The following is a 56,945-nucleotide window of genomic DNA, read 5'->3' as shown; positions in this document are numbered from 1 at the left end:
TAAGACGAATGTTTTCTTCCAGCTCATGTTTCGATGCATCGATCATGACGGAGGTGAAGCCGCTGCGAATGCATTTCATGATTTCATCAAAATCCGTACCGTGATCCAAATGCAAGGTCATGGGAACGTCGAGCTTTTCGGCTGTGGTTTTTACGAGCGAAGTAATGTAGTCTACGCCGGCGTATTTGATCGCCCCTTGAGACGCTTGCAAAATAACCGGCGCACGCAGCTCGTCTGCCGCTTGAGCAATGGCTTGAATGATTTCCATATTGTTCACGTTAAAGGCGCCCACTGCATAGCCGTGTTCGTCTGCATGTTGTAAAATTTGTTTTCCCGTAACTAACATTTTATTGTCCTTTCTTTTCTGCAGGTTCTAACAGCACAACCGCCATGGCTGTCATGCCTTCTCCTCTTCCTTCATACCCCATTTTCTCACTGGTTGTCGCTTTTATGGAAATTGCACCGAGATCTTTTTCGCAAACCGAAGCAATATTTTCCCGCATGGCGAGTATATGGGGCGCCAGCTTCGGCGCTTGAGCAATAACTGTCGCATCAATGTTGCCGATAGCATAACCCTTTTCCTTCACGATGGCCATGACTTTTTCAAACATTCCCATACTGGAGGCGTCTTTATAGGCGGGATCCGTGTCGGGAAAGAGCTTCCCGATATCACCCAGGGCCAAGGCGCCCAATATGGCATCTTCGATGGCGTGAATGAGTACGTCGGCATCGCTGTGGCCTAAAAGGCCGCGACCATAGGGTATTTCCACACCGCCGAGAATAAGTTTTCTTCCTTCGACTAATTGATGGACGTCGTATCCGATTCCGATTCTCATGGGCTCTTCCTATCTGAATAAATGGCATCGGCAAAGATTAAATCTTCCGGTGTCGTGATTTTAATGTTGTTGTAGGAACCGCGTATTAATTTTACTTTACGACCGGTCTTTTCCACAAGGGAGCAATCGTCGGTTCCGTAGTAGCCTTCGTCATATGCCTGCTTATAGGCGCGAACCAAAATCTCTTTTTGAAAGCCTTGTGGCGTTTGAATGGCGAAAAGCTTCGAGCGATCCGGTGTAACACCGCTCCACAGGCCATCTTCACTAATCTTCACCGTGTCCTTCATCGGCGTCATCAAACAACAGGCCCCGCTTTCACGGGCTCCTTCAATGACGGCACGCACTTCCTCTTTTGTGACAAAGGGCCTGGCCCCGTCATGGGTAAGGATAATGCCGTCCCAATTCTTTAGAAATTGAAGGCCTTTCCAAATGGTATCCTGGCGCTCGTCACCGCCGACCACCAGGTAAATACTGTGACTTAAATCCATAGACGCCAGAATTTCTCCCATCATCGATTCTTCCCCTTCTCGAATCAAAAGGACGATGAATGAAATTTCCTCCATGCCGTCGAAAATTTCAATGGTATGGCGAACCATGGGCTTGCCGTGAATGGGCAAATATTGCTTGTTTTGTTTTATATTCATGCGCTTTCCCATGCCGGCGGCAGCGATCATGACGCAGACCTCTCGATCAATCATCGTCGGACTCCGGCAGCTCACGGCCTTGATTAAAGTCGATGTTGTTTAATGCATAGACGATAATGTCCCGGGCAATGGGGGCGGCCACACTGCCCCCGGATTTGCCCGCTTGTTCCAAAATGACGGCCACGGCGATTTGCGGATCCTTGGCCGGTGCGAATCCGATAAACCACGCGTGGTTTTCGCCCGAAGCATTTTCGGCGGAACCGGTTTTGCCCGCAACTTGCGTTGACCGCAAAGAAGCGCGCCTGCCGGTACCGTCTTGAACGACGGAGACCATGTATTTGGTCAATGTCTTCGCAATATCCGACGAGGTGGATTCGGCAAGTACTTTCGGCTTATGCTCTTCAATGGCCGAGCCCTTCGCATCTTCCACTTCTTTCACTAAAATCGGCTGCATCATTTTGCCGTCGTTAGCCACGGCGGAGGCCACCAGGGCCATGTGCAGGGGTGTCGCCAATACATCCCCCTGGCCGATGGCTGAGGCGGCCAAGGTTGTTTTCGGCAAATTTTTCTTATAGTCGAAAACGGATACGGACACGGGAAGATCGAAGGGAATCTTCGAATTGAAATAGAACTTGTCCGCCGTGCCGCCGAGGGTTTCTTTACCGAGTTTAGAACCTTTTTCCACGAAATAGGTATTAATGGATTTCGCCAAAGCTTCCCTGAGATCGACACTGCCGTATTGTGCCCCTTCGGCATTTTTAAATTCCCGCCCGTCGACAACTTGGGACCCCGTGTCCTCGTAGTTTAAACCGATGCGATCTTGCCCCAAAAGAGAGGCCGCCGTAATAACTTTAAATGTGGAGCCCGGCGGGTAACGCCCGTTAATGGAGCGATTAAGCAATGCGCCGGATTCATTCTTCTGTAACGCATTCCAATCTTCGGCAATGGTCGAGGAATTAAAGTCAGGCAGAGACACCATGGCATAAACTTCCCCTGTCTTGGGATTCATGACCACGACGCTTCCCTTTTCGGTATTTTCCTCCAAAAGCTCGCGGGCTTTGGATTGCACTTGGGTATCGATGGTGAGCACCAAAGAATTGCCGTCTTGTTTTTTCGAGCGAATCATATCCGATATGGCCTTGAGGGTGCGATTGCCGTTGCGATTCAGAAGGTAATCATTATAAGACGATTCCAAACCGCTTTTTCCCAGCGAGGGATGGCAATAGCCGATAATATGGGAATACAACGTGGGATAGGTGTATTCTCTTCGGTAATTGCCGGGCGCGCCCTTCGAGGTGGCCAAGACTTCCCCGTTTCGATCGTAAATGTCGCCGCGCTTAATCTGCGCTTCTTCGATGTAGCCGCGGCGATTGGCAGGATTACGCTTCACTTCTTCGGCTTGGAAAATATAAAAGTAGCTTAAATAGACAATGCAACTTAAGAACAAAACGATCAGGCCGGCGAGCAAAATAATGATGCGTTTATTTTCCGATTGCTTCATCGCTCACCTCATCTTTCATAATTTCCCTCTCATACTTCCACGACAAATCCTCCGAGGCTACCTGCAAAATGCCCAGGGCTATGAAGCTGGATAAAATGGAGCTGCCGCCATAAGACATAAAGGGAAGGGTGATCCCGGTCATGGGAATCAACTTCGTCACGCCGCCGATATTCAAAAAGGCCTGAACAGAAATCAGTACCGTCGCTGAAATGGCCAGCATGCGATAAAATTTATACTCTTGTTCCAAAGCAATTTTAATGCCCCGATAAATTAAGAGGATGTACAGTAGAATGATGGCAAAGCCTGCAAACAAACCCATTTCCTCGCAAATAACCGGGAAAATAAAGTCGGATACGGCGACGGGAATCAGCTCCGGATGGCCGAAGCCGATGCCGGCACCGAAGAAGCCGCCTTCGGCAATAGCAAAAAGGGATTGCACGATCTGTATGCCCGTGCCGTAAGCGGAACTCCATGGGTCGAGCCATATGTCGATACGGGTACGCACGTGGCCGAAGAGAAAGTAGCCCAAGACGCTTCCCAGGGCCAAAAGACCGAGGTTGATGAAAAACGCCTTAATATCCGGATCGTAAACAAATTGAATGGCGATGTACATAGCCATAAACAGTACCGCTGTTCCCAAATCCCGTTGAATAAATAAGAGCAAGACGAAAAAGTAAATGATCGCCATAATAATATAGCTGGTGTAGGGATACTTTTTGTATTTTTCGTAATTATAGTAAAAGCTGCCTAGGATAAACATGAGCAGAATTTTAATAAATTCCGTAGGCTGAATAATAATAAAGCCGAGGTTGAGCCAGTTTCTCGCTCCGTGGGCGGTTTTACCAAACAGAATCGTCGATAAGAAGAGCAGGACGCTGATGATCAAGGCCAAAGAGCCGTAGCGTTCCACATGGGGCACGACGCGGACGATGAAATAGGTGGCATAAAAAAACAATACCCCTATAAATGCCCATTGAAGTTGCTTGATGCCCGTTTCCGGTTTTATGCGGAAAATCGTGATGACACCAATGGTCAGAAGAAGGGATACGATTAAAAATATATAATTATCGCCGGTAGTAATTTTGCCGAGGATAAAATTTGAAATGTAGATAACAAAAACAAGACCACCTGTCAGGAATAACAATTGGCGATCCAGATGCCCTTCGTAGGTATAAAAAACCAAAGCGATGGCCAAGATTTCAAAAACGAGCAGTATGTCTCGCGGTCGTCTGAACAGTTTATTATCCACAGAATCACCTACTTTGATCGACAAATAAAAATTGAATAAAACCAACGCCGATGCGGTCGCCGTTTTTCAATTCCGTTTTCTCGTAAAGGGTTTGACCATTTAAAAACGTGCCGTTGGCGCTGTTTAAGTCGCGAATATAGTAATGGCCGTTTTCTTTTTCAATCATCAAATGGTTTTTTGAAACAAAACTGTCTTTGATGACGATATCGTTTTTACTGCTTCGCCCTAATTTCGTCGCGCCTCTGAGCACGTAGTATTCTTGCATTTTAAAATTCAGTGAATCCAGTCGATTCACAACTTTTAAATACGCTTCATCTTTACCGACTTCCATGGATTGCATGGAGCGAATATCCAAATAAATCATACGAATAATCGTAAAAATAAACAGGTAAATGATTAGAATGAAAATGTATTTAAATATCTGTGAAAGTATTGCAATCATCCTGCACCTCATCTCAATTTTACATAAATACTATCACAGCAACGGTACATTTTCAACGTTTCCGCCCCTTCAATGATCCGCATCATCGAGAAGAAAATTCTAATATATGTTAAAATAAGTCAGTGATGCCTATGAAGATTTTAAAAATAAAAAAAGACGGTTCCCGCTATTTAATCTGCCTCTCCAATGACGAGACCCTTGCCCTTAAAGAGGCGGTATTCGTGCGCCACAATTTATATAAGGGCAAAGAGGTGGACGAGAAAGATGTCGCCGCCATTCGTTTCGACAGTGCCCGACAAGAGGGAATCGATTTGGCCCTGAAAAAGCTGAGAAACAGAAAAACGGAGCAGGAAATTCGCACACTTCTTCTTTCGGAGGAATTATGTGGCGAAGTCATCGACGAAGTGGTAAACTACTTAGTCGACTACGATTTTCTGGACGACGAGGCCTATGCCCTTTTGTATTGTCGGGACAAGCGAAACATTAACGGTTACGGGCCGATGAAAATTGCCTACGCCCTTCGCAGAAAAGGCATCGACGACGACACCATTGACCGCGTTCTGGAGGAATACACGACGGATTTGGAAAAGGACATGATTCAGTCTGTGGTGGAAAAGAAATACCTTCGTGGCGGTGAATTAAATAAGTCGTGGGAAAAGATTGTTCGCTTTCTTCTATCCCGTGGCTTTCATTACGACGCCATAAAAGAAGTGTTAAGCCAATGGAAAAATTAAAAAAACATTACGTCTATATCCTCTGCTGTGCAGACGACACCCTTTACACGGGCTACACCACGGATCCAGCCAGGCGCCTTGAGGAACACAATTTAGGTGTCGGTGCCAAATACACCCGCGCTCGCCTGCCCGTATCCCTCGTTTATGTCGAAGAAGGCGCAGACAAATCGTGGGGACTTAAGCGGGAGGCGGCCATAAAAAAACTGAGCCGCAAGGCTAAATTAGAATTAATAAAGAAAGCAGGTGATTGGCATGGAAAAACTTCACGTAAATGATTTAAATGAAGCCAAAAATGTCATTAATCTGGCCATGATTACCGGCCAAATGCTTATAAAAAACGGCGCGGAAATCTACCGTGCCGAGGATACCATCGAGCGTATGTGTGCCTGCGTGGAAGAAATTCACGAGGTGGAGGTCTTCGGTCTGAGTTCGGCGATTTTTGTCTCCGCACAATACGAAGGCGAAACCATAACCATGTTTAAAGATATCGAATCCCAGGGGATTCATCTGACGCGCATCGACGCCATAAATTCCTTTTCCAGAAAATTTGTCGCCGGACAAATTTCTCTGAAAGATGCAAAAAAAGAGCTCTATTCCATCTCAACCATGGAAAAATGTTCCTTGCCATTAGCTATCCTCTTTACCGGCTTGTGTAGTGCTTCTTTCGCCATTATGTTCGGCGGCGATTGGTTCGATTTTGCCTACACTTTTTTCGTCGGTTCCGTTTTGGGCTTGAGCATGCGCATCACTTCCCATTACGATATGTCTTTCTTCCCTGAAACTTTCATCGGCACCATGGTCATTTCAATTCTCGCTTTTATCGGCGCTTCCGCATCGTCGCGATTGCATATGGATATGATTATTATTGGCTCCATTATGCCGCTGGTACCCGGTTTGCAGGTTACAAACGCCCTTCGGGATATTATGAGCGGGGACTTTGTCTCCGGCATGATCGGCATTACAAAGGGCATTTTCGTCGCCCTCGCCATTGCTCTGGGCGTCGGATTTATTCTGAACATTCAAAAGATTATAGGAGGCTGATATGCCCGTTTCAAAACTTTTTATCATGTTTGTAGTCTCAACTGCAGCGACCATCGGTTACTCCATTCCCATTGAACTACCGAAAAGAGCGTTGATCCCCGCCGCATTGAGCAGCGGTTTCTCTTATTTGGTTTATTTAAAAATTTTGGAACTGGAAGGCAGCGCCTTTTTCGGCGCGTTTGTTGCCGCATTAATCATGGGTATTCTCAGCGAATTTTTATCTCGCCATTACAAAATGCCGGCGACGATTTTTGTTCTGCCTCAATTGATTACGCTGGTCCCCGGCGGCGGCATGTATTACACCATGAGCTATTTAATTCAGGACAATATGGAATTTTTCGTACGGGAAGGGGCAAACACCTTTTCCATTGCCGTGGCGCTTTCCATGGGCATTGTAGCGTCCAGTTTGTTTTCCCAATCCCTTCGTGCTTTCAGAAAACGCTCATTGAGAAATACCCATCCTATTTTCCACAAATTTAAAACCTTTTAACTCCATAGAAACACAAAAAATCCATGCCACGGGGCATGGATTTTCTATTTACAAAATACGGACCATTTTCAGTTTCGCCTGATCGGCGTGTTTCTTGTCTACCGAACGCAAAATAAAGTAGCTGATGACCAGAGACAAGGCGCCGAAAATAAAGATATACAAGTCTTTTCTCGCCATGGCATCCGGCAGAATTAACTGCCCCAGACCGACGGCCAGTAAAAAAGCGATCAAGGGAATGCCGTAGACTTTGTAAATGGAGTGGAGCACGAAATGATCGTTAACAAACAATTCCACGCGATCCCCTTCTTCGGCATTCAGTTCGTTTGGAACGGTAATAAATTCCGATTTCGACTCACAGGCCGTGCTCTCGCAGACGGCACAGGCGGAGCCGCAAGCGCCTTTTCTGCTGACTTCCATATAGGCTAATCCGTTTTTAACAGATAAAATGTGTCCAATTTGGATCATAAGATCACTCCTCAATAACGCGAATGTGAACTTCCTCTAATTGCTTTTCCGAGAGAGATACCGGCGCGCCGGTAAGCAAATCGCTGGCCGATTGGGTTTTCGGGAAGGCGATGACATGGCGCATATTCTTTTCGCCGGTTAAAAGCATAATCAGGCGATCCAGCCCGTAGGCCAAGCCACCATGCGGCGGTGCCCCATAGCGGAAGGCCTCGATGAGGAAGCCGAATTTTTCTTCTGTTTCTTCCTTGGTGAATCCCAAGGCTTTAAACATGCGGGACTGAATCTCGCTGTCGTGGATACGAATGGATCCGCCGCCCATTTCGTCGCCGTTAATGACGATGTCATAGGCTTTTGCGCGGCAGGCGCCGGGATCGGATTCCAGTTTATCCAAGTCTTCATCCATGGGCGATGTGAAGGGGTGGTGTTTGGCCACATAGCGTCCTTCTTCCTCGTCGTATTCGAACAAGGGGAATTCCACGATCCACAAAGGCGCGATGACATCTTCAGGGATCATGCCCATTTCATCGGCAATGTGGTTTCTCAAATTACCCAGCGCCGCATAGACCGTGTCGTTTTTATCGGCTACAAAGAGCACCAAATCACCGGATTTGGCTTCGAGTTTTGCCAGGATTTTGCCCATGGTGTCGTCGCCGATGAATTTTAAAATAGGCGATTGAATTTCGTCATCCTTCACCTTGGCCCATGCAAGACCCTTGGCCTTAAAGTCTTTGACGAAGGCTTCCAGCTTGTCGATTTTCTTCCGCGAAAAGAAATCGGCGCCGTCTTCGACGACGATGGCCCGTACGCTGCCGCCGCTTTCCACGGCGGAGGTGAATACTTTAAAGTCGCAGTCTTTCACTAAATCGGAAACGTCTTTTAATTCCATGCCGAAGCGCACGTCGGGCTTGTCGACGCCGTAGCGATCCATGGCTTCTTGATAGGTCATGCGATGGAAGGGAATGGCTAAATCTTTGTTCAGAACTTCCTTAAAAAGCATTTTTAAGTAACGTTCGTTCACTTCGATAACATCTTCCGCTTCTACAAAGCTCAACTCCATGTCGATTTGCGTAAATTCCGGTTGACGGTTGAAGCGCAAATCTTCGTCTCTGAAGCAGCGGGCGATTTGAATGTAGCGATCAAACCCAGCCACCATGAGCATTTGCTTCATCAGCTGCGGCGATTGGGGCAGGGCGTAAAATTCCCCTTCGTGAATACGACTGGGCACCAAGTAATCCCGCGCGCCTTCCGGCGTCGGCTTGTTCAGCATCGGCGTTTCCACTTCCACGAAACCTTCGCTGTCGAAGAAATCCCGTGTTAATTTATATACCCGAGAACGGGTGCGTAAAATCGCCTGACTGCGGGGCTTTCTCAAGTCCAGCGTCCGATATTTTAAACGCAAGTCGTCGGACACATCGTCGTCGTCTTTGACATAAATGGGCGGCACGTCGGATTCAGATAAAATCTTCAATTCCGTGGCCAACACTTCGATTTTGCCCGTGGGAATGTTTTCGTTTACAGCGCTTCGCATGCGGACCGTGCCCACGACGGCGACGCAGAATTCCGAGCGGAGTCGCGTCGCTTTTTCAAAAATAGCTTCATCCGTATCCCCGTCAAATACCACTTGCACAATCCCCGTGTAATCGCGAAGATCGGCAAAAACAATGGCCCCGAGGTTTCTGGATTTTTGTACCCAGCCCATGACGGTGACGGATTCACCGATCTGTTCTTCTCTTAATGTTCCACAAAAATGACTGCGTTTTAAAGCGCCTAATGCTTCTCCCATGATGCCTCCTAGCAAATTCTGTTTTCTATTTTCTTCATCCAATCAGATCTCTCATCGCCTGTTGCTTTTTCCGCCAAGCTTTCCCACACGTATTTGGCGCCGTGGTCCATGCCTTGGCAACCGGCCAGTAAAAAGACATCCCCTTCGCCGACCTCGCCCCATACCTTGTCGATGGCGCTTTTTAAATCGTCTACCACGGGCACATCGTAGCCTGCATCGGCCATGACTTCTTTAAACGCGGCCAATTCGCTTTCCGATACCACGTCCTTTTTCGTGACCACTTCTTCACTCCTGGTGGCCACAAATGTCTTTAAGGGCAGTTTGTGCATCCACTTCACCATTTCAAGGGCGTTGTCGCGATTTAACTCGGCGCCTCTTCCGCCGCGAATGGCATAAAGCAGGTGAAGGTTCTTGTATTCCATGTGGCACAGGGTTTCCAAGGTAACGGCGATGTTTTTTTCGTTGGCAAAGTGATCGTCCAGGATCATATATTCTTTATTATAGATCAATTCGAAGCGTCTTTCGACCCCAGAAAAATTTTCCATGGCCTTTTGAATGACTTCTCCCTCTATTCCTTCCAGCAAGCCGTAAGTTATGGCGATCATGGCGTTTAACACGGAATGATAGCCGGCCACTTTCAGTTGAATGGGAAAAACCGTGGGCTCCAGGGACCAATAATCCGTATGATGCCCCTGCCGCACCACGTAATTAAATTTCGCAAAACCTGAGGACAGGTCGATGGCATCGATTCCGATGGATGCATCTTTTTCGATACCCGCCGTAAACACATCGCCCTTGGTCTTATCGACCAGGCCTTCGATTAAGGGCGCATCGATGTTTAAAATCACCGCCGTCTTTTTCTCGGCGTGGCGAATCAAGCGGCTCTTGTAGTGAAAGTAGTTTTCGAAGGTACCGTGTTGCTCTAAATGCTCCACGGAAATATTGTTAAAGCTTACGATGTCATAATCGATGCCTCTGCTTCTGTATAATTCCTGAGCTGAGGAGGACACTTCCATAACCACCACGTCCACGCCGGCATCCGCCATGTCCCGCAAATGCTTTTGCAGATGGATGCTCTCCGGCGTCGTTAAAATCGACGGAATGGACACATCTTTGTACTGCACTTCCACTGTGCCCACGACGCCGACCTCATAGCCCGCTTCTTTAAATAGATCGCGAATCATATAGGCCGTGGATGTCTTGCCGTTGGTGGCCGTCACGCCGAACACTTTCATCTCTTTCGACGGATGATTGTAGAACGTGCAGGCCAAGTCGGCCAGGGCCATTCGAGGATTATCGACCAAGATTTGTGGAATGTCGTCCTCCGTAAAATGATCCACCACAGCCAGGGCGGCACCCTTTTCTTTGGCTTTTTGAATGTAATCGTGACCGTCGGCCAAGACGCCTTTCATGGCGACAAAGATATCTCCTTCGCCGATCTCCCTGGAGTCATTGGAGATGCCGTCGACACTGTGATCCGCATCGATGGCGCCTTTTCGATCTTTTATTTCTATGGCATCTAAGAGTTTTTTTAAAATCATAGTACGTCTCCCAAATACGTCGCCTTCTTCTTAAGCACTTCGCTGAAACGGTCCGTGTAGTCCCGCAAATTTCTGAAATTTGAAAACTTTCGAATGGTGTTTCCCTCGCTATCCACTAATTTCGTCGTAGCGGACATGCCTACGCCGATAACCGTGTGAATTTCTTCCATCATAATCATATTGTAGATGGATTCTTTCCCTTCCTTCGCATAGCCGATATTGGCGCCATTGCCTAAAATACGCTTCTGCCGATAGAGGTAGTAAGGATGGTAGCCCCTGTCCTTTAAGAAATTCATGGCGAAGTTCTCCATGGCACGGGTATTTTTTACAAAAACGCTTTTGTTTTCAAAAAGCTTTGAGCCGTTTTTTAAAGACAGCATATGGACCGTGATGTTTTCAGGTTCCAGTTCGCAAAGTTGATTCAGCGTATAATTCACATCGTCCACGGTCTCATCGCCGAGACCTAAGATCATGTCCATATTCACTGCAAGATTCGTTTTTTCACGGACCAGGCGGTAGGCCTTTAATATATCCTCGGCGCTATGTGGCCGCTTCACCGCTTTCAAGGTGCGGTCCACCATGGTTTGCGGATTAATGCTGATTCTGCTCACAGGGTAGTTGCGAATCATCTCCACCAATTCCGGCGTAATGGTCTTGGGCCTGCCGGCTTCAAGGGTAAATTCCTTGGGCTTTAAATCGCGGAGCAGCTCAAAGATTTTCTTCAATTCCTCCACGGGAATGGAGGTTGGCGTACCGCCGCCGATGTAGATGGTCTCCGGGGCGCTGTCCATTTTTTGAAGCACAAATGAAAGTTCCCTTACGAGGTAATCCATATACAATCTGACGGCTTCTTTGTTGTCGCTTCCGATGGTGGGATAGCTGCAGTATTCGCACCGCGTGGGACAAAAAGGAATGTGGATGTACAAGGAATACCCGCGGCCCCAATTGTCTCCGATCACGGCACTTTCCCGTTTCGCAATATCCATCAAAAGGCCCGCTACTTCCGGATCCAGTAAATAGTCCTTTTTTAAGAGCTCCATAACCCCGGCATCCCCTAATTCTCGGCGATGCTTTTGTAAAAATTTAATGGGGCGAGTCCCCGTTAAACTTCCCCACAAGGAGGGCTCTTTGCGCGGATGCTCCACTTCGGCGGCAATCCACGCACTTATTTTTCGCTTCAATTCAAATTCGTCCTCACCCAAAAAGGTTTTGTCGTAGCGATCATCGTCGATGAGTAAGGTTACGTGTTTGCTGTTCGGTTTCGTGTCAACAATTAAAAACAATTCGCCGGATGTCTCGTAAGCAGGAAAATAGATCCGAAGCAGCTCATAAAAGGTGTGCCACTCCGAATCTGTGCCATTAACTATTCGAATCATAATATTTGCCGCATAAAGGGATTCATGCGCTTTTCTGCGCCGATGGTCGTGGGGAATCCGTGACCGGACAGCACCTTTAGATCTTCATCTAATTTAGAGAGTCTTATAAGGGAAGACATAATGGCCGCCACGTCGCCGCCGGGAAAATCCGTCCGGCCGATGGAGCCTTGGAATAAGGTGTCTCCGGTGAAAAGTGTATCCCCGTACAGATAACAAACGCCTCCCGGGGTGTGTCCCGGCGTAAAGATTACCTTTACATCCCCCGCTTTAAAGTGGATAACGTCGCCGTCTTTTACAAAGACGTCCGGATTTTTGTCGGGCAGTTCGCCGCCGAGCATGGCCACGAATTCAGGCGATTGACTTAGAAAGTTTTCCAATTCGCTTTTATGCATATAGACTTTCACGCCCAGGCCGTCACGGACTTTATTTAATGCGGAAATATGATCCCCGTGGCCGTGGGTGAGTAAAATCCCTTCGATGGTTAAGCCCTGATCTTTCACGTAGGCAAGGATCTTTTCCGCTTCCGCACCGGGATCGATGATAAAGCCGTTTTTATCGTCGTCATAAACAATATAACAATTCGTCGTACCGCCGACTAAAAGTGTATCTACTGCCATTAAAAGCTCCTTTCACTGTCGATTAAAATCGTAACCGGCCCGTCTGCCACCATGTCGATGGCCATGTCCGCGCCAAAAACGCCGCGAGCCACGTCGTGTCCCTTAGATTCGATGTAGGCTATCAGATCTTCATACATGGGTTCCGATACTTCGCCTTTGGCTGCGCGAATGTAGCTGGGTCGATTGCCCTTTCTCGCGTCGCCGTAAAGGGTAAATTGGCTGACTACCATGATTTCCTTTTGGCTGTCGCCGACATTCACATTCATCACGCCGTTTTCGTCGTTGAAGACGCGCAGGCCCATGATTTTGTTTCCGATGTATTCCATGTCTTTTTTCGTGTCGGTATCCGTGACGCCGACCAACACCATCAGGCCCCCGCCGATGGAGGAGACTTCCTTTCCGTCTACAGACAGCGCGGCCCGTTTTACTCGTTGAACAACTGCTCGCATATTTCCTCCTTAACCGCTGACTCGATAGGCTTCATAAACATTTTCTACGCGTTCCAATTTCTTCAACAATCGCGCCAATTCGTCGATGTGGTGAATCCGCACCACGGTACGGATAATCAAATTGTGATCCTTGTCCTCTCTGGCAGAGAGATTTTGAATATCCAATCGGGCGTCGTGGATTCGATTGGCAATGTCGGCCAAGACATTGTTCTTGTTTGAGGCGCGCACTTCGATTTCCGCGCTGTACATTTCCTTTTCGTCGATTTCCCAACGCACGGGAATGAGCCGATCCTCGTTCATATTATTTTTTAAATTAATGCAATCCGATCGGTGAATGCTCACACCACGGCCCATGGTAATGAATCCCACGATTTCATCGCCGGGGACCGGCGTACAGCACTTGGCGATGCGCACCTTCACATTGTCGATGCCTTTGACCACGATGCCGCCGGCATTTCGATGGCTCTTCGACCCATCCAGTTCAATGTCTTCCACGGTCATATTTTCCGCCGTGGTCTTGCGCTTTTCTTCCTTAACGTATTCTTCAAGCTTCGCCGTTACTTGGCGAACGCTCATGCTTCCGTAGCCGACTTGGGAATACAGGTCGTTTAAATTGTCAAACTTCAACCGTTGGCGCACCTCTTCCATCCATTCGTCGCGAATGAATTCCGAGGGCCTGTAACCAAGGCGCTTCGCCTCTTGTTCGATCATGGTCTGACCTTTTTCGATGTTTTTATCCCGGTCTTTGACTTTAAAGTACTGCTTTATTTTTGTTCGAGCCTGGGGACTGGCGACGATAGAAAGCCAATCCAAGGAAGGCTCGGAGTTTTTATTGGTAATGACCTCGACGATTTCGCCGTTTTTCAATTTGTGACTTAAGGAAACGATGCGACCGTTGATTTTCGCGCCGACACAGGTGTTTCCCACTGCCGTGTGCACCCGATAAGCAAAGTCGATGGGCGTGGAGTTGTCGGGCAGGTTAATGACGTCGCCATTAGGCGTAAAGACGAAGACTTCGTCGGCAAAAAAGTCGACCTTCAGCGTTTCCATAAACTCGTTCGGATCTTTTAAATCCTTTTGCCATTCCAGAAGCTGTCTCAGCCAGGTTAAATTTTCGTCGAAGGAGGTAGATTTCTTCGCCCCTTCTTTATACTTCCAGTGGGCGGCGATCCCGTATTCCGCCGTCTTGTGCATTTCCCAGGTACGAATTTGCACCTCGAAGGTTTCGCCGTTGTCGTCGATAACCGTCGTGTGCAGGGATTGATACTTGTTCTGCTTCGGCATGGAGATATAGTCTTTGAAGCGACCGGGAATGGGCTTGTACATGGTGTGAACTACACCTAGGGCCCCGTAGCAATCCTTGACATCGTCGACGAGAATACGAATCGCCTGCAGGTCGTAGATTTCTTCGAAGGTTTTGCCTTTTTTCATCATCTTTTTGTAGATGCTGTAAAAGTTTTTCGGTCGCCCGTTAATATCCGCGGCGATGCCCATGCGCTTCAACTGCTTGGAAATATCGTCGATTAAGGATTGAATCAAAGCTTCTCGCTCGCTCCTGCGGCGGCTTACCATGTCCACTAAATTGTAGTAGTTTTCCGGATCCAAGTAGCGAAGAGACAAATCTTCCAATTCGCTTTTCACTCGACTCATCCCCAGGCGATCGGCGAGGGGCGCATAGATTTCGATGGTTTCAAGGGCCTTGTCGTGCTTCTTTTCCGGGGTCATATACTCCAGAGTACGCATGTTGTGCAGGCGGTCGGCAAATTTTACGATGACTACGCGAATGTCTTTTGCCATGGCCAGAACCATTTTGCGAATATTTTCCGCCTGTTTCTCTTGTTTGGTCTGGTAGGTAAGCATTTTTAACTTCGTGACGCCTTCGACCAAAATGGCGGCTTCTTCTCCGAAACGCTCTTTCACATCATCGTAGGTAACGTCCGTATCTTCAATGGTGTCGTGTAAAAGACCGGCGATAATTGTCGATACATCCATATTCATTTCAGCCAAAATAAGCGCAACATTGAAGGGATGGACAATATAATCCTCCCCTGAATTGCGCTTTTGGCCTTCGTGATGGGCTTCGGCATAGTCGTAGGCTTCGCGGACCTTTTCCACATCTGCGTCCGGGTTGTAGGACAAGATTTTTTCAATCAATTGTTCAATCATATAATCACCGTTTTGATCGTCTTAAGTCTTCGATTCGAAATTGAAGCGTATTTCTATTGTTAAAGGTATCGATGGCGGGCATATAGGCCATATCGACGCACAAACTGCCGCCCGGGCCCTTTGCCTCGTTGGCAAAGGCCAGAAACTCGTCTGCCGGCATGAAAAGAATGCCGTCGTAGCGCATCTGATTGTAGAATAGCTCCAGTTTAATTACATTTCTATTCTTACCTAAAATTCGGTACTGTGAAACATAGATGCCCGTGGCGCCGAAAAGGGGTTTGGGATTTCCGTTTCCGAAAGGTTTCAGGCGATTGATGCGCTCCACTGTCTCAAAGCTTACCTTGTCCGGCTGCATAATCACGTCGAGTCGCACGCGAGGAATCAGATCGCGGGGATCCAACTCGCTTTTTTCAATGGCATCCAGCTTAAAGGCGATAAATTGATCTTTTCTCAAACTTAAACCGCAGGCCATGGCATGGCCGCCGAAAGATGAGAGGTATTTTTCGCTTTTTCGAATTTGCTCCACCATATTATAGGCTTCGATGCTTCTGCCCGATCCCTTTAGCCCGTCTTTGCCCGAGGTGAGCACAATACAGGGGCGATTGTACTTGCCCTTAATGCGCCCTGCGATAATGCCGGCGATGGACTCGTCAATGGTTTCATCTTTTAAGATGTAAATGGGCTGCACATTTTCTTTTGGGCTGGCCAGTTGTTTTTCCAAACGGGCGAGCCCTTCGGTGGTTAAGTCTTGACGCTTTTTGTTTAATTCCCGCAAGTAAGCGGCAGTCTTTTTGGCCGCATCTTCGTCTTCCGTTAAAAACAACTCCACCCCGCCTGATGCTGTATCCAATCGCCCCGCCGCATTAATGGTAGGACCTAAGATAAAGCCTAAGTGGTAGGCGTCGATGTCGCCTTTTATCCCGGCTGCGTCTCTCAGGGCGTTTAAGCCGATGTTTTGGGTGCGGTTCAATTGCTCCAGGCCGGAGGTTACGAGATCTCTGTTTTCGCCCATAAGCTCCATGACATCGCAAACCGTGGCCAAGGCCGCAAAACCGATTAAATCCTCGTCCATGGTCTCGATTTTCCCTGCAATGGTGTAAAGATAATTGATGAAATAAAAAGACAAGGCGCCGCCGCACAAGCCTTTAAAGGGATAATTGCAAGCCTCTTGATGGGGGTTAATAATGGCGTCCGCTTCGGGCAGTACTTCCTCGCCTTCCCGACGCACCACTTGGTGATGGTCGATGACGATGACCTTTAATCCCAGGGCTTTTGCTTGTTTAATGGCGTCGAATTGGGCGATGCCGTTGTCGCAGGTGATGATCGCCTCTACGCCGTCATGGGCGGCTTCATCGGCCATATAGGGCTTCATGCCGTAGCCGTCTTCCCGGCGATGGGGCAGGCGGTAATCTACATCGTAGCCGAGGCCACGCAGCCCTTTTATAAGAATGGTCGTACTCATGACGCCGTCACAGTCGTAATCGCCGATAATGCGGACTTTCCCCTTGACGTTTTGAATGAGATTGCCCGCTTTGACCATGTCCTTCATCGCAATTGGCGAATGAATGTGTTCCATGGAAGGATGGAGGTAGCGCTGTATTTTCTCCTTCGTGTCCAAGCCCCGATTTAGAAGAATGCGATACTCCCATTCCTGCAGTCCGAAGGCGCGGAAATCGATGGATTCCTTCGGTTGTTCGTTTTTAATAGACCAATATTTCATTCTTCACTCTGCTCGTTGGCGTAGACACTCAATGCGCATTCCAAGCGCTTTTTCTCCATTTCACAGCCGATGTCGAAGGGCTCGTAAATATCGCCGTTGTTGTGGTAGGCATTGGCGTGGCAACCGCCGCTGCAAAAATACTTGGCCCAACACTCGGTGCAGGCATCCTTGTGGAAGACGTCGGCCATTTGGAAATGATCCTGCAGATCTTTGTTCACAACGCCTTCATCCACATTGCCCAGAAGGAAATCTTCTTCGCCGACAAATTGATGGCAGGGATAAATGTCCCCCGTCGGCGTCACAGCCACGTATTCGCTGCCGGCGCCGCAACCGATGCTTTTTTTATAGGCGCAGGGGCCGCCGGAGAGATCGATCATGTAGTGGAAAAAGAGAAAGTCGGGGTCCTCTTTGCGAATCTTCAAATAGTCCTCACTGAGTTTTTCGTATTCGTTTAAAATTTGATCCAAATGCTCTTCACGAATGGCGTATTCCTCATTGGGATCGGTGACCACCGGTTCCATGGAGGTCTTTTCAAAGCCCAGCTCATGGAACAACATGACGTCTTTTGAAAAATCTAAATTGTGATTGGTAAAGGTGCCGCGAATGTAATAGTCCTTGTCCCCTCGAGAAGCGATGAGTTTCTGAAACTTCGGCACGATGGTATCAAAGCTGCCTTTTTTATTGACCGTGGGGCGCATGGTGTCGTTGATTTCTTTGCGGCCGTCAATAGACAGAACCACATTGGCCATTTCCCGGTTCAAATAGGCGATGTTTTCATCATTTAACAAGAGGCCGTTGGTAGTCATGGTAAAGCGGAAGTGTTTCCCGTAGGCCTTCTCCCTCTCTCTGCCGTAGCTGACCAGCTCTTTTACCACCTCAAAATTCATCATGGGCTCGCCGCCGAAAAAGTCTACTTCTAAATTGCGGCGGTTTCCGCTGTTTTCTAAAAGAAAATCCAGTGCCTTTTTACCGGTTTCGAGATCCATGACCATGCGCTCGCCGTGAAAATCCCCTTGCGAAGCGAAGCAATAGGCGCAGCGAAGATTGCAGTCGTGGGAGACGTGCAGACACATGGCTTTAATATGGCAATGGGGATTAAAACCGCTTAAATCCACAGGTGTGTCCTCGGAATAGAGAAGACCTTCCTCCATGAGATAATCCAGCTCGTCGTAGCCCTGTGCCACGTCGTCGGGATCGTAGCGACCTGTGTATTTTTCTACCATGGCTTCCTTCGACAGATCCAACATATCCCCTGCCATATCGAAAATCATAGGATCTACGACGTGCACCGAGCCGGAGGCCACATCCAGTAAAATATGCTTGCCATTTCCTTGAAAACGATGAATTTTACGCACAAATTTCCCCTTCTAAAAGAAAAAGGTGTGGGAAGCCCACAACCTTATCTATCCTTATTTTCGCACTTTTGATTGCCGACGGTGCAAGAAGTCTTGCAGGCCGATTGGCAAGAGGTTTGGCATTCGCCGCAACCGGCTTTTTCTAAACCTTTACGCAGTGAACGTTTCGTCAATGTTTTTATGTATTTCATAAAATACTCCTATTCTTCATCCTCAGCTTTATCTTCTTTTTCAGCTTTACGTCCGGACGGCTTCATTACACTCTTTACCGCCCACTTCATGATTTCCAAACGCGTCTTCATTCCCGAAGATTCGATGATGATGACGTCGGCTTTGACCTGAACGATTTTTCCGACGATGCCGCCATAGGTATTGATGACATCACCGACGGTCAGGTTTTTCATCATTTCCGCCGCTTCTCTTTCCTTCTTTTTATTCGGACGCATAATGCCGAAGTAAAAGATGGCGATCATTAAAACGACAGAGATGATGGTAGGGATCATTGAGTTCTCTCCACCGAGCGCTCCCAGCGGGAAAAGACCATCTCCAAATTCCATGCAAACCTCCTAACTATTTCTTATTATTATAACCATATTTCCCGTAAAAGTCATCTTTATATTGAAGGAAGTTGTCCTCTTCTATGGACTTTCTTATGTTGTCCATGAGATTTAACAGAAAATATAAATTGTGGTAACTGGCCAGGTGCATCCCCAGGATTTCATTGGCTTTAAACAAATGGCGAATGTAGGCTCTGGAGTAGTTTCGGCACACGTAGCAGTCGCATTCCTCGTCCAAGGGTCTGAAATCGCGGGCGTATTGGGCGTTTTTGATGACGAGCTTGCCGTGACTTGTCAAGCAGCTGCCTTTTCGCGCGTTTCTCGTCGGAAGGACACAGTCTGCCATGTCGATGCCTCTTTCAACGGCCTCAAAGAGGAAATCCGGCGTTCCGACGCCCATTAGGTAGCGGGGCTGTTCTTTCGGCATAAAGTCCGTTGTATGGTCCAGGACGTCGCACATAACCTCGATGGGCTCGCCGACGGATAAGCCGCCTACGGCATAGCCGGGAAAGTCCATGGCCACCAGTTGCTCGGCGCTTCTTCTGCGAAGGTCCTTATACATACCGCCTTGAATGATGCCGAAGAGGTTTTGCCCCGGCTTGTCGTTGTGATAAATCTTACAGCGTTCAGCCCAGCGACTGGTTCGCTCGGCGGAGTGCATGATGTATTCTCTCGAAGCGGGATAGGGCGCGCACTCGTCAAAGGCCATGATAATGTCTGAGCCAAGGATATGCTGGATTTCGATGGATTTTTCCGGCGAAAGAAACTGTTTCGAGCCGTCGATATGGCTACGGAAAGTGACGCCCTCTTCGGTGATTTTTCTTCGGTGAGACAAACTAAATACCTGAAAGCCGCCGCTATCCGTTAAAATCGGCCCGTCCCAATGCATAAATCGGTGTAAGCCCCCTGCCGCTTCGATGATTTCCGTGCCCGGACGTAGGAATAAGTGGTAGGTGTTCGACAAAATGATTTGCGCCTGAATGGCCCGCAAATCCTCCGGCGTCATGGTCTTTACCGTGGCCTGGGTGCCGACGGGCATGAAAATCGGCGTTTGGATGGTGCCGTGATCCGTTTCGATGACGCCCCGCCGCGCTTTCGTGTTCGAAGATTCATGGGTTAGTGTAAATTTCACGATTCCCTCTTTTCTATAAACATGGCATCGCCGAAGCTGAAAAACCGATAGCGTTCCTTCACGGCATGGCGATAGGCTTTCAGTATGGCGTCTTTTCCGTAAAAAGCAGAGACCAACATAATCAAGGTGGATTCCGGCAAATGGAAATTCGTCACGATGGCATCCACGATTTTAAATTCGTAGCCCGGATAAATGAAAATCGACGTGTTGTCGGAATCGGCACAGATTTTGCCGTTTTTTACCATGCAACTTTCCAAGGTGCGGATGGAGGTGGTGCCTACGGCGATGACCCTGCCGCCGTTTTTCTTGGCGCGATTGATGGCCTCCGCCGCCTTCTCGTCGATTTTATAATACTCGCTGTGCATTTCGTGGGCTTCCACCTCGTCGGTCTTTACGGGACGAAAGGTTCCGAGGCCAACGTGAAGGGTGATTTCTGCAATTTCCGTGCCCTGTGCGCGAATGGCGTCTAAAAGCTCCTCTGTAAAATGCAGACCTGCCGTCGGCGCCGCAGCGGAGCCTTCGTACTTGGCGTAGACCGTTTGGTAGCGGTCCTTGTCCTTTAGTTTTTCGTGAATGTAGGGCGGCAGGGGCATCTCACCGAGGCGCTCTAAAATTTCGATAAACACGCCTTCATAGGCGAATCGAATGTGCCGCAGGCCGTCTTCGGTGACCGCTTCCACTTTTCCCGTGAGGCCCTCGCCGAATTCAATGGTGCCGCCGACTTTCATCTTTTTTCCCGGACGAACCATGCACTGCCAAAGGTTCTTTTCGATTTCTTTGACGAGAAGCACTTCGATGTGCTCCTCTTTTTCCGGACGATGGCCGTAGATTCGCGCCGGCAGAACTTTCGTATTGTTAATGACCAATACATCTTCGGGACGAATAAATCGAATAATGTCTTTAAAGGTTAAATCCTCCACCTCGCCATTTGCCATGGCGTGTAAAAGCCTGGATTCATCCCGCTTGTCCGCCGGATGTTGTGCGATTAATTCCTCAGGAAGATCGTAGTAAAACTCGCTTGTTTTCATGCTGTCCTTTCTAGCGCAATTCCGTGCCTGGATAGTAGAAGCTCAGAATTGCTTTGTAATCCTTGCCTGCCTTGGCCATTTCAATGGCGCCGTATTGGCTCAGGCCCACGCCGTGGCCATAGCCCGTGCCCTTTAAGGTAATGGCTTCTCCGATGGGCATGGTGTCGTTGTACGTCGCCTTTTGAGCATTTGCCTTTTCAATACCCTGCGCCCGAATCACCGCATCGACGCTTCCCGTGCGGATGCCACCTGCGGAAATAATTCGGTCATTGACATAGGGCCGTATGCACGTGGCAGTCATGACCGCCATAGTTGCTTGAACCGGGCGGACGCCTGCTTCGGTGCCGAAGTTTGTGCTCTTTACCTTAATGGAGCCCATTTTCATTCGGAATTGATTGCCCGTCATCACTTCTCTTCCCGACGTGCCTACAACGGCCATGGATTTAATCCGCCCCGTGGAAGAGCGCTCGAGCACTTCCAAGGCCGTGGGTTGTCCTACGGAGGGGAAGGCCTTGCGAATGTCGGCGGAGGCGAGTGTGGCTTGCCAGGTGGCGTGACGGGTATTCAATGAATAGGGGTCTTTTAAAGCGATTAAGTAAGGTGAGGGGTTGCCGCCCCATACCTCTTCGATGGCTTCCGTTTCGCCGCCGCTGGTGGCGTTAAAAATCGTATTGGCCACTTCGCCCTTGTAGTAAAGAATTTGGCCTCTCGTCTCCGCTACGGCCCGGTCGGTCATCGGTGACTCGACGCTCATGCCGGCGTAGGCTTGCGAGGCGCTGGAGTCGTCTAAATTATAGCCGTACTTCGCAAATTTGTTCCAATTGGCATAGGCGAAGCTTCTGGAGACCACGGCTTGCACCTTCAGCGCTTCCATGGGCGTGGTCGTGCCGATTTCCTTCGGGAGTACGCCGCGAATGTAATCGTCCACATCCACAATATTAACCGATTTCAGTTGATTGCCGGAAATAATAAAGCGCACACTTCCCCTGTATGGCTTCCCGCCGATAGCAATGTAGCCGGCGGAGGAAGAAAATACATCCGATTCCGATACATTGGACGCTGTGGCATTAAAGCTGCTTCCGACGGGGCTGCCGTTTTTCATCAAACTGCCCTCTGTCGACAAGGTAATCGAGGAGGAAGTGGGGCCGACTTTAACGTGAATCGGCTCCGACTGCGCAAATACCGGTGCACCCAATACGAGTATGGCGACAAAAGCCAGCAAACTTACTATTTTTTTCATGACTCGTCCTTTCTGTAGGGAATGCCTAAGTGATCGTACGCCCGTTTCGTGGCTACGCGGCCCCGAGGCGTTCGTTGAATAAAATTAATCTGCAGCAAATAAGGCTCGTAGACGTCTTCGATGGTAATGCGCTCCTCGCCGATGGTGGCGGCGATGGTGTCGATTCCCACGGGCCGACCCTCGTAGTCTAAAATCATGGTCCTGAGTATTCTACGGTCCAAATCATCGAGGCCATAATCGTCTACATCTAAAAGGCGCAAGCCTTCTTTGGCTACCTCTTCGTCAATCAATCCGTTTCGCTTCACTTCGGCAAAGTCGCGAATCCGTTTTAAAAGGCGATTGGCGATACGCGGCGTACCCCGGCTCCTCTTTGCGATTTCCAAGGCGCCGGAGGTGCTTAGGGGAATGTTTAAAATTTCTGAAGACCGAAGCAAAATGGTCTTTAAACTTTCCGCATCGTAGAGCTCCAGATTTAAAAGCACGCCGAAGCGATCCCTAAGAGGCGATGCCAATTGACCGGAGCGGGTGGTGGCGCCGATTAAGGTGAAGTGGTTTAGGTCCAAACGAAGAGACCTTGCCGACGGGCCTTTGCCCACGATAATATCCAACGCAAAATCTTCCATGGCCGGGTAAAGAATTTCTTCCACCGTGCGGGGAATCCGGTGGATCTCGTCGATGAAGAGCACGTCGTTTTCATCTAAATTGGTCAAAATGCTGGCCAGATCTCCGGGGCGCTCGATGGCAGGCCCTGAGGTGACCCGCATATTCACGTGCATTTCGTTGGCGATAATATTGGCGAGGGTGGTTTTTCCCAAGCCCGGCGGGCCGCTAAGTAAGGCGTGATCCAAAGATTCGTCGCGTCGTCTGGCTGCTTCGATGAAAATTTCCAGCTTTTCTTTCGCCTTGTCCTGGCCGATGTATTCCGACAAAAACTTCGGGCGAAGGGCCAATTCCATGCGCTCTTCCTGAGGCAGCACGGTTTTCGATACCAGTCGTTGATCTTCCATAGGCCCTCCTTACCCTTTCATGGCGAGACGCTTCAGCGCCGCCTTTAAAATAACTTCCACATCGTCGCTGTCGATTCCTTTTACCGCCGCCTTCGCCTCGTTGGTGCCGTAGCCCAGCCCTTCCAGGGCATCGACGGCTTCTTGCTTCGGTCCCTGAGGTGCAGGCGAAAGGGCCGCTCCCTGAGGCGACGTCACGCCCAGCCCCTTCACTTTATCTTTTAATTCCAGAATCAACCGCTCGGCGGTCTTTTTTCCGATGCCCGGCGCTTCCGTCAAGGATTTCGAATCACCGTTTTGAATAAAATAAATCACATCGTCGGCAGCAAATCGACCGAAAATGCCCATGGCCACTTTCGGGCCTACGCCGGTAACGCCAATTAGCAGGAGAAATAATTCCCGATCCTTCTCGTCTAAAAAGCCGAAGAGAGAAAAACCGTCGTCCTTTACCTGTAAATAAGTGTAAATGGTCGTAAGGTCCCCTTCTTCGATTCCGCCAAGATTGGATCCGGGAAGATAGACCATAAGCCCGAAACCGCCGGTCTCCACGACGACGCCGTCTAATTTTTTTTCTAAAACTGTGCCGCGCAAGCGATCAATCATAGTTCACCTACTTCAATTCAAAATGTGCTTTGCTTTTCGCCGAATGGATATGGGTTATGGCGATGGCCAACCCGTCGGCGGCATCGTCTGGTTTGGGAATCTCCTTTAAATGCAAAAACATCTTCACCATTTCCTGTACCTGATGCTTCTCCGCCCGGCCATAACCCACCACGGCCTGTTTGATCTGAAGGGGCGTGTATTCATAAATGGGCAGGCCCATTTCCATGCAGGTCAAGATCTCCACGCCGCGGGCTTGGGCCACGGATATGGCCGTGGTAATGTTTTTGTTGAAAAACAGCTCTTCCATGGCCACCTCGTCGGGCTTTGAGGATTCGATAATTTTTTTCAGCTCCACATGAAGTTGAAACAAGCGTTTCGGATAATCCGTCTTACTTGTCGTTTCGATGACGCCGTATTCCACGGGTCGCAGGCGATTGCCCTCCACGTCGATAATCCCATAGCCCATAATGGCAAGGCCCGGGTCGATTCCCAAAACTCTCATAAAACTCCTTAAAAAAAGGGCTCCTTCGAGCCCTTCGGTTACGGACGGTATCTTTTTAAGACCGAATCGTTGATGCCGCACCAATAGGCAGACAAATAGATTCGTAATCCGTCTCTATATAGAAAATTCTTTAATTTACGATTTAAACCGACCAGCTCTTCCCGCGTCAGAACATAGTCCGACTCGCGATATAACTTTTTCGGGCTTTGAAAATCGACTTGCAATTGCCGGTCCACATAATGATTTAAGGTTAATACTTTGCGCTTCAACACCGATTTTGAAAAACGACGTGCCTCTTCGCCAATGGCTTCTCCGCCGCCGATTGCGCGAATGTGCCGCTCCAAGGCTTCTTTACGAAAACGCCGCACATCGTCGTATTCCGCATCGTAGTGAAACAGCACCTTGCGTTCGAAAAGATGACACAGATCGATGTGGCGCAGGGCGATGATCTCCAGATCGTTGGCTTCCGATGCCGCGCTGTAACCGCATTTATAGCCGGCCAAGTACATCACCAGCTCAAAACGATTGATGTCGTCATAAATGGCATCGGTCAAGCTGTTTGCAAAGACGGCGCGATTATCTTTTCGCCGAAGAAAAGACAGAATGTCCTTCTTCAGATTTTTCATCGATACGTAGGAGGGGAAAATATTGTGAATTTTCTCTTCCAGATCGTAGAGATTTAAAAGGAGTTGCATGGCCGAGCTATCCGCTCCATACAAAAACTTCTGCGTCAGTTTCGCTTTCATGTCGACGAAATTCAACGTCTTGTCATTTAGTTGCGCATTTTGTACGGACATGCTTTTCCTCCTTATTGTGCTTTATTTTACCATAAAGCACGAAAGAATTCACGGTTTTTACAACACGTCTTCCCCGCGAAGTTTCGATTCCAAGAGAAAATCATCGGGCCAAACGGAGGCTTGCACCTCGGCAATGGATTTCTTTTCTAAAAAGAACATGCAAATTCGGGATTGGCCGATGCCGCCGCCGACGGTGTAGGGCAGATTGCCTTCTAAAAGATCCTTGTGATACTTCATCTCTAGGCGATCCGTCGCACCGGCTATTTCTAATTGACGCATTAAGCTATCTTCATCCACCCGTATCCCCATGGAGGAAAGCTCGATCACCGAATCCGTAGTCGGGTTGTAGAAGAGAATGTCTCCGTTTAAATCCCAATCGTCATAGTCAGGGCTTCGGCCGTCGTGAGGCGCGCCGCCTGCAAGTTCTTTTCCGATGCCTTGTAAAAATACGGCTTTTTTCTCGCGGCAGATAGCGTACTCTCTGTCTTTCGGGCTCAAGTCCGGATACTTATCCTCCAGTTCCTGCGAGGTCATAAAATAAATGGAGGAGGGCAATTTTCTCGAAAGAATATGGGGGTACACGCTGTTAATATAGGTTTCCGTGCGAAGGAAAACCGAATAAATTTCCGAAACAATAAAATGCAAGTAGGCATCGGTGCGGTCTTCTTTTCGAATCACTTTTTCCCAATCCCACTGATCCACGTAAATGGAGTGGATGCTGTCTAATTCTTCGTCGGGACGAATGGCGTTCATGTCCGTGTAAAGACCTTCGTAATAATCAAAACCGTAGACCTTTAAGGCGTTACGCTTCCACTTCGCCAAAGATTGCACGATTTCTACATTGATATCGTATTTACGCATTTTAAACGACACGGCTTTTTCCACGCCGCTTAAATTGTCGTTTAAGCCCGTCTCCGGACGCACGAATAAGGGCGCCGAGACGCGGGTTAAGTTTAATGTATTGGCCAAATCCCTTTCAAAGTAATCCTTTAAACTTTTAATGGCGATTTGCGTTTCTTTAATTGTAAATTTTGTTGCTTCAGAATTGTTTCTCATGTTATCTCCTTCATTAAAAAAGCGAATTCTTCATCAAACGGACGAAAAATTCGCTATGCCACCTTTTCGAGTACTTCATACTCTATTACAAAATAACGGGTAAAACCGTCTGCCCTTTTGAGAGCAGATCCTCCGAGATGTTTTCCATAGGGGCCCATAAGCATCTTTCACCGACATGCCTCGCTAAATATAAGCTGTCCTACTTCCCTTCTCTTCAAAGGTTATGCCATTTGAACTTGTCCGGCCTTTTGATAGCTGAAGGCCGCTTCACAAACAACGTTCGATATAAACACATTAATCAAAAATGCGAAATTCGCATCGTTTCTGAATGTGATGGGTTCTTTTTTATAAAGCTCGATTAAATTCGTGATTTGCTCTTTTACATAGACGCGCAGATCCTCTTTTTCGCCATGAAAGCTCCCCATTTCCATATTGGAAATAAAATCCTTATCGACGCCTTGTTTTTTAACAAAGCGATTCAAATCCTTTTCGTAAAGCAAATGGGATTTTAAGTCTTTCATAGACGTGCAGCGAATGCGCCGAGCGTGGGGATGGGTCATGTAGTCGCATAAATAGTGACTGATGACGCCGATCATATAGCTGACGGGAAGATTTAACAAACCTTTCCACGCCGTATCGTTGGCCAGCTCCGACATATAGGGAACCAAGGCGACGATTTTCTCGACGATATAATCGATGCTTTCGTCATAGTAATGGGGAATAAATTTATACTTCGGATAGACGTCCGGCGCAATGGATCCACGCAACATTTTGGATTCGTCTAAAACAATGCCGTAATCCTTTATGATGCGATTTCGCACTTCACCGGCGATTATACGATGTGTTTCAGGTACCATGAACGCTCCTTTTTCTTTGTTCCGTCTACCTATGACATTATATCAAAATTTCCGAAATATGCAATTTCTATTGGTAGGGATAGCGGTATTTGCTGAATTGATCCGCCATGGCCGTCCATACGTCCGGCGTCTCAAATCCCAGTCGCCAGGACGAAATGCCTGCCAAATTGTATTTGCGCATCAGCGAAACTTTCCACGCCACAGACTCCGCGTTTTCGATCCAGATCTTTTCGCTCTTTCCGTTCACGCTTTGTTCAATGGTATACTGTTTCGCCTCGTCGTCCCAGACAGGATTTAATCCGCGAGCCTTCACATAATCGGCTGTGGTCTTCATGCCCACGGCACTGGATGTCAGTCCCTTGTCGCCTTCTTTCCACAAGCGGGCATAGAAGGGCACGGAAAGAATGAATTTTTCCGGCGGAATGTCCTTGAGACTGACGTTCACATTGCCTTCCACCCATTTGTATTCGGCGACGGAGCCTGCTTTTTCGGAGCTGCCCCAGTGTTGGTCATAGGCCATTAAAACCACATAGTCACAGATCTCGGCCAAGGCCTTTCTGTCGTAAAGTTCGTTCTTCACGTTCTTGGAAATTTGCGGCGTCACGCAAACAGAAACCAACAGATCCGCCGCTCTTGCCTCCTCTGCCACTTCCCTTACGAAGGCGGTTAAGGCGTCGCGATCTTCCACTTTGATGTTTTCAAAGTCGATGTTTACGCCCTTCATGCCGTAGGCTTTGGCAAAGTTTACAAAGGTGGACACGGCTTTTTTGCGTGCCTCTTCGTTTTGCAGGAATTGATGGGTTAAATCGGGATCGAAACTGTTGTCCAAATAGGCCCATGTAGCTACGCCTAATTTGGCATAATTTTCGACGTAGCGAATGTCGCCGCGGTCGCGAATATCCCCTTGAGCATTTTCCATGGAAAACCACGTGGGGATCACCACGTCCAAACCGTCGATTTTCTTGATGCCGGCAATGACTTCGTCCTTGACCTGCGCGTAGGTGTAGTCGTAGGTGATGTTTAAAGGCTTCTTGACGGCCGATTGCTGCACAAGGCCGCTGTCTGCCGTATACTCGCCACCTTCCAAGGTCTCGACGTTTAGATTGTCCTCACGAATCCAACCCAGAAAGCCGTTTTGTTCCCTGACGTGATACCAATTGCCTTTTTTGCCATACACCCAAAGCTTTGTGTCCGCTTTTAAGGTGGCGACAATGGGTGAATCTGTGGTGTCGGATTCGCGTAAGTTGACGCCGTCGCCGGCCAATGTGCCGACGGCGTGTTTCTTCATGCGATTATCCATAATCAGGACATTTTTGTCCTTTTCGTAATTCATGGCAATGGGGTAATCGTGGATGAATGCTTCCACCGGAATAAAGATTTGATCGCCTTTTTTAACGAGGGGATCTCTTAAACCGATCTTTCCGCCGTTGACCGTGGCTTCATTGCTGTCTAAGGGCAACACTTTTTCGCCGCAACGATTGTTAAAGACGACGGCACCTTTCGAATCGTCGAAGCGAGCCGTTTTGTCGATGTATTTTTGCACGCCTTCCAAGGACATAAAGTACTGGCCGTCTTCGCGCATGGCGTATTTTTTCGGCACGAGCTGGTCTTCGTAGATGACGTGAAAGGATTTATAAACTTCGGAATATTGATTGTTGCCGCCCACTTTATTTAATACGGTGTAACCGCCAAATAACACGCCGGCGAGAACCAAGAGCAAAATAAGTAGTTTTTTCATGGCACCTGCTACTTTCTTTGATTTAAAAGGAATTTAAAAGAATAGGCACTGCAAAAGCAATGCCTAAACAATTAAAACTTCTTTTCTTTAACTTTGGCCGCTTTACCTTGACGATCGCGTAAGTAGTAAAGTTTTGCACGACGAACTTTACCGCGCTTTAATACCTTGATTTCAGCAATTCTCGGAGAGTGAACCGGGAAGGTTCTTTCGACGCCGACACCATAGGAAAGACGTCTGACGGTAAAGGTTTCGTTGATGCTGCCGCCTTGACGTTTGATGACGGTACCTTCGAATGCTTGGATTCTTTCTCTGGAACCTTCGATGATACGGTAGTTTACTTGTACGGTGTCGCCTACTTTAAATTCAGGCACATTGTCTTTTAATTGCGCTTGTTCAATGGATTTAATGATGTCCATGCTTTTCCCCCTCTTGTTTTTCTTTGAGAGTCTTTAAATAACTCTTATCCGACTCCGAAAGTGGTGCTGTCTCTAAGAGATCGGGCCTACGTTCGTAGGTTACTTTCAGAGCTTCTCTTCTTCTATATTCTTCGATCTTTCGGTGATTGCCGCTTAACAGCACATCGGGTACACAATAGCCTCGGAAATTATAGGGCCTGGTGTAGTGGCTATGCTCTAGAAGGCCTTGACTATGGGATTCTTCCACAGCCGAATCCTCGTTGCTCAGGACGCCGTCAATCAAGCGACTCACGCCGTCGATTAAGATCATAGAGCCCAGCTCCCCGCCGGAAAGTACGTAATCACCGACTGAAATTTCTTCGTCGATATAGTGGTCCAACACACGCTGATCGATGCCTTCGTAGTGACCGTTGACCAGGACGATGTGTTCTTTCTTTGCCAATGCTTCCAACTTCGACTGGGTTAATACCTTGCCACGCGGCGATAAATGAATGACGTAACCGTCCCATCCGCGATTTTTTAATATGGCATCGGTAACCGGCTGTGCCTGCAAAACCATGCCCGGACCGCCGCCGTAGCTGTAGTCGTCTACATTGTTGTGTTTGTCTGTGGTGTAATCCCGAATGTTGACGCTGTCTAATCGGATGATGCCTTTATCCACGGCCCGTCCGATGACGGAATAGCTCTTCATCGAGTCGACAAATTCAGGAAATAAAGTCAGTACGGTAAACCTCATGAAAGCATCCCCTCGATGGGTTCGATGACGATGCCTTCATCGTCCACGGAGCGAACAAAGGCTTTTACAAACGGAATAAGCACTTGGCCTGTTTCCGTGGATATGACCAATATGTCGTTGCCGTGCTGCGTCAGAACATCGGTCAGCTCGCCGATCACATCCCCTGCCACAGTAGATACACGAAGACCGATCAGGTCGTCGATAAAGTACTGATCTTTTTCAAGGGGCTTGCGATCTTCGAAGGGAATATACAGTTTCTTCTTGACGATTCCCTCCGAGGCATTTCGCGTGTCCACGCCCTGAATTTTTATAAGCGCCATGTTTTTTTGAACCGACGCCGATTCAATCTCGCGCAGGGTATCTTCACCTTCGATGAAGACGCGCTGAATGGTTTTGAATCGCTCCGGCGAATCCGTGTAGGGATAAACCTTGATCATGCCGCGAATGCCGTGGGCCGATGTAATTTCTCCGACGAGTACTTTATCCTTCTTTGGCATCGAAATCCACCGAGACCATCACTTGTTCCTTCGTCCCCACCGCTTTTGCGATGCTTCGAATGGAGCGGGCAATTTTTCCCTGACGTCCGATGACGCGCCCCATATCGTCGGGATTCAGATACACTTGGATGTGGACCTCGTCGCCGTCGACGGTTTTAATAACTTCAACGGACTCGGGATCCTTAACGAGCTTCGAGACGATGTAGTGAATTAACGCTTCCATGTCTCACCTCCTGGTTTGAAACTTATGCTTCTTCAGCTACTTCTTCCGCTTCCGGGGCTTCTTCAGCTACTTCTTCCCCTTCAGCTTCTTCAGTTTCTTCAGCTGCGGCGGCTTCTTCAGCAGCTTTGGCTGCGGCTGCTTTTGCTTCTTCCGCTTCTTTTGCCTTGCGTTCTTTTGCTTCTTCGTCTAAGCGATCTAATTCGGCTTCTCTTTCAGCCAAGGCTTTGCGTTCAGCGGCCTTTTTTTCTTCCCGTTTAGCTTTTTGAACGTCGGAGTTGTCGTAGCTGCCCGTTGCGTCGTAAACGGCATTTTCTTTAAAGAGGCGGTCTACCGTGTCCGTGGGTTTTGCACCGTTTTTGATCCAGGTGTTCGCCTTGTCGGCATCGACGCGCAGGATCTTCGGTTCCGTCAGGGGATTGTAGTAGCCGATTTCTTCAATGAAGCGACCGTCTCTCGGTTTTCTGGAGTCTGCTACAACAATTCTGTAAAAAGGATTCTTCTTGGAACCCATTCTCTTTAATCTAATTTTTACTGCCATTATTTCCTCCCATATTTCTCATTTAAAATGGAAAAGGCATTTTCATTTTGCGTTTACCTTTTCCGCCACTCATTGCGCCGAGCTTCTTCATCATTTTTCGCAATTCTTTAAATTGCTTTAAAAGCCCGTTCACCTGTCTTACATCGGTACCCGATCCTTGGGCAATGCGCTTTTTCCTCGAACTGTCGATGATCTCCGGATGGGTGCGCTCTTTTTTCGTCATGGAGCGGATAATCGCCTCCACGCGAGCAAACTCTTTCTCGTCGATCTTTAAATTTTTCATGGCCTTGTTGTTCATGCCCGGAAGCATGCCCAGCAAATCTTCCAAGGGACCGAGATTTCGCATTTGCTCCATTTGATCCAGAAAGTCGTCGAAGGTGAAGGTTTGTGAACGAATTTTTTCTTCCAATTCCTTGGCTTTTTTCTCGTCCACAAAGGCTTCCGCCTTTTCGATGAGGCCTACCACATCGCCCATGCCTAAAATACGCTTCGCCATGCGATCCGGGTGGAATACTTCCAGTGCGTCCAATTTTTCGCCTAGGGCGATATATTTAATGGGCACCTCGGTCACCGAGCGAATCGAAAGGGCCGCACCGCCTCGGGCGTCGCCGTCCAGCTTCGTGAGTACGACGCCGGTAATGGACAGGGCGTCGTTGAAGGCTTGGGCTACTTTTACCGCATCTTGACCGGTCATTGCATCCAATACCAATAGGATTTCCGTCGGCGACGTGGCCTCTTTAATCCCTTTGATTTCGTCCATGAGGGCTTCATCGACGTGAAGACGGCCTGCCGTATCGATGATGACGACGTCGTTGCCGTTGGCCTTGGCGTGTTCCACACCCCGTTTGGCGATGACCACAGGATCTTCATCGGTTCCCTGAGCAAATACAGGAACCTGCACTTGCGATGCCAATACTTCCAACTGCTTGATGGCAGCCGGCCGATAAACGTCGCAGGCCACGAGCAGGGGCCGCTTGTTTTGCTTCTTAAGCAAGCGCGCAAGCTTTGCCGTGGTGGTGGTCTTACCGGCCCCTTGCAGACCGGTCATTAAGATCACCGTCGGACTTTTAGAAAAATCGATTTTTTCAGCACTGTCGCCCATTAAAGCCGACAGCTCTTCCATGACGATTTTGATGACCTGTTGGCCCGGCGTCAAACTTTCCATGACGTCGCTGCCCAAGGAGCGTTCCTTCACTTTTTTTACAAAGGATTTGACGACTTTAAAATTGACATCGGCCTCCAGCAGTGCCAATTTGACTTCGCGCATCGCCTCATCGACATCTTGCTCGGTAACTTTGCCTTTGCCGCGCAATTTGCCGATGGTGTCTTGCAATTTATCGGCCAGGGATTCAAATATCATAGTATCCCTCCTTATCTATACGAGTTTCAATCGAATCGATGATTTCATGAAAACGGGTATCCGTCGAGAAAGGCCTAAGGGCTTCCAAGGAGGCTACAATCGCCTCGCCGTCTTCTTTCCATCGCTTCGTTTTTTCGGCGAGTTTCAGGTTCGACTCGTAATTTTTCAGCGCCGATTCCGCGCGCTTTATGTGCTCGGAAATGGCCTGCTTCGAAATACTTAACAGATCGGAAATCTCGTTTAAGGAATAATCTTCCTTGTAATAGAGATCCATTACTTGCCTTTGCCTGTCGCTTAGTAATTCATCGTATAAGTCTAACAAAACATTGACGTGTACTGTCTTATCCATGATCACTCCCATAAAAAAACAGGGTCAGGTAAATTCCTTGACCCTGTGGATTATACTATCCCTTGCGGCGATTGTCAATATTCAATGTCTAAAATTTCATCGACTGTCTTGTAGCGAACGCCGCCTTTCATATATACCTTCGGCAACCGTTGTTTAAAGTGGGTGACGAAGGAGGTGGGGATTTCGTTGTTGGCCTTGGCGATTTCTTCGATGGTGATTTCTTCATTGCCTTGTCTGCCGATAATAACGACTTCATCGCCTACTTTGCAATCGACGCCTGTTGCATCGATCATCATTTGGTCCATACAAATGCGGCCGATTTGCGGGCAGCGCTTGCCACCAACAAGAACATCGAATTTTTCAGACATACTGCGTTCCATGCCGTCGGCATAGCCGATGGGAATCGTGGCAATTTTGGTTTCCCCTTCGGTGACGTATATTTGACCGTAGCTGACGCCTTCGCCGGCTCCGACGGTTTTGACGTGACCGATTTCGGCTTTTAATTGTGCAACAAAGCGAACGTCAAAATCTCTTCCGCCGGGATCGCCTTCTCTCGTACCGTATTGAATGATACCGGGACGAACATATTCTAAGTCGAATTCCCTAAAATTCATTAACGCGTGGGAATTGGCGACGTGGCGATTTAGCGTGATGCCACGTTTTTTCAATTGTTGGTAAACCCAGTCGTAGCGTTCGTATTGTTTTAAGGTAAAGTCGCGGTCTTCATCGGCGAGGGCAAAGTGTGTAAACATGCCTTTCACTTCGATATTGTCCATACGAACAATCTTTTCGATGATATCGACGCTTTCTTCTGTCGGTTTAAAGCCGATACGGTTCATCCCCGAGTCGATGGCAATGTGTACGCCGGCTTTTTTGCCCATGCGGCCGGCCAAGGCGTTCAGCTTTTCGGCGACATCCAGGCGATACAGGGCCATGTCGATGGAATTTTCGATCATCATATCGGAAACTTCTTCCGGCGTATAACCTAAAACTAAAATTTCTACTTTAGGCAAAGCACGGCGCAGGGCGATCCCTTCGTTTCCGGAGGCGACGGCAAAATGTGTTACGCCGCATTCTTTCATGGTCTTTGCCACTTCTATGGCGCCGAAGGAATAGGCATCTGCTTTAACAATGGATATTACTTCGGTCCCTTCCTTCAAATGCCGCTGAATTTCCTGCATGTTTTTCTTTACTTGATCGAGATCAATTTCCAGCCAAGCGGGACGTGTAATTTTCATAAATACCTCCTCCTATCGCGCGTTGGTATAATTTCTTTTCTCTATTATCCAACTTTCATTAAGAAATTGCAATAGTTAGTTGAAAAGATACATATTATTCCGCATTTATCAACGCATTCGCAAAATCTTTTCCGGAGAAGTCCTGCAGATCCAGCATGCCTTCGCCGACGCCGATGAGTTTAATGGGAATTTCCAGTTCCTTCACCAAAGGCAGGACCACGCCGCCTTTCGCCGTGCCGTCAAGTTTTGTGAGAATCAGGCCGCTGAGATCGGTGACTTCGTTAAAGGTCTTGGCCTGGAGAATGGCATTTTGTCCGGTGGTAGCGTCGAGAACCAAGAGGGATTCTTTTTGCGCATCCGGCGCTTCTTTTTCGATGATGCGATGAATTTTCTCCAGCTCGTTCATTAAATTCTTTTTATTGTGAAGACGTCCCGCCGTGTCGCAAATTAATACATCGATGTTTCGGGATTTTTGCGCCTGAATGGCATCGTAAACCACCGCCGCAGGGTCGGCACCCTCTTTATGGCTGATGACCGGCGTGCCTGAGCGTTCGCCCCAGGTTTCAATTTGTTCGATGGCGGCCGCACGGAATGTATCGGCCGCTGCAATTAAAACGGATTTTCCCTCGCTCTTAAAGCGGTAGGCGAGTTTGCCGATGGTCGTGGTTTTGCCGACGCCATTGACACCGACGATTAAGATGATGGCAGGTGAGGGATCCACTTTTAAGCGATTTTTTTCCGGATCGCCTTCTAAAATGGCGCGGATTTCTTCCGCCAGCAGGCCTTTTACTTCTTTCGGGTCTTGGATTTGTTTTTCTCGAATGCTGTCTTTTAAGCGGTCGATTAAGGTCATGGTGGTTTCCATGCCCATGTCCGAAGAGATTAAAAGATCTTCCAAGTCTTCCATCATGTCGTCGTCAATTTTGACATAATTGCCCAGTATGTCATTGATTTTATAGTTCATGTCGTCGCGGGTTTTTTCAAGGCCTTGTTTTAGCCGCGCAAACCAGCCGACTTTTTCCTCAGGCGCTTCAGATGCCTCTTCCGCGGGTTCCGCATCCTCAGGTTCTGAAACTTCCTCCGAGGAGGCTTCAGATTCTGCGGCAACGACATCTTCTGCTTTATCCTCATCCACACCGTTTTCGGGGGACGCTTCCGATGCTTCCATGCGATCTTCTTCAGCGTCTGTTTCAGGTTCTGCCGTCGAATCCGTTTCGGCTGCTACGACGTCATATTCTTCTTCAGGAAGGATCGTTTCTTCTATCGGCTCTTCCTCTTCAGGCTCTTCCTCAGGCATACCTTCTGTCGGCGCCTCATCCGATTCTTCGGCAGGCTCTACATTACCAGCTTCCTCATCCGCCGCATTGGAAAAATCGTAGGCCTTGTGCTTTATAAGATCCGCCGCTTCGTTGTCCGCAGCCTCTTCGACACTGTCTGCCGCCTCTTGAACATTTTCAGCCGCCTCATCCTGAGCCTCTTCGGCCTCTTCAGCTACGGCGGTATCTATGTCTTGTTTTTCTTCCGTTTCTTCATTGGTTTCCTGTATACCGATCTTTCGTTTGATCCACTCCAACATGGGACTCGACCTCCTCTAATTCTAAAAATAACAAGCGGGAAATTCCCTTCTCTTCCATGGTCACACCGTAAATCTCGTTGGCCATTTCCATGGTCTGCTTCCGGTGGGTAATCATGATAAATTGCATATCTTCGATTTGTTTCACGTAATTGGAATAACGACGGATATTGGCGTCGTCTAAGGCTGCGTCGATCTCATCGACAATGCAAAACGGTGACTGGCGCATACGCAGAAGCGCAAATAAAAGGGCCACCGCCGTCATGGATCGCTCGCCGCCGGATAATAATGAAAGGGATTGAAGCTTTTTGCCCGGCGGTTGGGCGGAAATTAAAATTCCCGCCTCTAAAATGTCCCCCTCGTCCCAGGCAAGGGAGGCTTTTCCGCCTTGGAAAAGTTCGCGGAAAATATCGTTAAAGTAGCCATTAATTAAAATAAGGGCTTCTTCCAATTGCTTGCGCATATCTTTGTCCAGGCGCTTGATCATTTTTTCCAGTTTTTCTTTGGAAAGCACCAGGTCTTCCCGCTGCTCGGATAAAAAGTCTACGCGCTCTTTCCAAAGACCGTATTGCTCCAAAGCGTCTCCGTCAACCGGTCCGATTTGAAGCATTTCTCGTTCAATGGCGCTTTCTTTATTCCTGAGGGCGCTGATGGATAAACTCAAAAGGTCATCGATGTCACCGGGATTTTCGCTTTGCTCCAAGGCGTCGGTGAAAATAACGGCGGCGCGATCCGCTTCTTCCAATTGATTTTGTAGGCGAACCAAATCCTTCTCCAAGGAAAAGGCGCGCTCTTTCTTTTCTTCCAGAGCCGATTTTTCTTCCCGAAGCTTTTGTCGCTCGGCGGATACCTGTTCTTTCAGCGCAGACAGGGCTTCCTGAAGCACCACCACCCGCTCTTCCATGGCGGCTTGTTTCGGTTGCGCTTCGTCTACATGGGCCTTCAACTTTTCCATTTCATCGGCCATGGCCTGTGCCTCGTCTTCCGTGGCTTGAAGGCGTTCTTTCGCCCCTTCTATGTCCCTCAGAAGCTGTTCGTAACGCAGGTTTTGCTCTCTGTAGGCGGAAATGATTTTTTGATTTTCGATTTTCTCTCTATTTAATTCTTCCCGCTTTTCATCGAGGCTTCGGTGCCAGTGGCCGCTATCGTCGTCGTCATTTAATGCCAACTGCTTTTGCGATTCGTCGATCTCATCCAACGCCTTTTCCTGCGCCCCTCGTTCGTCTTCGTCGCGGCCCATGGCGTCCGATTCTTTTTGAATCTCTCCATCTAAAGAAGCGAGCTGCGCCTCACTTTGCTCCAGGGTGGAGCGAAGGCGGTAAAGTTGTTCTTCCGCCTTGCGGCAGCTTTCTTTTTTCTTCTCCCACGCCTCCGCCAGGGCCTTTCCTTCCGCTTCGCCGTCGCTGTAATCGCGAAGCAGGGCCTCTAATTCTATTTTCGCATCCTTCAGCTGTTTCGAAACTGAAGCGAGCTCCGCCGCTTTCTTGGCTATTTCGCTGTCTCTCGTATAGAGCTCCGTGGACCCGCTTTTCGCCTGGCCGCCGGTAATGGCACCGCCGACCTGAAAGACATCGCCGCCTTTGGTGACGATGCGATAGCGGTGTTTCAAATCCTTCGCCAGTTCCTTTGCCTCAGCCACCGTTTCGACTAAGAGGATGCGCCCCAAAAGAAAGTCGGCAACAGGGCGCAAATCCCCTGAGCAGCTGACGCAGCTCGATGCGACGCGAAAAGATACCCTCGTTTGTCGTTCTAAATCATCGGGCAAGGGCCGCGGGGTTAGGCTGTTCAGGGGAAGGAAGGTTAAGCGACCCATTTTCCTGCTCTTTAAGTACGACAAAACGGCGCTGATTTTGCGGTCGTCTTTTAAAATAATGTTTTGACCGCCGTAGCCTAAGGCGGTGGAGATGGCCAGGGCGTCGGCCTCCTCTACATGAAGATGCTCCGCCACAGGGCCGATGACATCTGCATAAAAAGATTCTGTGTGGGCGGCTTTTAAAAACTGCTTCACGCCATGTTGAAAGCCTTCGTGATTGTCGCGAAGACGCTCTAAGTACCGTTTTTCACGCTCAATGCCTTCGGCACTCATGCTCAGGCTCTTGATTTTACTATCCCATCCGTCGATTTGTATTTTTATTTCGGCCTGGCGTTTCTGTTTATCTTTAAGGCCAACTTCTAAATCCTCCGATGCCTTCGTTAAACCTTCCGTTTTTTCTTTGTATTCCTCGACGCTTTCCAGGAGGGTGTCTCTTTCCCCTTGCCATTCCTCTCGTCGCTTTTTTAACTGAGACAAACGCTCGGTACGTTCCTTTAAAAGGTAATCCAAAGCCTGCAGACGCGATTCCAGAGAGTGACGTTGATCGGCCAATTGTTCCAGCGCTTCGCGGCGGGATTTTTCTCCTGAATCCACCACGGCCACCTTTTCCCGAAGACGCTCGTACGCTTCATTCATCGATTCAAGGGCGGCGGCTTTTTTATCAACGCCCTCTTTCAGGCCGAGGACATCTTTTTCTTGCTTTTCGGCGACGCGGGCCATTTCTTCCAGTTCTTCCCGCAGTTTTTCGGCGACAGCTTCTTTTTGTGCTTTCTCTTTATTTAAGTAATCGCTGCGTTCCGTTTTCGAGCGCAGATCCCCCAACGCCTGTTCCTTGTCACGAATGAGGGCCAGGATTTCGTCGTTTAAGGCGCCTTCGCTGTCGCCGTCGGATTCAATTTTCAATTCTTTTTCTTGAATCGCCGCCTCGAGCAAGCGGTTCGCTTCTTTTTCTTCCTGCCACGCAGCTTCCGATTCCTTGTAGCGCGCCCGAATCTTTTCTTGCTTTTCCTTTGCCGAGGCCACTTCCCGACTCAGCAGGGCAAAGCTGTATTTTTTCTTTTCCCCGTCCAATTCATTGAGGCGCAGGGCCTTTTCCCGCTTCTCCTCCATTTCGCCGGTGCGACTCTTCAGTTCGGAAAAAATATCGTCGATACGCTCAATGTGATCCGTGGTTTTATTTAGATTTCGCAGGGTTTCTTCTTTGCGTAATTTGAATTTGCTGATGCCGGCCGCTTCTTCGAAGGCATTCCTGCGGTCTTGAGGCCGCGTACTTAAAATCTCTTCGATCTGGCCTTGGCCGATAAAGGAATAGCCGTTCTTTCCGATACCCGTGTCGAGAAAAATTTCCCGTATGTCTTTTTGCCGCACCCGCTTTTTATTAATGGTGTATTGGCTTTCGCCGGAGCGGAAATATTTTCTGGAGACGGAAAGCTCTTCGTAGGGCAAATCAAAAAAGCCGTCCTTGTTATCGAATGTGAGAACGACTTCCGCAAAATTCACGCCTTGATGGCGATCGGTGCCGCTGAAAATAACATCTTCCATTTTATTTCCGCGAAGTTGTTTTACACTGGATTCGCCCAAAGCCCACATAATGCCGTCGACGATATTGCTCTTGCCGCTGCCGTTTGGGCCGACAATGGCCGTAATGTCTTCGGAAAAGCGAATTCGCGTTCGCTTGGCAAAAGATTTAAAGCCGTAAAGCTCCATTTCAATTAAATGCATGGGTATATTCCTCTCCCTTGATCTGAAGTTCTTCCGCCTGCCCTTTTATACTTCGAAAAGTGACTGGCCCGTACACGGCCTCCAGTTGTTTTCTTCCGTAGCCGAAGGGGCCCACCAAATAATTAATGGCCTTTGGGCTTCCTTCTACAGACGCCACGGTCTTATACGTCCTGAAAATCTTCGCCAACCGTCGATGGGATTCGGCAAATTCCCTGAAATTATCGTGATACGGCCCCGCTACATAGCTACTGCGCGCCATTTGCGGCAGGCCGGCACGTATCACCGTTATTTTCGCGGCGTCGTATAGATCCAAAAGCTGCGCCACGGTGTCGATGGCCTCTTTTAAAGATAGAGGCTTGTATTTGCCTTCTTTGTACAGGGCATAAAGGACCGTGTTTTGAAAGACCACGGTGGGATAGATCCGCGTGAAATCGCCTCGCGATGCGATCCAGCGGGCCGTCATTATGTCTTTTTCCAAAGAATCTTCCGGAAGACCGATCATTTGTTGCAGGCCCACCTTCAATCCCGCCCCTTTTGCCAGGGTGACGGTGCGGTCCATCTCCGCCAACGCGACGCCTCGATTGGACGCACTTAATACCTCGTCGTCCACCGACTGTATGCCGAATTCCACGGTGTTGACGCCGGCAGATTTCAGGCGCGAAAAGTCCTCCGCGAATAATTTCTCCGGCCGCGTAGACAGACGTATGCCGGAAACTTCCCCTGATTGTAAAAAGGGTCGCACGCCACGCAGAAGGGACGTTTGTTTTTCCACACTTAGCATGGTGAAGGTGCCGCCGTAAAAAGCCACCTCCATCGGCGTAGAACTGTTTTTCTCCAGCCCCTCGGCGACTTCACGGCGCACGTCATCTTCCGTGATCGCACCCGCCGCCCCGGTGATTTGATTTTGATCGCAGTAGATGCACTTCACCGGGCATCCGGCAAAGGGAATGAATATCGGAATTATCTTACACTTCGCCATGATTCATCTTTCTCAGTGCCTCTTTCGCCGCATGGCTCTCCGCCGTCTTTTTATTACGGCCACGTCCGGTGGCAAGGGCCCTGTCTAAAACAAATACCGTAGCTTCAAAGCGATCTTCATCGCCCAGTGCCGATGGATCGATTTCTTTTAACTCATAAGTCACGCCGTTTTTTCGATACTTCTTTTGAACCGCTTCCTGCAGACGGGATTTGTAATCGACTTTCGGGCCTATGTGGCGGTTTAATAGGGTGTCTTCCACAAAAGCGCGGGCCGCATCCAAGCCGTCGTCGAGGTAAATAGCACCGACGAGGGCTTCATATAAGTCGTCGCTGTGGACGTTAAACTTTTCGTCCTTTTTCAGCTCCTCACCCATGAGCAGAAATTCCCCTAAGCCCAGCGCTTCTGCCGCCGCTTTTAATGATCCTTCGCAAACCAAGTCTGCCCGCATTTTTGTCAGCGCGCCCTCTTCTTGATCTGATTGCGCAAAAAGATAATCGCCGACGATAAAATTCAGCAGACTGTCGCCTAAAAATTCCAAACGCTCGTAGGATGGTGTGTTTCTCTCTTTGCTATAGGTCTTATGAGAAAAAGCCTCGATCAACAGACGCGGATGCTTAAATCGAATGCCGATTCGCGCCTCCAATTCGTGAAAGGACGTCAATCCAGATCAAACTCCTCCAACAAATCCAAGACATCGCCGATGGTGCGGACTTTTTCCAGGCGATCTTCGTCAATTTCAATATCGAATTCATCTTCAACGGTCATAATCGTCTCCACCAACTCGATGGAGTCCATATTTAAGTCGTCGATAAAATCCAAGGAAGGATCCAAATCCTCCACGGGACGATTCACTTGCTCGGCAATAATTTCTAAAATTCTTTCTCTCATCGTACGTCTCCTTCACTATTTTCTTCTCCGCCTACCATGCGTACCAATGCCTCCGTCGCCGATAAAATGGCCTCGGCATTGGATGCACCGTGTGCTTTAAACACAGGTTTTTCCAAGCCCAATAGGGGCACGCCGCCGTAGCGGCTGTAGTCCAGATCACTTAAAATTTTCTTTGCAAGCATCTTGAGCTCGCCGCCCTTTTCACTTCCCTTCGCCAAAGAAACCATGGTCCGTTGAATGTAGCCTACCGTGCCCTCGATGGTCTTCAGCAAAATATTTCCGGCAAATCCGTCGGCTACAATGACATTGACATTATTAAACAAAACGTCACGGGCCTCCATGTTCCCGGCGAAGTGCTCCAGCTCTTGGGCCATTAATTCATAGGCCGCCTTCACCTGTTGATTGCCCTTGCCTTCTTCCGTACCCACGTTTAATAAAGCCACCGTCGGCGCTTCCACGCCTTCCGCATCCTGCAAATAGCTTTGGCCCATTTTTGCAAAGCTCAAAAGCATCTCCGGTGTGGCATCCATATTGGCACCTACGTCTAAAATCAATTTCTTTTGGCCGCTGATCTCCAAGTAAACAGGAAGGGCCGCCCGTTCCACGCCTTCTTTGCGCTTCACGATAAACATACCGCCAGCCAATAAAGCGCCAGTGCTGCCTGCGCTGATCATGCCGTCAACCAGTCCTTCTTTTAATGCAGCCAGCCCCTGAACGACGGCGCTGTCTTTCTTTTTGCGAATGGCCAAGGCCGGACTGTCTTCCTGCTCAATGGCCGAGGCGCAATGGACAATATGGTCTTCGTCCACGCCTTCGAAGGACGCTAAAAGCGTTTTGTCGCCGAAAAATACCGGTTCAATACCTAAGACGTCCTTCGCCTTCAGTGCACCTTCTACAATCGCCTGAGGCGCGTGATCGCCGCCCTGACAATCAAATGCTATTTTCATAGAATTCCCCTTTATATCAATCTAAATAATTGCTCTGTTCGATCCAACCTATTGTAATATAAACCCTTCCCGTCATTCAACTATTTGGACGAATATGTATTTTTCGCAAAAAAATAACCCTACAACTGAAAGCTGTAAGGTTAATCTCGTCAATAGGACATCCCGCCATCGAGTCCCGATGAACTCGATATGGGAAGTCTAAATGGTGCGGGAAAGAGGACTTGAACCCCCACGTCGTTGACACTAGATCCTAAGTCTAGCGCGTCTGCCAATTCCGCCATTCCCGCATACTCGCAATGCGAGTTGAAATCCCGAAGGATTATGGGGTGGATAGTGGGAATCGAACCCACGATCTCCAGGACCACAATCTGGCGCCTTAACCGACTAGGCCATACCCACCACAAAATTTGACGATGGATATATATTAACATCATTTTATATCCATGTCAAATATTTTTTAGCTTTTTAAGGATTCGACAAATGCCCGCAAAGCCCGACCGCGGTGACTGACGGCATTCTTCTCGTCGTCGGTCATTTCGGCGAAGGTTTTGTCGTAACCTTCGGGAATAAAGAGGGGATCGTAGCCGAATCCGCCCTCGCCTCGAGGCGACTCGGTAATATGTCCCGGACAGATTCCTTCCACCGTATAGATTTCATCGCCTCTTTTTACGGCGATAACGGTTTTAAAATAAGCGCTGCGATCGATTTTTCCTTCCATTTCCCGCAAGAGTTTCTCGCGATTTTTTTCGTCATTTCCCTCTTCACCGGCGTAGCGGGCGGAATAGACGCCGGGGCGCCCTTGAAGAGCGCTCACGAATAGGCCCGTGTCGTCGCCAATGACGATTTCACCTTCCAAGGGCTCAATTTTTTTCATGGCATTGACTTCCAGGGTATCGCCGTCTTCCACGGGATGAATGTCGCCGTACCCGGCCTCGGTCTTTGTTAAAACGCGAAACTTCCCGTCGACCAATTCGCGGATTTCTTTTAGCTTGTGTGCGTTGTCTGTGGATAGGATGATGTTCATGCGTTCTCCTTTAAAAAAGGAAGGCTCCCGCCTTCCTTACATGTATTTGCGATTGTAGTTTTCGATTCCCTTGACGATGCCATTGGCCAATTTGTCCAAATAGCTGTCGCTTTTTATTTGTTCGAGCTCGTCGGGATTGGACATAAAACCGCCTTCGATTAAGCAGGCTGTCATATTCGTGCGACGAAGCACGGCCAGTTCGGGACGATTTTTAATGCCGCGACTGTTTGCACCGGTTTCCTTCAGCACGGCGTTTAAAATTTCTCTAGCCAGTTTCGTTTGATCGCCGCAATCTTTTTTCAGCGCGACATCATTTTCCGATGCATAAAGCACTTCGATACCGTAGGCCGAAGGGCCGCCTGCAGAGTTAAAATGCATGCTCACGAACAGATCCGCATTGTTACGATTGGCAATGTCCGCCCGCTCACTTAATGCGATAAATTCATCGGTGGTGCGGGTCATAATGACATTATAACCTTTCGCCCTAAGCATGGCTTCTACTCTGGGTGCCAAGCGAAGTGTCAGTGATTTTTCCGTGGTTTTATCTTCGGCGACGGCACCGGAATCTTTACCGCCGTGACCGGGGTCTAAAACGATGGTCAGGTTTTTCTTTTGACCCGGCTCCATGGGCTGGGGCTTCGCTTCATTGACTTTCGGTAAAGGCATGGGCGCTTTCGTTTTTTCCGCGGGCTTTTTCGCTTCTTGAACAGGCTTTGCCTTTTCCGAGGGTTGCGGTGCCCGTGCCAGGCCGTTGTCGATCATGGCCAGTCGCTTATCTTGTTCCCATTTCACACTGAATCCCAAGGACTCCGACAAAAAACGAAGGGGTACCATGGTCTTGCTGTCGTTGTTTTGAGCCACGTATTGGGTCAATCTGGGAACGGAGGCCGCGTCGATTCGCATTTTCTTTCCGTTCACATAGACGACGGAGCTGTTAATCTTCAGCTTCACGTCTTTGTCCATCATGGAGATGCTTACCGATTGGGTCTTTTGATTCCATGCGACATTGGCGCCCATAAGCTCCGTGAGTTCTCGAATGGGAACGAAGGTGCGGCCGTTGTCCACATAGGGTTTATAGTCACTGTATAAGTCAAAGCCATTTACTTTTACATTGGCGACACTGACATTTCGATTACTTCCGTTGGTCTTTACGCGCATCGTCGCGCCGGCCGCTTCCGAATAACCTGTAAGTATGAAAAGGAATGAAAAGCATAGGGCGAAACTTTGTAATAAACGTTTCAAGGGAACCTCCTTCAAATTGGTAACACTTTGTCACTAATATTATGGTTCCCGACCTCTTAAAAGTCAAACGCTCCAGCGTCTTTGTAATTTTACTGTAATTTTACCAAGGCGCCGTAAAGGGCATCGGGCCCGGGTGCGGCAATTTCTTCTTCGCCTCCGCGGCTGTTTTTATAAACCACTCTGTCACCTTCCGTGACTTCGCCGATTTTCGTAAATAAAATGCCTCGATCATGCAATTTCTTTTCCATGGCTTCAAAGTCGTCTTTGGCTAAGACAACCAACATGGATCCGCTGGAAATAAGCCGGTACAAATCCACTTCGGCCTTTTTGGCCACGGCTTTTGTGGATTCTAATACGGGAATCGCTTCTTTGTCGATGGCCATGCCCACCTTCAGGGCCTGTGCCATTTCCCAAATCGCACCTTCTACCCCGCCTTCAGTGACATCGTGCATGGCGCGAATGGAAAAATCCGCTGCCACTTCGCCTTCCGCCTGAACACTGAGTTGATCCACCAGCCCCTGCCCTTCTCGAAGCAGCGCCTCACCGATGTCTTTCAGGGCGTCGGCACAATCCGTGGTGATGATCGCCGTGCCTTCCAGCCCGGCATACTTGCTCATGGCTACCACATCGCCGATACGCACTTTCGACGGATCGGGCACTTTGTCTTTGCTGACGCGCCCGACGACGGTGGAAATCATAATGGGTTTTGACACCGTGTCGGTAATCTCCGTGTGGCCGCCAATAATATCCATATTGACTGCATCGGCGGCCTTTTGCGCATCGGCCATAATGGTTTCAATGTCTTCCGACGTGGTGTTGACGGGAAGAAGCAGCGTGAGCAAAACCCCTACGGCATCGGCGGATTTCGTGGCCACATCGTTGACGCTGATATGAATGGCCAGTGCACCTAAGTTTTCCGCCGCACCGGTAATGGGATCGCTGCTTAAGACGATTAAATCTCCGCCGAAGTCCAGCATGGCCGTGTCTTCGCCGATGGAAGAGGCACCCAGGACTTCTTTTCGCTTCGATTTTATTTTAGAAAGAATCAATGCATCTAATTCTTCGTTGGATAGTTTTCCTACATCCTTGTAAACTTTCATGAATGACTCCTATATGCTGGCGCCGTTGCCAGTGGTGGTGTTGGCTGCGTTGTCGCTTTCCGTGGCGTTTGTAGCCCCTTCGGTTTCGCCGGATGCGGAAGCATCGTCGCTTGTATCCTCGCCGGTTAAGTGAGCCGTTAATTGGAAGTAAACCACATCGGCCACCGTTGCCGTGGGCTCTTCTTCAACTTTCACTTTCAAAACATCTTCCAATTGACTACACCAGGTTTTTACCACCTCGGCATCTTTCGTTTCCCCGCGAATGGATAAGGTGCCGCCTTGATAGTCTATTCCCGTTACCGTCAAGGTGTCGGGGGCCGAAGATTTCACTTTCGTAATGGCATCGGCAATGTCGGCGCTCACTTGTGCCCCACTGCTGTCATCGGAGGTATTCGAGTCCTCTTGCGCCATTTCCTGTTCGTGGGTCTTGACGATGAGATCGCGGTTTTGTTGTTTTATTTTTTCACCGTAGGCGAAGGATCCGATGAGAATGGCAAAGGCCGCCACAACGGCTCCAATGGGCAGATAGTAATTTTTGTCGATACCTCCTTTGCGATTGCCTTTTGCAAACAGGGCGGTGACATCGTCGTGTTCCGCTGCAGCGGTGAAGAGATCACTTAAAGCCAAGGGCTTATAGACTTCTTCGTCCATGAGCTCGCCGAAAAGGCCGCTTTCTACAAAGGAACCTGCAATTAATTGCCTATCCTCCAGAGCGAAATCACCGCCCATGTGTTCTACATGGCCCAAGGCTTCGTAATAGGCCGATTGCATTTCTCTCTTGATGGTGGCGGGATCCACATCGCTCATGCGCTCGTCAAAATGATCGTCGTTAATCCGCAAAACATCTTCCGCTTCCAATTCATTTCTGTTCATGAAATCCAAGACGGAATCATTGATCTCCGTGCGGTCAAAGAAGCGATTTTCATGGCCGTAATAAAAGCCCAAATGACCGGTGCCGATAAAATTCACCCTTGCACCGCCTAACCAATGGGCGTATTCCAAACAAAGGGTGGAAAAGGGAATGATGCCACGAAGCTTAATCTCGCATTTTTTCGCCAAATCCCTGTAGCTGTCCAGGATTTCGTCGGGACATATGGTAATCAGTAAATGATGGATGTCATCGTCGGTTTTTAAATCCACCGAGTCCAAGGCGTATTCCTCTAAATCCTGGGGAAAAAGAGACGGGCATTCGTTCTCGATGAGCGACGCCCTTTCCTTGTCCGTCATCGACGGCACGTGCATGGTGCGATTAACTGCCAAATCGGAATTAATGACAAACAAAGCGTGGCTCTTGGTCAGCTCATTTTCTTCCAAGGTCTTTTTTAAGAGATAATGTAATTGTGCACTGTCTAAAATCTCGCCATTGCTTACGACATTCATCGGAATGTCAAAAGAATGAAGCTCGCTTATTGTTTTGTTTTCGTCTAAATTTGCTATATAGCAGCGTCGATCTTCGAAGTAAATTATCGTTTCGCGCTTATTAAATAAATTCATTTCGCCCTCCTAACGGCATTATATCCCACGAATGCGTAATTTTTATGTAATTTAAAGTTTTTTCTTTACAAAAACAGTACGACAAGTAAAAAAGCCCATAGGAAAAAGGGAAACATGGGCACGGCCTTTTGCCTGCAGATATTTAAAAAATAGAGTCCGCCGCCGATGAGGGCGGCTGAGACGAAGCTTGCGGTAAAAAATAAATAGCTTCTCCAAATTCCTTGGATGCCCGAGGCGAGCATGGCGGCGTAATAGATGTCCCCCTCCCCCACCGCCTTGGGAAAAAGAAAATAAAGAGCCCCTATGAGGCAAAGCATAAATGCGCCGCTTAAGGGATAAATGGATCCGTTGAAAATCAGAACCGAAACAAAAATCATGCCGCAGGCAACGAGGTCTTTTGTAAACACATCCCGGTGACGAATGTCTTCCAGCGCCAAAAGGTACATGGCAAATAGGGCGACGACAAATGAAATAGAATCTGTCGCCACCCCCATGTGGTGCATGAAAAAGACGACAAGCGCACCCCCGATCCCCTCGCTCAGCGGATGGAAAGGGGCAATTTTTACGCCGCAAGTACATCTTCCCCGACAGAGGCCGTAGCCGATAACGGGAATTAAATAAAGCCAGGGTATGGTGTGGCCGCAGGATTCGCAGCGGCTTCTTCCCTTGATCCAATTTTCGCCGCGCCGGCGCCTGTCATCGTAAAGATTGAAAAAGGAGACAATGGAAGCGGCGAGAAAAAAGGCGGCCGAATAGATCAGTATCATTTTTGTTTCGCTTGATCGGACTTCGCCGTATCAGGCACCAAGTTATTATCTTTATCTATTTTTACCATGCCGGGTGAGACGATCACGTTCCCTTTGTCCATCGTTACGGTGAAATTAGGTACCTTTAATGCCTTCGCCGGCTTCGGGACTTCTTCGGATTCCAGATAAGGTTTGATCTTGCTCATATCGATTGCCGTTTCTTCAGGATGATCCATAGAATAAAGAATGGCCGCATTTTTGATGACCCGTACATTGGCATTATGGGCCGTGACTTGGGCACTTAAATTTGACCGTTGATACCGTGGAATGGCGATGGCGATAAGCAGGGCCAAAATAGCGATGACAATAATAAGCTCGATGAGGGTAAACCCCTTTTTCTTTTTCATAATTTCCTCCTAAAAACTGTTTACCATATCAAACATGGGAATGGCGATGGAAAAAATAATAAATCCGACGACGATGGCCATGAGAAGAATCAAGGCCGGTTCCATATAGATGCTGATGCGCTCGGCACGATTTTTTTGGCGTCCTTCCTCCAAGTGAATGGCCACGGCAAGCATCTCGCTTACGGCGGAAGAGGCTTCACCTAAGGCGACGAAGGAGCAGTTTTGCGCCTTAAATAGCTCGCTTTCCTCCATGGCTGCGGACAACGCCTCACCTTTCATGAGGCCCTGAATCATCTCCGACGCTTTTCTCTTAATATAGGGATTTTCCGCCCCTTCGTTTAAATTCTCCATAATCCGCAACAGATCCACCCCATTGTCCATTTGCATCTTCATGGTTCTCAGTTGCCTCAACTCAAAGGGGTCACGGTAAAATGGCGCACCAATGGGCAGATGATACCACCGGCGATAAAAACCTTCGGCGGTTTTCGGATGATTCTTTAAAAGCAGAATCACCAAAACTAGGATAAGCAGCGCCGCAAGATAGATCATGCCGAAACGATTGACGTGATCGGCAATGGCCATGAGCATGCGAGTCATGAGGGGCAGGGGCACTTGTTGGGACTCGAAGACGTCGGTAAATACAGGAAGCACCGAATGGAGCACCACCTGTAAGACAAAAAGAGACGTAATCATGAGGATAATGGGATAGGCCAGGGCATTGGCAAGCTTTCTGTGCATTTGTTGTTCCTCGTCGAAAAAAACCGCCAATTGATGGAAGATATCGCCTAAAGTGCCGGCCGACTCGCCGCTTTTGATCATGCCCGGAACAAATTGAGGAAAACAGTCGGCTTCATCAAATGCCTCGGATAGCAACTTCCCCTGTCTCACGGATTCCACGATGAAATCCAGCTTTTTCTTTCGAAGGCCTTTGGATTCTCGCGCCATTAATTCCATGACCGTAACCAAATCCAAACCGCCTGAAGACATTAGGGCCAGTTGGGAAAACAGAAGGGCCAATTGCCCTTTCGGGATCGTCGATCTGGACTTAATGAGCTGAATCTTATCGCCCGCCCGTTCCAGGGAGACGATGCGATAGCCTGCATGATGAAGCTTTTCCCGCGCCGCCTGTAAATTTTCGGCCTCCATTTCGTCGGTCAGCAGGTTTGATTCTCTGTCAATAATTTTATATTTAAACTTCATGGCTCACCTACAGGGTCATAATGGTGCGATAACCTTCCTCAAGGCTAATGGTGCCCGCAAGAATCTTCTCTCGCAGGGCATCCTTTAAAGGAATCATCCCCGAGGCCGCGGCCGCAGCACGCAAAACATCCAAGCTGACGCCCGGCTTAATCAGATTCCGCATCCTTTCATCCATGACCATAATTTCAAAGACAGCTTCTCGACCGGTGTAGCCGTCGTAGCAATGTTCACAGCCCACCGCTTCATAAGTCGGCCCGTCGATATGGAAGTAATCGTCTTTTCGTACAACTTCTCTCTTGCAGTGATCGCAAAGCTTTCGCACAAGGCGTTGAGAGATCACGCCAATGATGCCCGCCGACAACATGTAGGGCTCGATGCCCATGTCCATGAGGCGAATCATGGCCGAGGGCGAGTCTGTGGTATGTAGGGTGGAAAAAATCAAGTGGCCGGTTATAGAAGACCTTAAGGCGATCTCCGCTGTTTCCATGGAGCGGATTTCCCCCACCATCATGACTTCCGGATCCTGACGCAACATGGCTTCAAGCCCCGTCGAAAAGGTAATGTTCGCCTTGGGATTCACCTGCATTTGATTGATCCCGTCGATGGCAAATTCCACAGGGTCTTCAATGGTGAGAATGTTGCGCTCCACGCTGTTTAAGAGTTGAATAAAGGTATAGAGGGTGGAGGTCTTCCCGGAGCCCGTGGGGCCGCAGATCAAAACCAAGCCCAAGGGCTGACGCAATAATTTTTCCACTAAAGCCAAATTTTCACCGTCCAGGCCGATACCTTGAGGCGTATAGTTTAAGCCCCTTCGGTCCAATAAGCGAAGGACCAGCTTTTCCTCGCCTTTCACGGGAATGGCCGAAGCCCGCACATCCACGTCGCGACCGCCGTATTGAAAAGTAAAGCGCCCATCTTGCGGCTTTCTTTTTTCGCCGATATCCATTGACGAGAGAAATTTTATTCGCGTCACAAATTCCGAATACAACCGCTTCGGATAGGTGCCGTACAAAAAAAGCGTGCCGTTTCGCCGCATTCGAACACGCCAGTCTTCACCGGCAGGTTCAATATGCACGTCGGAACAGCGCGCTTCGGCGGCATCGTTTAAAATTGTTTCGCTTAATCGGACGGCACTGACAAGGCCCGTCGAAACAGTATCCTGACTCTTTCGAGGGGCTTTGTCTTTCGTTGTGGAAAAGGGAAATTTCTTATCCATCACTGCCTCCAAATACTGCGGGCCATGAGCTGCCCGTCTTTACTGGGATTCTTTCGATTTGTCCACATCCGTGCGCGTGTAATCGCAATCCGGATTATGGCACTGGATGCGCGTGCCCCGCTTTGTCGCCTTTTTCGTCAAAATGTCGCCGCATTTCGGGCAACGCTCGTCGATGGGCTCATCCCACGAAACGAAATCGCAATCGGGATACTTGTCGCAACCGAAAAATTTCCGTCCCCGTTTGCTTCTTTTAATGACGATTTCACCTTCGCCGCATTTCGGACACTTGACGCCGATTTTTTCAACCAAGGCTTTGGTGTTGCGGCATTCGGGAAAACCGGGACAGGCGAGAAATTTGCCGTAGCGCCCCATTTTGATCACCATGTTGCGTCCGCATTTTTCGCAGATAACATCGGTGGGCTCGTCGCGAATTTCAACTTTCTCGATTTCTTTTTCTGCCCGCTCCAGGTATTGGGCCAATTGCTTATAGACGGGATCCACGGCCTTTTGCCAGGCAAGCTCCCCGTCGGCCACGGCATCCAAACTGTGTTCCATTTTCGCCGTGAAATCTTCGTCGACGAAGGAGGGGAAGTAATCCGTCAAGAGATCATTTACCGTTTCACCGAGCTCCGTGGGCACGAAGCGCCGCTCCTCGCTGACCACATAGTAGCGGGAAAGCAAGGTGTTAATAATCGGCGCATAGGTACTGGGGCGACCGATGCCCAGCTCTTCCAAAAGTTTAATCAGAGACGCTTCATTGTAACGGGCCGGCGGCTGGGTAAAGTGTTGTTCCGGCAAAATCTCCTTAACTTTTAAATGTTCCCCCACTTCAAAGGCGGAAATTTCCTTGTCTTTTTGCTCCTTCGAGGGAAAGACCCTTAAGAAACCGTCGAAGACCAGGGTATTGCCGTTGACTTGGAACATTTCCGTGCGACTCGCAAGCTTAACTTTTTGCGTATCGTAAAGAGCCGCCGTCATTTGCGAGGCCACAAAACGAGACCAGATCAATTGATAGAGGCGAAACTCGTCGCGGCCCAGGCTGTCTTTTAAGCTCAAGGGCGTTCGGTTCACATCCGCCGGGCGAATACACTCGTGGGCATCCTGTGTGTTTTCTTTTTTCTTCGACCAAGTCGAGGGCGCGCTGTACTTTTCACCATAGGCCTGTAAAATGTGGGCCTTCGTTTGATCCACGGCCTGTTCGGAAATCCGCGTGGAGTCGGTACGCATGTAAGTAATCAAACCCACGGAGCCTTCCCCCGGGATGGTGATCCCTTCATAAAGCTTTTGCGCCACCTGCATGGTCTTTCTTGTGGTGAAATTCAGGCGCTTATTTGCCTCCTGTTGCATGGTGGAGGTGGTAAAGGGCGCCGAGGTGCGGCGCTTTCTCGATCCCTTTTGAATGTCTGAGACCACCAATTCCTTCTCGTCCATGCGCTTCATCACGGCATCCACATCGGCTTTGGTATTTAATGTCACCGATTGAACTTCCCCGTCGACGAGGGTGCCGAAATACTTCGCCTCGAAGGTTTTTCGGTTTTTCAGGGCTTTGGCAACGATGGTCCAGTATTCCGAAGGTTCAAATTCGTTGATCTCTTCTTCACGATCGCAAATAATCTTTAAAACCACCGATTGCACCCGCCCGGCGCTGAGTCCGGACTTGACCTTCTTCCACAAAAGGGGGCTGATTTTATATCCCACAAGGCGGTCCAAAATCCGCCGCGCCTGTTGGGCATCCACCAGCTCCATATTAATGGGCCTGGGATTCTTAATCCCGTTTTTTACGGCATTTTTCGTAATTTCGTTAAACGATATCCGTACATTGTCCTTGGGGTCCATGTCCAAAATATGGGTCAAGTGCCAACTAATGGCTTCCCCTTCCCTATCCGGGTCGGTTGCGAGAAGGACTTTATTTGCTTTTTTCGCTTCCGCCTTCAGCTCTTTAATGACCGGGCCCTTGCCCCGAATATTAATGTACTTCGGTTGATAATTGTCTTCTATATCGATGCCTAGCTTCGACTTAGGCAAATCGCGAATATGCCCCACTGTGGCCACGACTTTATAATGGCTGCCCGCCATTTTGCGGATGGTCTTAGCCTTTGTGGGCGACTCCACGATAATCAGATTCCTTGCCAATTTATCCCATATCCTTTCCAGCGTTATAGTATTTCAATACAGTTGCTGTCCACACCTGTAATAAGATTTTTTAGTTCCAGCATAGTCAATACGCTTAACACGTCGGTAATATCCCAACCGATATGCTCCATGAGGGCCTCTGTATTTTGATGGCCGTCCTTTATACTATCATACAATGTTTTTTCTTCCAAAGAGAGTTGAGAAAGATCCGCCGAAGTTTCCTTCTTTTTTATCTGATACACGGGATGATTCAATATGTCTTCCGGCGAAAGGGCGATGGAGGCCCCGTCGAAAATCAGCCGATTGGTGCCTTGACTGTAAATGGAATCCACATTGCCGCACACGGCAAAAACCTCTCGGCCGTATTCCGCCGCCAAACGGGCGGTAATCAATGAGCCGCTTTTTTCCTTGGCTTCCACCACCAAGACCCCGTCGCCTAATGCCGCGATGATGCGATTTCGCTCGGGGAAGCGAAATGGCTGCGGCGATGTGTAGGGCGGGTACTCGCTTAAAATCAGCCCGGTCGATTGAATGGCTTCGTAACAAGCGCGGTTGCTCCTCGGATAACAGTCGCCGATGCCGTTTCCTAAGACGGCAATGGTTTCACCACCGACGTCCAACGTGGCCTGATGGGCGAGCTTGTCGATGCCGAGAGCCAAGCCGCTAATGATGACGAGACCCGAAGATGCCAGTTGTGAGACGAATTTTTTGCAGACCCGTTGGCCGTAATCCGTGTGTTTTCTCGCGCCAACGACTGAAAGAGCCGGTTTCGCCATTAATTCCACATTGCCTAAAGCGTAGATGACCATGGGCGGATCCGGCGTCAGGGCCAGCTTTTCCGGATAAAAATCGTCGCCTACCACCAATGTCTGAATGCACTGGGTTTCCAACACCTTTTTCCGCTTGCTCAAATCCCGCTTCAAAAACATCTCCGTGCGGGTCTTTAACTTTTCGGGAATCCGATCGTCTTCAAAAAGGGACAATTGCCCTTCCTCTTCCGTCATGTAGCCGTAAAGTTCCATCATTTCAGCGTTGGGCATGCCGGCGAGGGACAATTGGACGAACAGGGCGCGTAAATCTTCTCTTATTCCGACCAATATTTTCCCTCCACAGATTTATAGCGCACAGCTTCCAAAACGTCCTGATCCGTAATGGGCCCGCCGTCTCGTAAATCGGCAATGGTACGGGCCACCTTCAGCACTTTATGTAGGGACCGTCCGCTGAATTTATATTTTTTGTACGCCATGTCCAAAAGCTTTTGCGAGCTCGGAGACAATTGACAGTATTTTTCCACATCGCGATCGGGAATATCCGCATTGGTCATAATCCCCGTGCCTTCGAAGCGGGCTTTTTGATAGCCGCGGGCCCGTTCCACCCGCTCCCGCACCGTTTTCGAATCTTCGCCCTTTACTGTTTCCTTCATATCTTCGTAACTAATGGGCTTCACTTCCACCTGCAAATCGATGCGATCCAAAAGGGGATGGGAAATCTTCCCCAAATACTTTTGAATCTGCTGCATGCTGCAACTACATTCGTGATTGGGATCTTGATAGTAGCCGCAGGGACACGGGTTCATGGAGGCGATAAGCTGAAAATCCGCCGGAAATTCCAAGCTTGCCGTAGCCCGCGCCACGTGGATCTTCCCGTCTTCCATGGGTTGGCGCAGCACTTCCAATACGCTGGATTGAAATTCCGGAATTTCATCGAGGAACAAGACGCCACGATGGGCCAAGGAAATTTCGCCCGGCTTCGGGATGCGGCCGCCGCCGATTAAGGATACGCCGGATGCCGTATGGTGGGGCGAGCGAAAAGGCCGTTCCGTCATCAGCCTATTTTCCGTCAAAAGACCGGAGACGGAATAGATCTTTGTCACTTCGATGGCCTCTTCAAAGGCCATGCGGGGCAAAATCGTGGGCAACCGCTTGGCGCTCATGCTCTTTCCGCTGCCCGGCGGGCCGATCATTAAAAGATTATGGGCCCCTGCCGCCGCCACTTCCAGGGCCCGCTTTAATTGACTTTGGCCCTTAATATCGGCAAAGTCCACATCAAATGACTTCATGTGATCCATCGGGTTTTCCACAATGGCTTCTTCGATGGTGGATTCGCCGGTGAGAAGGGAAACCACTTCTTTTAAATTGGAAGCGGGATAAATGCTTACATCGCGAACAATGGCCGTTTCGTTTTCATTGGCCTTGGGGACGATGAACTTTTTGTAGCCCAATTCTCTCAGCGAAATCACCATGGGAAGGGCGCCGCGAATGGCGGAGATTTCGCCGTTTAACTGAAGCTCCCCTAAAAATATGTAATCGTCGATCACCTTTGGATCGCCAAACCCTTCGGCGGCCAAAATGGATACGGCCACGGCCAAATCCATTTGCGAGCCGTCTTTACGTCGATTGGCGGGGGATAAATTCACCGTGATGCGCTGTTGTGGGTAGGGCATGCCGATATTTTTAATGGCCGCATGAACCCTTTCCCCGGATTCACGAATTTGTGCGTCGGGTAGTCCCACCATAAGAAAGCGCGGAAGCCCGCGACTTAAATCGCATTCGACTTCCACGACAAATCCGTCTAATCCTTCTAAGCTGCAGGTTTTCACTCTCGCATACATGTTATTCCCCCAAGTCATTTCCGTCGAAGGCATTTTTTATGTAATGAATCATCGGTTTTTCCGTCAAGAACACTTCGATGACATCGAATCGAGCCGCCCGATAAAAAGGCGATCTGTGCGCCAGGTAGTGCTCCGCGGTCATATAGATCTGGCGGCGCTTAAACATATCCACGGCATCCTTCGGGTCGCCGTAGGAGACATTGGTCCGGGTCTTCACTTCGGTAAAAACCACGACGCCTTTAATAAAGCTGATGATATCGATTTCACCATACTTAAAACGAAAATTTCGCTCCAAAATTTCGTGGCCCTGTTTTTCTAAAAACTTCTCCGCAATCGCCTCGCCCGTTCCGCCGACGTTCATACATCCACCCCACTATACTCAATAATATATACTAAATCCCCCTTTAGCACAATTGTTTTATACCGTAATTTTAAAGCCAAAAGGAATTTTTACGATGGGCACCATGCTTTTGTCCATTTGCCTTATTATAGCAAAAATCTTAGAGCGTTTAGCATAAAAAAATTTGCCGCCGTGGCGACAAATTCATTTTCTTCTCTTTAGTTTTCTCTCCGGCGCCACTCGGTATCTTTTTGATTGTCCCCGTAGCGGTCTTTGTTGTAAATGCCGATGCAGAGGGCGAAAAGCAGAGAGCAAATGCCCGCCGTAATGCATACGACGGAGATAAATATATTGATCAAGCTGGATCGCTCGAAGAGGCGGTTCAGTACCATAATCAGTGAAAACATACCGATAAACACCAGGGCCAAGCCGGGTAAGTAGCGCATAAATTTCATTTGCTTGCCCATCATGTTAATGACGAAGGTAAGAATCAAAGCGATAATCACCGCCAATACCAAGATGCCTATATACTGTAAGTTTCCGTTTAAACTTTCAGAGATTTTCGATAACATATGATCCTCCTACTTGCCGGGCACCCGGGAATAATACGTCCTTTTCGGGTCGGCCTGTTCCATGAGATTTTGTAATTGACGCTCGTCCAGGGTGCCTTTGGTCTTGACCAGTTGCAAGAGATTGCCGTAAATGTCAATGTAGGCCACATCGTCTTTTTCGCGGTAGACGGTAAACAGTTTTTCTTCATCTTGATATATATCGATGATAAACAGATTGTCCCCGGCGATACCCACGTCGTCTTTTGTCTTATTATACCCTACTTTCATTAAATAGTCAGTCTTGCCTTTGCGAATGACATAGGTGGGATGATCGATGCGTTGATCGTTAAAGATGGCGCCGTCGGGAGCGAAGATGGCATCGGATCCGATAACGGGCCGTAAATCGACGCTCTCATCGGTAAGGGCCTGAATCTTCGTCACCACCCAGCGCCCCTGAAGGGGCGATCGATTGATGGCGGGTTTTTCGATGATGCGGTAATCGCCTTTCATGGGCCCGCAGGCCGTTAAAAACAGAAGTAAGATGAGAACTAATTTTTTCATGCCTCCGCCTCGCTTCCCAAGGGAATAATGATTCGTATGGTGGTGCCCACGCTTTTTTCCGATACGATTTGAATGACGCCGTTGTGGAGTTTCACGATTTCATCGGCAATGGACAGGC

The 56,945-nt window shown here is 48.8% G+C and carries 59 protein-coding genes, 2 tRNA genes and 1 pseudogene (2 of these 62 cut by a window edge); 4 read left to right on the top strand and 58 right to left on the bottom strand.

All coding sequences use genetic code 11. From position 1 onward, the window contains the following. The 6 genes in view from KO087_RS02815 to KO087_RS02790 are tightly spaced (at most 4 nt apart) and all read right to left on the bottom strand, a layout consistent with a single transcriptional unit that may run on beyond the window. Positions 1 to 346 carry the 5' portion of a class II fructose-1,6-bisphosphate aldolase gene (locus KO087_RS02815; RefSeq protein WP_215507503.1) on the bottom strand. The gene continues 512 nt to the left of window position 1, outside the view, so only the first 346 of its 858 coding nucleotides appear in the window; the start codon lies at positions 344 to 346; the stop codon falls past the left edge of the window. A gap of 1 nt (position 347) precedes the next feature. Then, complete coding sequence (gene ispF / locus KO087_RS02810) at positions 348 to 836, bottom strand: 2-C-methyl-D-erythritol 2,4-cyclodiphosphate synthase (RefSeq protein ID WP_215507502.1); 489 nt, start codon at positions 834 to 836, stop codon at positions 348 to 350. After that, on the bottom strand, positions 833 to 1,534 hold the full coding sequence (gene ispD, locus KO087_RS02805) for a 2-C-methyl-D-erythritol 4-phosphate cytidylyltransferase (protein WP_215507501.1): 702 nt from the start codon (positions 1,532 to 1,534) through the stop codon (positions 833 to 835). Before ispD ends, ispF begins: the two co-directional genes overlap by 4 nt. After that, positions 1,527 to 2,981 carry a peptidoglycan D,D-transpeptidase FtsI family protein gene (locus tag KO087_RS02800; protein WP_215507500.1) on the bottom strand — a complete coding sequence of 485 codons (1,455 nt, stop codon included), beginning with the start codon at positions 2,979 to 2,981 and terminating at the stop codon, positions 1,527 to 1,529. The genes ispD and KO087_RS02800 overlap by 8 nt, the downstream gene beginning before the upstream one ends. After that, a complete protein-coding gene (locus KO087_RS02795; protein ID WP_215507499.1) occupies positions 2,962 to 4,230 on the bottom strand; it encodes an FtsW/RodA/SpoVE family cell cycle protein in 1,269 nt (422 codons plus the stop codon). The genes KO087_RS02800 and KO087_RS02795 overlap by 20 nt, the downstream gene beginning before the upstream one ends. A gap of 4 nt (positions 4,231 to 4,234) precedes the next feature. Next, on the bottom strand, positions 4,235 to 4,672 hold the full coding sequence (locus tag KO087_RS02790; RefSeq protein ID WP_215507498.1) for an FHA domain-containing protein: 438 nt from the start codon (positions 4,670 to 4,672) through the stop codon (positions 4,235 to 4,237). A gap of 131 nt (positions 4,673 to 4,803) precedes the next feature. Here KO087_RS02790 and KO087_RS02785 point away from each other — a divergent pair, with 131 nt between their 5' ends. Genes KO087_RS02785 through KO087_RS02770 form a run of 4 tightly spaced genes read left to right on the top strand, consistent with a single transcriptional unit; the run spans position 4,804 to position 6,937 of the window. After that, a complete protein-coding gene (locus tag KO087_RS02785) occupies positions 4,804 to 5,406 on the top strand; it encodes a RecX family transcriptional regulator (protein WP_215507497.1) in 603 nt (200 codons plus the stop codon). Further along, positions 5,394 to 5,681 (top strand): GIY-YIG nuclease family protein, encoded by a 288-nt coding sequence (locus KO087_RS02780; protein ID WP_215507496.1) that lies wholly within the window; start codon positions 5,394 to 5,396, stop codon positions 5,679 to 5,681. The genes KO087_RS02785 and KO087_RS02780 overlap by 13 nt, the downstream gene beginning before the upstream one ends. Next, positions 5,659 to 6,447 carry a threonine/serine exporter family protein gene (locus tag KO087_RS02775; protein WP_215507495.1) on the top strand — a complete coding sequence of 263 codons (789 nt, stop codon included), beginning with the start codon at positions 5,659 to 5,661 and terminating at the stop codon, positions 6,445 to 6,447. The genes KO087_RS02780 and KO087_RS02775 overlap by 23 nt, the downstream gene beginning before the upstream one ends. Position 6,448: 1 nt before the next feature. Further along, a complete protein-coding gene (locus KO087_RS02770; protein ID WP_215507494.1) occupies positions 6,449 to 6,937 on the top strand; it encodes a threonine/serine exporter family protein in 489 nt (162 codons plus the stop codon). Between the two features lie 48 nt (positions 6,938 to 6,985). Here KO087_RS02770 and KO087_RS02765 read toward each other — a convergent pair whose 3' ends face one another. The 52 genes and pseudogenes from KO087_RS02765 to KO087_RS02510 all read right to left on the bottom strand — a co-directional run. Further along, positions 6,986 to 7,402: a SoxR reducing system RseC family protein gene (locus KO087_RS02765; protein WP_215507492.1), complete on the bottom strand. Its 417-nt coding sequence runs from the start codon at positions 7,400 to 7,402 to the stop codon at positions 6,986 to 6,988. 4 nt (positions 7,403 to 7,406) lie between these two features. Beyond that, on the bottom strand, positions 7,407 to 9,185 hold the full coding sequence (gene aspS, locus KO087_RS02760) for an aspartate--tRNA ligase (protein WP_215507490.1): 1,779 nt from the start codon (positions 9,183 to 9,185) through the stop codon (positions 7,407 to 7,409). A gap of 8 nt (positions 9,186 to 9,193) precedes the next feature. Then, positions 9,194 to 10,726, bottom strand: coding sequence for a Mur ligase family protein (locus KO087_RS02755; RefSeq protein WP_215507488.1), 1,533 nt, complete (start codon positions 10,724 to 10,726; stop codon positions 9,194 to 9,196). Further along, positions 10,723 to 12,102, bottom strand: a complete 1,380-nt coding sequence (gene hemZ, locus KO087_RS02750; RefSeq protein ID WP_215507486.1) for a coproporphyrinogen dehydrogenase HemZ — start codon at positions 12,100 to 12,102, stop codon at positions 10,723 to 10,725. The genes KO087_RS02755 and hemZ overlap by 4 nt, the downstream gene beginning before the upstream one ends. Next, complete coding sequence (locus KO087_RS02745) at positions 12,099 to 12,719, bottom strand: MBL fold metallo-hydrolase (protein WP_215507484.1); 621 nt, start codon at positions 12,717 to 12,719, stop codon at positions 12,099 to 12,101. The genes hemZ and KO087_RS02745 overlap by 4 nt, the downstream gene beginning before the upstream one ends. After that, positions 12,719 to 13,168 (bottom strand): D-aminoacyl-tRNA deacylase, encoded by a 450-nt coding sequence (gene dtd / locus KO087_RS02740; protein WP_215507482.1) that lies wholly within the window; start codon positions 13,166 to 13,168, stop codon positions 12,719 to 12,721. The genes KO087_RS02745 and dtd overlap by 1 nt, the downstream gene beginning before the upstream one ends. 9 nt (positions 13,169 to 13,177) lie before the next feature. Further along, a complete protein-coding gene (locus KO087_RS02735) occupies positions 13,178 to 15,334 on the bottom strand; it encodes a RelA/SpoT family protein (RefSeq protein ID WP_215507480.1) in 2,157 nt (718 codons plus the stop codon). Between the two features lie 4 nt (positions 15,335 to 15,338). Then, positions 15,339 to 17,054, bottom strand: a complete 1,716-nt coding sequence (gene recJ / locus KO087_RS02730) for a single-stranded-DNA-specific exonuclease RecJ (RefSeq protein ID WP_215507478.1) — start codon at positions 17,052 to 17,054, stop codon at positions 15,339 to 15,341. Then, entirely contained in the window at positions 17,051 to 18,409 is a 1,359-nt protein-coding gene (gene scfB / locus KO087_RS02725; RefSeq protein ID WP_215507477.1) for a thioether cross-link-forming SCIFF peptide maturase, read from the bottom strand. The genes recJ and scfB overlap by 4 nt, the downstream gene beginning before the upstream one ends. A gap of 44 nt (positions 18,410 to 18,453) precedes the next feature. Then, positions 18,454 to 18,600 (bottom strand): six-cysteine ranthipeptide SCIFF, encoded by a 147-nt coding sequence (scfA, locus tag KO087_RS02720; protein ID WP_077075141.1) that lies wholly within the window; start codon positions 18,598 to 18,600, stop codon positions 18,454 to 18,456. Between the two features lie 9 nt (positions 18,601 to 18,609). Further along, the gene (gene yajC / locus KO087_RS02715) at positions 18,610 to 18,966 is read right to left on the bottom strand and encodes a preprotein translocase subunit YajC (protein ID WP_215507475.1); all 357 of its coding nucleotides are present in this window, start codon (positions 18,964 to 18,966) and stop codon (positions 18,610 to 18,612) included. Between the two features lie 13 nt (positions 18,967 to 18,979). Continuing rightward, positions 18,980 to 20,101 carry a tRNA guanosine(34) transglycosylase Tgt gene (tgt, locus tag KO087_RS02710; RefSeq protein WP_215507515.1) on the bottom strand — a complete coding sequence of 374 codons (1,122 nt, stop codon included), beginning with the start codon at positions 20,099 to 20,101 and terminating at the stop codon, positions 18,980 to 18,982. Next, complete coding sequence (gene queA, locus KO087_RS02705; protein ID WP_215507473.1) at positions 20,095 to 21,126, bottom strand: tRNA preQ1(34) S-adenosylmethionine ribosyltransferase-isomerase QueA; 1,032 nt, start codon at positions 21,124 to 21,126, stop codon at positions 20,095 to 20,097. The genes tgt and queA overlap by 7 nt, the downstream gene beginning before the upstream one ends. Positions 21,127 to 21,136: 10 nt before the next feature. After that, positions 21,137 to 22,366: a SpoIID/LytB domain-containing protein gene (locus tag KO087_RS02700; protein WP_251374900.1), complete on the bottom strand. Its 1,230-nt coding sequence runs from the start codon at positions 22,364 to 22,366 to the stop codon at positions 21,137 to 21,139. Continuing rightward, positions 22,363 to 23,373, bottom strand: coding sequence for a Holliday junction branch migration DNA helicase RuvB (gene ruvB / locus KO087_RS02695; RefSeq protein WP_215507471.1), 1,011 nt, complete (start codon positions 23,371 to 23,373; stop codon positions 22,363 to 22,365). Before ruvB ends, KO087_RS02700 begins: the two co-directional genes overlap by 4 nt. A gap of 9 nt (positions 23,374 to 23,382) precedes the next feature. Further along, the gene (gene ruvA, locus KO087_RS02690) at positions 23,383 to 23,973 is read right to left on the bottom strand and encodes a Holliday junction branch migration protein RuvA (protein WP_215507469.1); all 591 of its coding nucleotides are present in this window, start codon (positions 23,971 to 23,973) and stop codon (positions 23,383 to 23,385) included. Positions 23,974 to 23,980: 7 nt separating this feature from the next. Further along, entirely contained in the window at positions 23,981 to 24,475 is a 495-nt protein-coding gene (ruvC, locus tag KO087_RS02685; RefSeq protein ID WP_215507467.1) for a crossover junction endodeoxyribonuclease RuvC, read from the bottom strand. A gap of 38 nt (positions 24,476 to 24,513) precedes the next feature. After that, entirely contained in the window at positions 24,514 to 25,272 is a 759-nt protein-coding gene (locus tag KO087_RS02680; RefSeq protein ID WP_215507465.1) for a hypothetical protein, read from the bottom strand. A gap of 57 nt (positions 25,273 to 25,329) precedes the next feature. Continuing rightward, positions 25,330 to 26,328, bottom strand: a complete 999-nt coding sequence (gene asnA / locus KO087_RS02675) for an aspartate--ammonia ligase (RefSeq protein ID WP_215507463.1) — start codon at positions 26,326 to 26,328, stop codon at positions 25,330 to 25,332. A gap of 221 nt (positions 26,329 to 26,549) precedes the next feature. Further along, positions 26,550 to 27,185 carry a zinc dependent phospholipase C family protein gene (locus KO087_RS02670; RefSeq protein WP_215507461.1) on the bottom strand — a complete coding sequence of 212 codons (636 nt, stop codon included), beginning with the start codon at positions 27,183 to 27,185 and terminating at the stop codon, positions 26,550 to 26,552. Positions 27,186 to 27,252: 67 nt separating this feature from the next. Beyond that, positions 27,253 to 28,923: a glycosyl hydrolase family 18 protein gene (locus tag KO087_RS02665; RefSeq protein ID WP_215507459.1), complete on the bottom strand. Its 1,671-nt coding sequence runs from the start codon at positions 28,921 to 28,923 to the stop codon at positions 27,253 to 27,255. 71 nt (positions 28,924 to 28,994) lie between these two features. Beyond that, entirely contained in the window at positions 28,995 to 29,339 is a 345-nt protein-coding gene (gene rplS, locus KO087_RS02660) for a 50S ribosomal protein L19 (RefSeq protein WP_215507453.1), read from the bottom strand. Next, positions 29,326 to 30,075, bottom strand: a complete 750-nt coding sequence (gene trmD / locus KO087_RS02655) for a tRNA (guanosine(37)-N1)-methyltransferase TrmD (RefSeq protein WP_215507451.1) — start codon at positions 30,073 to 30,075, stop codon at positions 29,326 to 29,328. The genes rplS and trmD overlap by 14 nt, the downstream gene beginning before the upstream one ends. Further along, on the bottom strand, positions 30,072 to 30,572 hold the full coding sequence (rimM, locus tag KO087_RS02650) for a ribosome maturation factor RimM (RefSeq protein WP_215507449.1): 501 nt from the start codon (positions 30,570 to 30,572) through the stop codon (positions 30,072 to 30,074). Before rimM ends, trmD begins: the two co-directional genes overlap by 4 nt. Next, positions 30,556 to 30,795 (bottom strand): KH domain-containing protein, encoded by a 240-nt coding sequence (locus KO087_RS02645; protein ID WP_215507447.1) that lies wholly within the window; start codon positions 30,793 to 30,795, stop codon positions 30,556 to 30,558. Before KO087_RS02645 ends, rimM begins: the two co-directional genes overlap by 17 nt. Before the next feature lie 292 nt (positions 30,796 to 31,087). Next, positions 31,088 to 31,333, bottom strand: a pseudogene (gene rpsP / locus KO087_RS02640) (30S ribosomal protein S16); the annotation flags it as partial. 22 nt (positions 31,334 to 31,355) lie between these two features. After that, a complete protein-coding gene (gene ffh, locus KO087_RS02635) occupies positions 31,356 to 32,693 on the bottom strand; it encodes a signal recognition particle protein (protein WP_215507445.1) in 1,338 nt (445 codons plus the stop codon). Beyond that, positions 32,683 to 33,042 carry a YlxM family DNA-binding protein gene (gene ylxM, locus KO087_RS02630; protein ID WP_215507443.1) on the bottom strand — a complete coding sequence of 120 codons (360 nt, stop codon included), beginning with the start codon at positions 33,040 to 33,042 and terminating at the stop codon, positions 32,683 to 32,685. The genes ffh and ylxM overlap by 11 nt, the downstream gene beginning before the upstream one ends. Before the next feature lie 74 nt (positions 33,043 to 33,116). Further along, positions 33,117 to 34,280: an alanine racemase gene (gene alr / locus KO087_RS02625; RefSeq protein ID WP_215507435.1), complete on the bottom strand. Its 1,164-nt coding sequence runs from the start codon at positions 34,278 to 34,280 to the stop codon at positions 33,117 to 33,119. Positions 34,281 to 34,374: 94 nt separating this feature from the next. After that, positions 34,375 to 35,856 carry a signal recognition particle-docking protein FtsY gene (ftsY, locus tag KO087_RS02620; protein WP_215507433.1) on the bottom strand — a complete coding sequence of 494 codons (1,482 nt, stop codon included), beginning with the start codon at positions 35,854 to 35,856 and terminating at the stop codon, positions 34,375 to 34,377. Then, entirely contained in the window at positions 35,810 to 39,388 is a 3,579-nt protein-coding gene (smc, locus tag KO087_RS02615; RefSeq protein WP_215507430.1) for a chromosome segregation protein SMC, read from the bottom strand. Before smc ends, ftsY begins: the two co-directional genes overlap by 47 nt. Continuing rightward, complete coding sequence (locus KO087_RS02610) at positions 39,375 to 40,367, bottom strand: elongator complex protein 3 (protein ID WP_215507428.1); 993 nt, start codon at positions 40,365 to 40,367, stop codon at positions 39,375 to 39,377. The genes smc and KO087_RS02610 overlap by 14 nt, the downstream gene beginning before the upstream one ends. After that, the gene (gene rnc / locus KO087_RS02605) at positions 40,354 to 41,028 is read right to left on the bottom strand and encodes a ribonuclease III (protein WP_215507426.1); all 675 of its coding nucleotides are present in this window, start codon (positions 41,026 to 41,028) and stop codon (positions 40,354 to 40,356) included. The genes KO087_RS02610 and rnc overlap by 14 nt, the downstream gene beginning before the upstream one ends. Then, positions 41,025 to 41,255, bottom strand: a complete 231-nt coding sequence (locus KO087_RS02600) for an acyl carrier protein (protein ID WP_215507424.1) — start codon at positions 41,253 to 41,255, stop codon at positions 41,025 to 41,027. The genes rnc and KO087_RS02600 overlap by 4 nt, the downstream gene beginning before the upstream one ends. Then, entirely contained in the window at positions 41,252 to 42,202 is a 951-nt protein-coding gene (gene plsX / locus KO087_RS02595) for a phosphate acyltransferase PlsX (protein ID WP_215507422.1), read from the bottom strand. The genes KO087_RS02600 and plsX overlap by 4 nt, the downstream gene beginning before the upstream one ends. Positions 42,203 to 42,405: 203 nt before the next feature. Beyond that, positions 42,406 to 42,489: transfer RNA gene (locus KO087_RS02590), tRNA-Leu, on the bottom strand. 35 nt (positions 42,490 to 42,524) lie between these two features. Further along, a tRNA-His gene (locus tag KO087_RS02585) sits at positions 42,525 to 42,601 on the bottom strand. 58 nt (positions 42,602 to 42,659) lie between these two features. Further along, positions 42,660 to 43,226: an RdgB/HAM1 family non-canonical purine NTP pyrophosphatase gene (rdgB, locus tag KO087_RS02580; protein ID WP_215507420.1), complete on the bottom strand. Its 567-nt coding sequence runs from the start codon at positions 43,224 to 43,226 to the stop codon at positions 42,660 to 42,662. Between the two features lie 36 nt (positions 43,227 to 43,262). After that, positions 43,263 to 44,468, bottom strand: coding sequence for an N-acetylmuramoyl-L-alanine amidase (locus tag KO087_RS02575; protein WP_215507418.1), 1,206 nt, complete (start codon positions 44,466 to 44,468; stop codon positions 43,263 to 43,265). A gap of 89 nt (positions 44,469 to 44,557) precedes the next feature. Continuing rightward, positions 44,558 to 45,568, bottom strand: a complete 1,011-nt coding sequence (locus tag KO087_RS02570) for an AIR synthase family protein (protein ID WP_215507417.1) — start codon at positions 45,566 to 45,568, stop codon at positions 44,558 to 44,560. 9 nt (positions 45,569 to 45,577) lie between these two features. Further along, a complete protein-coding gene (locus KO087_RS02565) occupies positions 45,578 to 47,062 on the bottom strand; it encodes a type IV pilus biogenesis protein PilM (RefSeq protein WP_215507415.1) in 1,485 nt (494 codons plus the stop codon). Positions 47,063 to 47,127: 65 nt separating this feature from the next. Further along, positions 47,128 to 47,829: a prepilin peptidase gene (locus tag KO087_RS02560; protein WP_215507413.1), complete on the bottom strand. Its 702-nt coding sequence runs from the start codon at positions 47,827 to 47,829 to the stop codon at positions 47,128 to 47,130. Continuing rightward, a complete protein-coding gene (locus KO087_RS09535) occupies positions 47,826 to 48,215 on the bottom strand; it encodes a prepilin-type N-terminal cleavage/methylation domain-containing protein (RefSeq protein WP_215507410.1) in 390 nt (129 codons plus the stop codon). Before KO087_RS09535 ends, KO087_RS02560 begins: the two co-directional genes overlap by 4 nt. A 9-nt stretch (positions 48,216 to 48,224) precedes the next feature. After that, a complete protein-coding gene (locus KO087_RS02550) occupies positions 48,225 to 49,415 on the bottom strand; it encodes a type II secretion system F family protein (protein WP_215507408.1) in 1,191 nt (396 codons plus the stop codon). Between the two features lie 7 nt (positions 49,416 to 49,422). Next, positions 49,423 to 50,631, bottom strand: a complete 1,209-nt coding sequence (locus tag KO087_RS02545; RefSeq protein ID WP_215507406.1) for a GspE/PulE family protein — start codon at positions 50,629 to 50,631, stop codon at positions 49,423 to 49,425. A 39-nt stretch (positions 50,632 to 50,670) separates the two neighbouring features. Further along, the gene (topA, locus tag KO087_RS02540; protein ID WP_215507404.1) at positions 50,671 to 52,764 is read right to left on the bottom strand and encodes a type I DNA topoisomerase; all 2,094 of its coding nucleotides are present in this window, start codon (positions 52,762 to 52,764) and stop codon (positions 50,671 to 50,673) included. 23 nt (positions 52,765 to 52,787) lie between these two features. Beyond that, entirely contained in the window at positions 52,788 to 53,861 is a 1,074-nt protein-coding gene (gene dprA / locus KO087_RS02535) for a DNA-processing protein DprA (RefSeq protein WP_215507402.1), read from the bottom strand. Next, a complete protein-coding gene (locus tag KO087_RS02530; protein WP_215507400.1) occupies positions 53,849 to 55,375 on the bottom strand; it encodes a YifB family Mg chelatase-like AAA ATPase in 1,527 nt (508 codons plus the stop codon). The genes dprA and KO087_RS02530 overlap by 13 nt, the downstream gene beginning before the upstream one ends. A gap of 1 nt (position 55,376) precedes the next feature. Further along, positions 55,377 to 55,736, bottom strand: coding sequence for a YraN family protein (locus tag KO087_RS02525; RefSeq protein WP_215507398.1), 360 nt, complete (start codon positions 55,734 to 55,736; stop codon positions 55,377 to 55,379). Between the two features lie 197 nt (positions 55,737 to 55,933). After that, complete coding sequence (locus KO087_RS02520; protein WP_215507397.1) at positions 55,934 to 56,287, bottom strand: cytochrome C biosynthesis protein; 354 nt, start codon at positions 56,285 to 56,287, stop codon at positions 55,934 to 55,936. A 9-nt stretch (positions 56,288 to 56,296) separates the two neighbouring features. Beyond that, positions 56,297 to 56,827, bottom strand: a complete 531-nt coding sequence (locus KO087_RS02515; RefSeq protein ID WP_215507395.1) for a hypothetical protein — start codon at positions 56,825 to 56,827, stop codon at positions 56,297 to 56,299. Beyond that, positions 56,824 to 56,945, bottom strand: the 3' end of a protein-coding gene (locus KO087_RS02510) for a sensor histidine kinase (protein ID WP_215507393.1). 1,285 nt of this gene lie beyond the right edge of the window; 122 of the gene's 1,407 nt are visible here — the last part of the coding sequence; the start codon falls outside the window, past its right edge; it ends in the stop codon at positions 56,824 to 56,826. The genes KO087_RS02515 and KO087_RS02510 overlap by 4 nt, the downstream gene beginning before the upstream one ends.

The sequence above is a fragment of the Peptoniphilus rachelemmaiella genome (genome assembly GCF_943169845.1).
Lineage (GTDB): Bacteria > Bacillota > Clostridia > Tissierellales > Peptoniphilaceae > Aedoeadaptatus > Aedoeadaptatus rachelemmaiella.
Note: the sequence above shows the minus strand (reverse complement) of the source record. Positions and strands in the feature narration are given on the sequence as shown.

Coding starts and splice junctions, on each gene's coding strand:
- ispF (WP_215507502.1), bottom strand. CDS start 836: ATGAGAATCGGAATCGGATACGACGTCCATCAATTAGTCGAAGGAAGA.
- ispD (WP_215507501.1), bottom strand. CDS start 1,534: ATGATTGATCGAGAGGTCTGCGTCATGATCGCTGCCGCCGGCATGGGA.
- KO087_RS02800 (WP_215507500.1), bottom strand. CDS start 2,981: ATGAAGCAATCGGAAAATAAACGCATCATTATTTTGCTCGCCGGCCTG.
- KO087_RS02790 (WP_215507498.1), bottom strand. CDS start 4,672: ATGATTGCAATACTTTCACAGATATTTAAATACATTTTCATTCTAATC.
- KO087_RS02785 (WP_215507497.1), top strand. CDS start 4,804: ATGAAGATTTTAAAAATAAAAAAAGACGGTTCCCGCTATTTAATCTGC.
- KO087_RS02780 (WP_215507496.1), top strand. CDS start 5,394: ATGGAAAAATTAAAAAAACATTACGTCTATATCCTCTGCTGTGCAGAC.
- KO087_RS02775 (WP_215507495.1), top strand. CDS start 5,659: ATGGAAAAACTTCACGTAAATGATTTAAATGAAGCCAAAAATGTCATT.
- KO087_RS02770 (WP_215507494.1), top strand. CDS start 6,449: ATGCCCGTTTCAAAACTTTTTATCATGTTTGTAGTCTCAACTGCAGCG.
- KO087_RS02765 (WP_215507492.1), bottom strand. CDS start 7,402: ATGATCCAAATTGGACACATTTTATCTGTTAAAAACGGATTAGCCTAT.
- aspS (WP_215507490.1), bottom strand. CDS start 9,185: ATGGGAGAAGCATTAGGCGCTTTAAAACGCAGTCATTTTTGTGGAACA.
- KO087_RS02755 (WP_215507488.1), bottom strand. CDS start 10,726: ATGATTTTAAAAAAACTCTTAGATGCCATAGAAATAAAAGATCGAAAA.
- hemZ (WP_215507486.1), bottom strand. CDS start 12,102: ATGATTCGAATAGTTAATGGCACAGATTCGGAGTGGCACACCTTTTAT.
- KO087_RS02745 (WP_215507484.1), bottom strand. CDS start 12,719: ATGGCAGTAGATACACTTTTAGTCGGCGGTACGACGAATTGTTATATT.
- dtd (WP_215507482.1), bottom strand. CDS start 13,168: ATGCGAGCAGTTGTTCAACGAGTAAAACGGGCCGCGCTGTCTGTAGAC.
- KO087_RS02735 (WP_215507480.1), bottom strand. CDS start 15,334: ATGATTGAACAATTGATTGAAAAAATCTTGTCCTACAACCCGGACGCA.
- recJ (WP_215507478.1), bottom strand. CDS start 17,054: ATGAAATATTGGTCTATTAAAAACGAACAACCGAAGGAATCCATCGAT.
- scfA (WP_077075141.1), bottom strand. CDS start 18,600: ATGAAATACATAAAAACATTGACGAAACGTTCACTGCGTAAAGGTTTA.
- yajC (WP_215507475.1), bottom strand. CDS start 18,966: ATGGAATTTGGAGATGGTCTTTTCCCGCTGGGAGCGCTCGGTGGAGAG.
- queA (WP_215507473.1), bottom strand. CDS start 21,126: ATGAAAACAAGCGAGTTTTACTACGATCTTCCTGAGGAATTAATCGCA.
- KO087_RS02700 (WP_251374900.1), bottom strand. CDS start 22,366: ATGAAAAAAATAGTAAGTTTGCTGGCTTTTGTCGCCATACTCGTATTG.
- ruvB (WP_215507471.1), bottom strand. CDS start 23,373: ATGGAAGATCAACGACTGGTATCGAAAACCGTGCTGCCTCAGGAAGAG.
- ruvA (WP_215507469.1), bottom strand. CDS start 23,973: ATGATTGATCGCTTGCGCGGCACAGTTTTAGAAAAAAAATTAGACGGC.
- ruvC (WP_215507467.1), bottom strand. CDS start 24,475: ATGAGAGTTTTGGGAATCGACCCGGGCCTTGCCATTATGGGCTATGGG.
- KO087_RS02680 (WP_215507465.1), bottom strand. CDS start 25,272: ATGTCCGTACAAAATGCGCAACTAAATGACAAGACGTTGAATTTCGTC.
- asnA (WP_215507463.1), bottom strand. CDS start 26,328: ATGAGAAACAATTCTGAAGCAACAAAATTTACAATTAAAGAAACGCAA.
- KO087_RS02670 (WP_215507461.1), bottom strand. CDS start 27,185: ATGGTACCTGAAACACATCGTATAATCGCCGGTGAAGTGCGAAATCGC.
- KO087_RS02665 (WP_215507459.1), bottom strand. CDS start 28,923: ATGAAAAAACTACTTATTTTGCTCTTGGTTCTCGCCGGCGTGTTATTT.
- rplS (WP_215507453.1), bottom strand. CDS start 29,339: ATGGACATCATTAAATCCATTGAACAAGCGCAATTAAAAGACAATGTG.
- trmD (WP_215507451.1), bottom strand. CDS start 30,075: ATGAGGTTTACCGTACTGACTTTATTTCCTGAATTTGTCGACTCGATG.
- rimM (WP_215507449.1), bottom strand. CDS start 30,572: ATGCCAAAGAAGGATAAAGTACTCGTCGGAGAAATTACATCGGCCCAC.
- KO087_RS02645 (WP_215507447.1), bottom strand. CDS start 30,795: ATGGAAGCGTTAATTCACTACATCGTCTCGAAGCTCGTTAAGGATCCC.
- ffh (WP_215507445.1), bottom strand. CDS start 32,693: ATGATATTTGAATCCCTGGCCGATAAATTGCAAGACACCATCGGCAAA.
- ylxM (WP_215507443.1), bottom strand. CDS start 33,042: ATGGATAAGACAGTACACGTCAATGTTTTGTTAGACTTATACGATGAA.
- alr (WP_215507435.1), bottom strand. CDS start 34,280: ATGAAAATTACACGTCCCGCTTGGCTGGAAATTGATCTCGATCAAGTA.
- ftsY (WP_215507433.1), bottom strand. CDS start 35,856: ATGTTGGAGTGGATCAAACGAAAGATCGGTATACAGGAAACCAATGAA.
- smc (WP_215507430.1), bottom strand. CDS start 39,388: ATGCATTTAATTGAAATGGAGCTTTACGGCTTTAAATCTTTTGCCAAG.
- KO087_RS02610 (WP_215507428.1), bottom strand. CDS start 40,367: ATGGCGAAGTGTAAGATAATTCCGATATTCATTCCCTTTGCCGGATGC.
- KO087_RS02600 (WP_215507424.1), bottom strand. CDS start 41,255: ATGAGAGAAAGAATTTTAGAAATTATTGCCGAGCAAGTGAATCGTCCC.
- plsX (WP_215507422.1), bottom strand. CDS start 42,202: ATGAAAATAGCATTTGATTGTCAGGGCGGCGATCACGCGCCTCAGGCG.
- rdgB (WP_215507420.1), bottom strand. CDS start 43,226: ATGAACATCATCCTATCCACAGACAACGCACACAAGCTAAAAGAAATC.
- KO087_RS02570 (WP_215507417.1), bottom strand. CDS start 45,568: ATGAAAGTTTACAAGGATGTAGGAAAACTATCCAACGAAGAATTAGAT.
- KO087_RS02565 (WP_215507415.1), bottom strand. CDS start 47,062: ATGAATTTATTTAATAAGCGCGAAACGATAATTTACTTCGAAGATCGA.
- KO087_RS02560 (WP_215507413.1), bottom strand. CDS start 47,829: ATGATACTGATCTATTCGGCCGCCTTTTTTCTCGCCGCTTCCATTGTC.
- KO087_RS09535 (WP_215507410.1), bottom strand. CDS start 48,215: ATGAAAAAGAAAAAGGGGTTTACCCTCATCGAGCTTATTATTGTCATC.
- KO087_RS02550 (WP_215507408.1), bottom strand. CDS start 49,415: ATGAAGTTTAAATATAAAATTATTGACAGAGAATCAAACCTGCTGACC.
- KO087_RS02545 (WP_215507406.1), bottom strand. CDS start 50,631: ATGGATAAGAAATTTCCCTTTTCCACAACGAAAGACAAAGCCCCTCGA.
- KO087_RS02530 (WP_215507400.1), bottom strand. CDS start 55,375: ATGTATGCGAGAGTGAAAACCTGCAGCTTAGAAGGATTAGACGGATTT.
- KO087_RS02525 (WP_215507398.1), bottom strand. CDS start 55,736: ATGAACGTCGGCGGAACGGGCGAGGCGATTGCGGAGAAGTTTTTAGAA.
- KO087_RS02520 (WP_215507397.1), bottom strand. CDS start 56,287: ATGTTATCGAAAATCTCTGAAAGTTTAAACGGAAACTTACAGTATATA.
- KO087_RS02515 (WP_215507395.1), bottom strand. CDS start 56,827: ATGAAAAAATTAGTTCTCATCTTACTTCTGTTTTTAACGGCCTGCGGG.